The following is a 56748-nucleotide window of genomic DNA, read 5'->3' on the forward strand; positions in this document are numbered from 1 at the left end:
TCGACGCTTTCACACCCGAGGAATGCGCCAACTATCTCAAAAATTCAGGCTATCGAACTTAATGCCATCACGCTTTAATGCCAGGAAGAGTGTGCTCTCGGTTGCGAGCCGCCGCGAGATGACGCGGCATCACTGGCGTATCCCGCAAAGTTTCGAAGGCTATTACGGCCTCGGCGTCAACGCCGGCAAGACCGACGGCTGGGACTGGTTCGGCCATGGCGGCGGCTTCCAAGGCTACATCTCGCGGACCTGCTCCATCCCGGGATGCGAACTCGCGATCAGCATCCTCAGCAATTCCATCGACGGCGCCGCGCCGTTCTGGATGGACGGCGCGCTACAAATCCTGCGCGTCTTCAAGACCCGCGGCGCCCCCGACCGGCGCGTGCGCGACTGGACCGGCCGCTGGTGGACGATCTGGGGCGCGACTGATCTGGTGCCCATCGGCAATCGCGTGCTGGTCGCCAATCCGCAGTTCAACAATCCGTTCATGGATGCCGCCGAGATCGAGGTCACCGGCCGCAACACCGGCAAGCTCGCCTGGGCCGCCGGCTACTCAAGCCATGGCGAACCGGTACGCCGCGTCCGCGACAGGCGCGGCAAGATCAGCGACATCTGGATCGCCGGCGCCAATATCAAGCCTGCGAGCGTCGTCGCACGCGAGATCGCGCGCCGGTATCCGCCACGCAAGCGGCGGCCTACTCCCGGATGAGAGCCTCCACCTCGCTCCGCAGCGCTTGGCGCGAGCCATCGCGCGAATAGAACATGTGGCCGCCGGGATAGACGACGAACTTTATCCGCCGTGTTGCAAACGCAGGCAACTGGTCGAGCACCCGCTTCGTTCCGAAATAGGGCGTGGCGAGGTCGAACAGGCCGTGCGTGACGAGCACGTTCAGCTTCGCGTCGGTGGCGAGGATCTGGCGCAGCTCGGACACTGACTGCGGCGGGTTGATGCCGCGGCCGAAATCCCAGTGGCCTTCGACGGCGCCGTTCAGGACCTCGTAGGAGCCATCGGGCCGCCAGTTGAGCTTGCGCGTCAGCACGTCGACCGCAGCGCTCGTCAGAGGCGCCTGAAGCGCATCGCCGGAGGGGTCGCCGAACCGGGAATTGCCCGAATCCGGATAGGGATCGAAGCCGCGCACGGAGGCGTCGTAGCGTCCCGTCACCTTGCCGTTCTTGCGGTCGAACTCGCGGCGGAATTCGCCGACGTCGAAACGGCCGGCGAGCCGTCGGCTCACGGTCTGATCGATGCCGGTGAGTTCGGCGACCTTGTCGGCGAGCCGGTTGGTGGCCTCCTTGTCCGCCTCGCCCTTGACGAGATCGGCTAAGAACTCGCCGCGCGCGTAAGCCTCGACGTCGGCGAGATCGGCGCGCTTGACGGGTCCTTTCGCCTCGCGCGCCACCGCGACATAGCTCGGCAGCGTCGCGACATATTGCAGGAGGCTCGTGCCGGTGAACTCACGGAAGTCCAAAAGCGGCGACACCAGGATCAGCCCCCTGACGCCGACGCCATGCTGGAGCTGCAACTGGCGCACGACCTTCGGGCCGCGAATGCCGCCATAACTTTCGCCCGCGACGTATTTCGGCGAGGTCAGCCGATCGTGTTTTTCGAGCCAGCGGCGGATCACGAGCGCGATCGCATTGACGTCTCCGTCGACGGAGTAAAACGACTTGCGCGCATCCTCGCCGCTCGCGACGAAGCGGCTATAGCCGGTGCTGACGGGATCGATGAAGACGAGATCGGTGAAGTCGAGCCAGGTCTCCGCATTCGGCTTCACCTCGGGCGAGGCCGACGGCGAGAGGGCTTCGCCATCGAGCGGCAGCCGCCACGGCCCGGCAGCGCCGAACTGGAGCCATGCCGAGGACGCGCCGGGGCCGCCGTTGAACAGGAACGTCACCGGGCGCGTCGCGCGGTCGGCGCCGTCGAGCTCGTAGGACGTATAGGCGATGTCGGCCAGCGGCTCTCCCTTGCCGTCGAACACGCGGATCGAGCCGGCGGTCGCGGCGAAGTGGAGGGCGCGGCCGGGCAGATCGAGCGTCTGTTTCGTGGTCGAATCCGGCGGCAGACGATGCGGCTCGGCGGCCGACGGCGAAGCCTGCGTCGCGCCTTGCGCGCCACCGCCGCGCCCGCCCTTCTGTCCGGCTGGTGCCGTCGTCTCCGCACGCGGCTGCGGCGGATCATCCGCGCGCGCAAATCCCGCGAGCGCGAGAGTCGACACTGCCACCACCAGGGTCGCGCGGCGGAGCACCGGCATATTCATGACCATGATCGTTCTCCCTGCCGGCTGTGAGAGCCGGCGAGCCCGAAAAGCTAGCGCGGAAATGCGACGGTTTGGGGAATCATTGGCCAGGTGCCCCCAACGAGGACGATCGGCCTCAAAACGCCCGGTTTGGTCCGAGATTCGGCAGCTGACCGTTCGCCTTGAGGGGCGCTGGTCCTCGACAATGGAGGCCGAGGTCGTATAGACGAGCCCGGCGGAACTTTCTCTAGCCAACGGCCCTGCGCGGAAGCCATGACCAAACCAGCGCGATACGACCGGATCGCCTTCGTCGCCAGCCCGAGCAGCGAGGCGCAGGCCGCCTTCGGCCAGCTCACGCAGGACTATGGCAATTGCGACCCGAACGACGCCGACGTCGTGGTCGCGCTCGGCGGCGACGGGCTGATGCTCCAGACGTTGCACCAGAACATGCGCTCGGGAAAGCCGATCTACGGCATGCACCGCGGCACGGTCGGCTTCCTGATGAACGAATATTCGACGCACGATCTGCGCGCGCGGCTCGAGGCCGCCCATGAATCCGAGATCAATCCGCTGCTGATGCGCGCAACTGACATCAACGACCGCGTTCACCTGCACCACGCGATCAACGAGGTCTACCTGTTCCGGCAGACCTACCAGGCCGCGCGGCTCCGCATTCTGATCGACGAGCGCGAGCGCATGCCCGAGCTGATCGCCGACGGCATCATTGTCGCGACGCCGGCAGGCTCGACTGCCTACAATCTGTCGGCGCAGGGCCCGATCCTGCCGATCAACGCGGCGCTGTTGGCACTGACGCCGATCAGCGCCTTCCGGCCGCGGCGCTGGCGCGGCGCCCTGCTGCCCAACACCGCCTATGTCGTGATCGAGGTGCTGGAGGACGACAAGCGCCCTGTCGCGGCGGTCGCCGACCATGAGGAAGTACGCAGAGTCCGGCGCGTCGAGGTCTTGTCCGACAAGAGCATCTCGATGCGGATGCTGTTCGACCCCGGCCACAGCCTGGAAGAGCGCATCCTGCGCGAGCAATTCGGCTATTGAGCGCCCTGCCAGGCCGCGGATCGCAACCTTTCGTTAACTCCCGGCGCGATATGGTTAACGAAGGTTGACCGCTCTGGCCCAGGCGTCATGTTCCGCATCGATTTCAACAAGCTGCGCTTCCTCGTCTGCGACGACAATCCGCACATGCGCCGCATTCTGCGGACGCTGCTGCACTCCTTCGGCGCGCGCGAAGTCTACGAGGCCGAGGACGGCGCCACTGCGCTGGAAATGTACAGCCATTACGTTCCCGATATCGTCATCACCGACTGGGCGATGCCGATCTTCGACGGGCTCGAGCTCGCGCAGATGATCCGGCAGCCGGAATCCAAGGGCAATCCTTACGCGCCGATCATCATGCTGACGGGCCATTCCGAGAAGCGCCGCGTCACCATCGCGCGCGATGCCGGCGTCACCGAATTCCTGGCCAAGCCGATCTCGGCCAAGGGCCTCTATCAGCGCATCCTCAACGTGGTCGCCAGTCCCCGGCCCTTCATCAAGACCAAGACCTATTTCGGTCCGGACCGGCGCCGCAACACCAACTCCGCCTATATGGGACCCGAACGCCGCGTCGGCGAAAAGCACGAGGTGATGCAACAACCCTCGCTGCTCGACAAGGCGCGGTCCTCCATCTAGCGCAACGTCTCCAGCGAGGCAGATATCATGGCCAAGAACGGCGCAAGAGACATCGAGATCGCGGCCTTCGCCACGCACCAGGTCATCACGCAGCCCAATCCGCTGCGCAAGGTTCTGCGCCGTGTCGAAGCCAAGGACATCGACGATCCGATCGGCCGCGCCGAGCAGGCGCTCGCGGGCCTCTCCGGCGAGTTCAAGGAGTGGATGGTCACGGAGGTCAACCGGCTGTCCGCCGCCTACATCGCCATCCGCAATGACGGCTTCACCAAGGAGCGGCGCGACGAGCTGTTCCGCGCCGCGCACGACATCAAGGGCGATGCTGCGACATTCGGCTATCCGGCGGCGGCGGGAATCGCGGAAAGCCTGTGCCGCGTGATCGAACACGCGCCCGATCTCGGCAAGGTGCCCGGCGAGCTGTTCACGCACCACATCAACGCCATCCTCGCCATCGTGCACGAAAACACCAAGCTCGACAGCATCAGCGTCTCCGCCGAGCTCAGCCGCCGCCTGCGCAAGGTGGCCGACGATTACCTTGCCCAGGTCAACCGCGACCGCCCCGAGCATCTCGAGGCCATCCTGGCGCCGAACATCGTGCCGGCGGAGTGAGTTTCGCCGCTCGCGAGGTGTTGTAGGGTGGGCAAAGCGAAGCGTGCCCACCGATCAACATGACTTGTGCGGAGAGATGGTGGGCACGGCGCTACGCGCCTTTGCCCACCCTACAGACCTTCGTTACGCCGCGATCAGATCGTCATAAACCGGATCGATCGCCTCCTCCGCGACAAGCTCGTCGCAGAACAGCCTTGCCTCTTCACGAGCCGACTCGGTGACGAAGCGACGGAGCAGCACCATCAGCGGCTCGGCGGCGCGGCGATCGGTCTCGCAATGGGTCAGCACGCGCTCGACCATGCGCCGGCGCAGCCGCGCCGCGCCGTCGTCACTGTCGACAAAACCCTGCTCGTGGCAGGCATCGAGAGCGACCTGGAATGCCGCGAAGGTCGCCTCCGGCAGGCCGGCGCGGCGGAGCAGCGCGTGCAAGCTGTTGCCGCCACGATCGTGCAGCAGCGCGGAGACCCGCGCCAGCGGCAAATCGGCAAGCTCTGCGAGCGCCGCGTCGAACAGATCGAGGTTGCCCGACAGCAGCGCGCGCAGAATGAGACCCGCGGTGAGCTGGCCGGTGATGCGCAGGTGCCGCACCAGACCCTGCATGTCGTCGCCGCGCGAGCGCGCCGCGATGTTCATGGTGGAGCGGTCACGTGCCTCGCTCGCGATGCGCTCGGCACGGTCGGCGCTCAGCCAGTTCCGCGCCACGACGAATTGCGCCAGCGTCTCGGAGAGTTTTGCCACCAGCGCAGCGCGCGTTGCGGCCGGCAGATCCTCCAGCACCAGCATCGCCTCGCGGATCGCGGCGAGATGGCCGTGACGCTCGACAATACGGTCCCAGGAGAACGGCGCGAGCTCGGCATGGGGATTTTCGATCAGCTCCAGCGCTGCCGCCGCGCAGCCGACTTCGGCGATAGCAGCGCAGACCGATACCGGCAGTGCGATGCGGCGCGCGACCGCGCACTGCACCTCGTCATCGCCGGTTGCGACGATGTCGACCAGATCGGCATCGATCAGGAGCGGGGAATGTTCGAGCACGGGCAACGCGACGGTCGGCTGGTCCGCCGACAGCGCCCGCACGATCGACGCCGGCGCGTCGGTGCTGCGCGCAAACGCCTCGGCCATCGCCTGCCGCACCAGCGGCGAGGGATCGTCAAGCAGCATCAGCAGCGCGCCCTCGGCAGCGATGCGGTCGTCATGGGAAAGATCCGAGATCAGCCAGGCCCGGGCCAACGCCCGTGTGGCCTCGGCCCGCTCGCCGGCGGGCGCCGTCCTGATCCAATTGATAAACTGCCGAACGATCATGCTGCTTCCGGCTTACACAACAAACGAAAACGGTGACGGCTCGTCACCTGCAACACAAAATAAACCACGACGCTTAACAAAGCGTTCACCATAACTGGCTGGTTTTTAATGGAGCAAAAGCGCTTGGGCAGCTGCGTCAGCTGCTGAACGTGCCGCTGCGATCGCTGAAGAGATCGAGCGGCTGCGGCGGCCGCACATCCGGCGTCGATGATGCAACCGACGTAAGCGAGGCGTTGTTGCCCCACAATTTCTGCACCGTGATCGAGACCGGCTGCGTGGCATCGCCGGGCTGATAGATCGAACGGAAGGCCGGCGTGGTCGGCCCGCTGTCTGCAACCGTCGTCGGCGACGTTGCGCTCACCGGCGTCACGCCACGCGCATCCGGAAAAGTCTGTAGATAGGCCGCATTGTCGGTCACCGGCACAGCGGGCTGCACGCCGTTGGCGCTCGCAACCTGCGTGGTCGACGGCGAGCCGCCATACATCGCCATCGCGCTGCGCGTCGTCTTCGAGCTTGCCGCACTGGCGTAACGCGCATCGAGCACCGAATAGACCTCGGAAACACTGCGGGCGCGGCCGTCCCTGGCGTAGAAGATCGAGCGATTGGCCGATGCCGCGTTGGGAAACAATCGCGCGCCGACCGCTTGCGGATTGTCCTCGGCATTGGCGATCAGTTTCGCGGCGCCGCCAACACCCATGAAATGGGCCATGTAGAGTTCGCTGTCGCTCGGCCTGCGGCCGAGCAGCCCGCTGAGCTTGAAACTGTTCGACTGCGTCAGCGCCGCCGCCATGCTGGATGCGGCTTCCGGATCGTCGCGCAGCTTCATGATCGACCGTTTCATGAAAGGGTCGTCAACGGTGTAACTGCCGGAGGAGGTCTTGGTGATCGCGTCGGCATAGTTGCCGTAGCCGAGCTGGGTACCCGCTTCCTTCACGGTGCCGAGCCAGGTCTGGTCGATGAACTGGTAGAGCCCGTGCGCGGACGACGTCGTGGCGCCGGCCGTCGGATCGAAGTCGGATTCCATCTTGGCGGTAGTCAGCATGTACTGGAAGCTGACGCCGGTCCGGTTCGAGACCTGCTTGATCGCGCCGGCAACGCGTGCCCGCGACGGATCGAGAACCGCCGTCTGAGAGGCACTGGAATTGTCGACCGACATGATGGAGTGCCCGCCCCGCGCGGCGTTGAGAGACGCCGGCAATTCGGCGCCCTATCGTCTCACCGTGGGACAGGTATGGTTAATGCGGGGTTAAATTTGGGCCTCACTGTCATTCCGGGCGCGCGCAGCGCGGTGCGCGCCGGAATGACGGACGACTACTTCTTATAGACGTCGCTGGGATCGAACAGCCGCTCCGCATCGACGAAAACGAGCTTCGCACCGTCGTCCCCTGCTTCCACCTTGCGATAGAAGCAGGACCGCCGCCCGGTGTGACAGGCCGCGCCGATCTGCTCGACGCGCAGCCAGACCGCGTCCTGGTCGCAATCGGTGCGGATCTCGACCACGCGCTGGGTCTGACCTGAGGTCTCACCTTTTCGCCACAAGGCATTGCGCGAGCGGCTGAAGTACCAGGCCTCGCCGGTCGCGATCGTCTTGCGTAGCGCCTCGTCGTTCATGTGGGCGACCATCAGCAGGTCACCGCTGGCGACGTCCGTCACGACCACCGTCACGAGGCCGACTGCGTCGAAACGGGGCTGGAAGGACAGCCCTTCCTCGATCTCATGGGAGTGGGTGGACACGACAAACCTCGCCGGTTCTTCGCGAGGTCAGCGCTGCAAGCCTCGCACCAGGGACAGGAAACGGGCCTGCTCCGCCGGATTGTCGCGGAACATACCGGTGAAACGGCTGGTGAAGGTGGAGGCGCCATGCTTGGCGACGCCGCGCACCGACATGCAGGTATGCTCGGCCTCGATCAGCACGGCAACGCCGCGCGGCTTCAGGATCTCGTCGATGGCCGCGGCGATCTGCGCCGTCAGGTGCTCCTGGGTCTGGAGCCGGCGGGCGAAGATGTCGGTCAGACGCGCAAGCTTGGACAGGCCGACGACGCGCTCCACCGGAGTGTAGGCGATATGCGCCTTGCCGTAGAACGGCATCATGTGGTGCTCGCACTGCGAGGTGAACTCGATGTCGCGCACCAGGACGAAGTCGTCATAGCCGGCGGTCTCGCCGAAGGTGCGGTCGAGCACTTCGGCCGGGCACTGGTGATAGCCCTGATAGAGCTCGTCGAAGGCCTCGACCACGCGGCGCGGCGTGTCGAGCAGGCCCTCGCGCTGGGTGTTCTCGCCGATATAGGCAAGCAGCGTCTTCACCGCAGCTTCCGCCTCGGCACGCGCCGGGCGCGGCTGGTCGGCACGGACGGCCGCAGCGAGGAATTCGGCAGGGTCAAGCTCTGCCGGGCGGGCCTCGGGCTGCCGGTCGGAAGGCTTGTTCGGGCGGATGGATTTGATCGTAGCGTCCATGTCTACTCCGTTCGACGGCCTTGCGGCCGGAGTGTCACCGGCAGACGGGGCGGCAAGCCGCCGGGCGCCTGAAGAGAACAGTTTTGACGAAAAAGGCCCTTGGGTCATCACGCTGGCGGCGCAGATCTGGCTCGCCACTGCCGCACCGCTGGACTGTTTTTCCGCCAGTTCCCGCCCTATATAAGTCCGTGGACGGCGCCCGCCAAGGCCGATCCGGTGAGGAAGTGCTGGACCCCATCACATGCTGAACGACATCTACAACAAGCGGATCATCGAGTTGGCCGGGAATATTCCGCGCCTCGGGCGGTTATCGGACCCCGATGCCACCGCCACCGCCCACTCTAAATTGTGCGGCTCGACGGTGAAGGTCGATCTCAAGATGAGCGGCGACACCGTCACCGACTTCGCCCACGACGTGAAGGCCTGCGCGCTGGGCCAGGCCTCTTCATCCATCATGGCCAGTCAAATCGTCGGGTCGACTGCCAGCGAACTCCGTGAGTTACGCGAAACCGTTCGCAGGATGCTCAAGGAGAATGGCGTGCCTCCTCAAGGCAAATGGGAAGAGATCAAATTCCTCGAGCCGGTCCGCGACTACAAGGCGCGCCACGCCTCGACTCTCCTCACCTTCGATGCCGTGGTCGATGCCATCGGCCAGATCGAGGCCAAGGCGAGGCAGCCGGCCGCCGCGCAGGGCTGAGTCTTTCCCAACGAGAATCAGGGTTCGCGCTGACGCGCGCCCCCGATCGGCCATCAAGGAATTTCGGTTATTTCTGCGAACCCGCGCTCGGCGCTGTACCGGTCGGTACCATCGCCTCCGCCGTCTTGGTCGACTTGGCAGGCTGCGGTTGTTCCGTTTCCGCCCCGAACTTTGCCTGCGTCTTCGGCGCAAGTTCAGCCATTGCGGGCGCCGCGACGTCGACATGCGGCAGCACGTCGGCCACGAGATCGGTCGTCACGAGATTGGTGAGCTTCAGCTCTGCAGCGTCGAGCTCGTGCAGATCTTCCCATGGCGGCACGCTGAGTGCGAGCGACAGCAGATCACCGGTGCCGCCCATTTCGAATGTGTATTTGGCAAGCCGGCCGATGTCGCGTTCCACGATCATCAAGTCCTGTGCACTGTAGCTCGCCGCCTTGGCGTCGTCAGCGCGGTCGCCCATCCAGATCTGGTGGACCCGCACATGGGCGGCTTCCGGCACATAGCGCTTCTTGCCGGCGAGCAGCAGGAATACACACATGGATTCGCAATAGGCTTCGGGAGCGACCGCCGGACGAGCCGACTGCCCGCCGCGGCCCTGGAGGCTGATGCCGACCGTGGTCAGGAGGCCGAGATTGCGGAAGCGCCGGCCGAGCGTGATCGCATCGTTGACGGAACCGCCGCTGGAGTCGAGCACCACGGTGGCGCCGCCGAGCTGGCGATTGCGGGAAAACTCTTCGAAATCCTTGGGCGTATCAGCGGTGATGATACCGACTGCGCTGACCCAGCCGCGGCAGTTCGGCTCGCAGGCAACCCAATTGAACTTCATCGGCAGCTTGCGCTCTTCGAGGGTGCCGCCGGCGCGGGCGGACGATCCGATCGTCGCGACGGCTCCAGCCAACACGACCCCACAAGCGGCGGTTCCCACGAGCAACCAGCCACGAAGATTGAGCGACTTCAGAAGTTTCAAACTGGTCCCTTCCCCAAGCCCCAAAGGCCTCCAACAATCCCCGGTAGCGCCCTCTGAGTCGATCATACAGGAGTATGTTTCTACACATGGACGTCACAAAAATGGTATCCGGGGGAATACAGATCGTCCACAGGTACTTGCTGCACTGCTCCCAAAAAGCACGCAAAATATGGCGTATAAACAACAGCTTACAGTTCCCTGCATCGGAACTAGGCAAACCTTGCCAACAATCGCAGCAAGGCGCCCATGAAGCATTCAACCTGCGCGCACTGTTCCAAACCCGTGGAAGGCGCGATCCGGCTCCCGCGGAGATTCGGCCGCGCGCTGATCTGGCTCTACCGGCACACGCTGTCGCCGCTGGTCGGCTACAACTGCCGTCACCTGCCGACCTGCTCTGTCTATGGCGATGAGGCGATCGAGCGGTTCGGGCTGTGGGCCGGTGGCTGGATGACGCTGGCGCGCCTGCTCCGCTGCAACCCGTTCGGCACGTCCGGCATCGACAACGTGCCGCTCACCGCACCGCAAGGTGCGCGGTGGTATCTGCCCTGGCGTTATGCTCGCTGGCGTGGCGTGAATGCCTAAGCATGCTGCGGTGATTGGCGCATCGCTGCCTTGTACGGAACCGGAACTTTCCCCTCGCGTTGTTTTGTTGTTGCTCCCACGGGAGGAAACAATAATGCGCTGGAAAATCAGCCCTCATCTTCACTTCAGGCCTGATCCGACAAGTCCTGGCCCCAGCTTGCACCACGATCCCAGAACGATTGATCTGTTCGCGATCGTCGCTTTGCTGGCGCTGGTCCTCGGCTTCGGGTGGTATCTGGGGACGAGCCTCGCGACGCCGCCGAGCACGACGGCGTTCGTCGTGCCGAGCCAGAGCGTGCACTGGTAAGTCAGGCGTTACAGGTCGAGCACCAGCCGGCCGCCGTCAGATCCGGCGACGCAAACCATGAGATAGCGTTCGCGCTCATACGGCGACAGGATTCGGTCGCGGTGCACCGGCTTGCCCTCGAGCCACCCTACCTTGCAGGCGCCGCAGATGCCGCCGCAGCATGATGTCGCTATCTCGATGCCCTTTTCCTGCAATGCGGCCAGCATCGTCTGCCCGGCGCGAACCTGGATTTCGGTCCCGGTGCGCGCCAGCGACAGCGTGAAAGGCTTCGCGTCGGGATCGATGATCGGTTGCGGCGCGACGAAGCGTTCGACGTGAACGTTTGCCGCGGGCCACGCCGCGGTCACGCGCTCGAAATCGTTGGTCATGCTTTCCGGGCCGCAGCAGGCGACCATCGTCTGTGCTCCGGCCTCGCCAACCAATGACGCCAGATCCGGCCGTCCGCTGCGAGCCGTGCGATGCACCACCACGCGGCCCGCTTCGATCAGCGGCGTCAGATGCACGGCAAGCGGCACCTCATCGCGCACGATCAGATGCAGCACAAAGCTGGCATCGCCTCGCCGCACGAGGTGTCGCGCCATCGACAAGAATGGCGTCACGCCGATGCCACCCGCCACAAACACATGGCGCGCGATGTCTGCGCCCCGATCGAGCCCGCCTCGCGGCAGTGAGACGCCGATGACGTCGCCAATGCGGATCTCATCGTGCAGGGCGCGCGAGCCGCCCCGCCCGGCCGCCTCGCGCTTCACCGCGATGACGTAGCGCGCGTTGTCGGCGGGCTCGTTGCACAGCGAATAGGTACGGATCAGCCCGTTCGGCAGATGCAGATCGATATGCGCGCCAGGCTTGAACGGCGGCAGCTCCCAACGGTCGGGGTCGACGAGCGTAAAGAGCTTGATCCCTGCGCCAGCCTCCTCGATGCCGGTGACGACCGTCTCGACCGTCGTGATCGGGCGCGCCTTCATGCCGCGTTCCGTACGGTGTCGCCGACCTTCACGACGCCGCCTTGCAGGATCTTGCAGTTGAGGCCCGAGCGATTGATCAGGGGATCGAAGATCGCCTTGCCGGTGATCTCTTCAATATGCCGGCACGGCACCGACAGCCGCGTCGCCTCCAGCAAGGTCTCGCCCAGCCAGAAGCGGCGGCCGACCAGATGGTTCAGCGGGACGCCTTCGACGGTCACGTTGCGCCGATGTTCTTCCGGGCCGAGCTCGATGCCGGCGTCACGCTTGAGCGCGACCAGCGTCTCGAGCTCGAACAGGGTGACCTGGCGGCCTTCTTCGGGTTTGTGCGAGTAAAAGCCCTCTTCGTTGCCGATCATGTAGCGATCGCCCTGGATTCCCCGGCCAGCGACCAGCGTGATCGAGTCCGATGAACGCATCGGCAGGAACGCGCGCGGGGTCAAGTGAAGGAAGCGCACCACGCCGGTCCAGCCGAGCTGTGCTGCGCCCTGCGCCGAGCCGGCGCTGATGGTATCGAGCATGACAATTCCCTTGAGAAGTCAGGGCGCGCCGCCGCAGCGGCGCACTGTGAAATCAGGTCAGTTCCTTGTTTGCCGTCTCCGGCGCGAATGTGGTCGCGGTCGCGGTGACGGCGGCACAGCCGATCAGCAGCAGCGAGACCGGCCAGGTGGCACCGCCGCTCCACGCCATCAGAGACGCCGCGACCAGCGGCGTCAACCCGCCGCTGATGGCCGCACCGACCTGAAAGCCGAGCGAGGCGCCGCTGTAGCGCAGCCGCGCGGAGAACAGCTCGGAGTACCAGGGCGCGCCGATGCCGAACATCACCATCTGGCCGAAGGTGATCGCAACCACGATGGTGCAGATGACGATGGTGGGATCGCGGGTGTCGAGCAGCCAGAACAGCGGGAAGGCAAACAGCGCCGAGAACAGGCAGCTTGCATAGAACATCGTCTTGCGACCGAGGATATCGGACAACCAGCCGAACAAGGGAATGGCGAGCAATGCCACCAGCGAGGCCGCAAACGCGCCGTTCAGCACCACCGTGCGCGACAGGCCGAGATTGGCCGTGGCGTAGGACATCACGAACACGCCGCCGATGCTGGCATAGGCGATCTCGGAAATCTTCAGCCCGACGGCGGTAAAGAAGGGCCTGCGATGATGCTTGAAGATTTCCACCAGCGGCATCTTGGCGACGTCCTTTTTGGCCTGGACCTGACGGAAGGCCGCGGTTTCCTCCATGTTGAGACGGATGTAGAGGCCGACGCCGACCAGCAGGATCGAGAGCAGGAAGGGAATGCGCCAGCCGTAAGTCATGAAGTCGCTTTCGGGCAGGCTCGCCACCAGTGCGAACATTCCGATCGCGGCGAGATTGCCGATGGGATTGCCGACCTGCACCATGCTGCCGAGCAGGCCGCGGCGATGCGTCGGGCAGTTCTCGACCACCATCAGCACGGCGCCGCCCCATTCGCCGCCAAGGCCGATGCCCTGGAGGAAGCGCAGGCCGATCAGCAGCAACGGCGCGGCGATGCCGATCTGCTGGTAGGTCGGAAGCAGGCCGATCAGGAAGGTGCCGATGCCCATCACCATGATCGTGATCGCAAGCATCGCCTTGCGGCCGACCCTGTCGCCGTAATGACCGAAGATCGCAGCGCCCAGCGGCCGCGCCAGGAAGCCGACGGCGTAGGTGCCGAAAGCAGCGATGGTGGCGAGCGTGGGGTTGCCGGCGGCGAAGAAGACCTTGTTGAAGACCAGCGCGGTCGCCGTGCCGTAGATGAGGAAGTCGTACCATTCGACCGCGGTGCCGATCACGCTCGACCACACGATCCGTCGCAAGCGCGCCGCCTCGTCCGGCGCTACGTTCAGGGTTACGTCGTCTGCTACGGTCATCGATCGCTCCAAAAGGTACCGGCGCCTGGGGAAAAGCAGTTGGTTGTGTCCGTGGAGCCCATCGGCAGCAGGGACAGCAAAATCGATCATGTTTACTGCAGGAAATCAACGCCGCGGAACGCGGCAAATGCCGACGATCGCGGCACGCCGTGCTATTTGCACTGTTTTTCGGCTTTTTTTGGCAATATGCCAGCGCGTTTGCTCATAATATCCGCGGCCCTGCTCGAAATTTCCGCGCATAAGTTTTCCCTAGGAATACATGCGTGCGCTCGCGGCACGGGCGGCGCACGCCGCTCGGGCTGGCGGTTCGGCGGCATCTGTTGCAAAAGAGGCCAGCAGTTCGGGAGATTCATGCGTGCTTGACGTCAGCAAAGCGACACCGGTCGGGGCCAATATCCGCCAGGCGCGGATTGCCAAGGGCCTGACGCTGGACCAGCTTGCGCGGCAGAGCGACCTCACCCGCGGCTACATCTCGCTGGTCGAGCGCAATCTGAAGATCCCCTCGCTCGCCGCGCTGCTGCGGATGGCCGCCGCGCTCGAGGTCAACGTCGCGAACTTCTTCGACCCGAACGCCGAGCCCGCACCGCGCTACACGCTGTTCCGCCGCGAAGGCGGCAACGTCCCGTTGTTCCAGGACAGGTTTGGCGTGGTGCCGCTGGCAACCGGCCGCACCCGCAAGATGATGGAGCCGTTCCTTCTCAGCCCGCCGCACAAGGCGGCGACGCGCGCCTCGCATGCGGGCGAGGAGCTGCTGTTCGTCGTCAACGGCAAGATCGCCATCAAGCTCGACGGCGAAGAGCTGACGCTCGGCAAGGGCGACTGCCTGTATTTCTCGGGCGAAACCCCGCACGAGGTCAGGAGCCTCGGCCGGCAGAAGGCCGAAGTTCTGGTCGTCGTGGCCCAGAGCTCTTGATGCCGGGCCTCGGCAACTAGGCTAGCGGAACCAGTAGAAGCGTCCCGGCGGCGGCGGGATCGGCTCGGGCGGACGCGGCCGCTTCGGACGCGCCGGCTTGGGCGGCGGGTCAGCGGATGAGGTTGCCTCCGCGGCCGGCGCGGTCTCGGTTCCCGGCACCCTCACCGACAGCAGCAAGTTCGACTCGTTCATGCGCCAGCGATAGCCGACGCCGAAATCGATCGGCTGGGCGCGCGTGAACAGTTCGGCATAGCGCTCCTGGTAGCGGCCGGGGAATTCGCTGATCGGTCCGAGATAACGGCCGAACGGGAAGAACCGCCATTGCCGCGCGCTGTAGTTCGCTAGTGGAATGCCGGAATCGTCCTGGATGATGGTCGCGCTGTTGGCGAGCAGCCAATCGCGGGCGACGGTGAAGTTGCCGGAGTGCAACAGATAGGACGCGCTCTTGATCAGGCTGTTGCCCGGACCGAGCGTCTCGCAGAACTTCAGGAAGCCGGCTGCGCGTGCACCGGAATTGGAAAGGTCGGTCGAGAAATAATACAGCGTGCGCGCTTCCCCGTCGGGGCCGGCGAAGGTGATGCGGACGCCGCGCGTGGCGTTGGGTCCCGGATTGTCGTTGCCGACGTGCATCCCGCCCTTGTCGTCGAGCGCAATCATCTCGACATTGCGGATGGACTTGCCGGAGCGGACGAGGAAGACATAGAGAATCGGCAAGGTGCCGTTGACCTGGTTGGCGTGCAGGTCGACCTTCATCTGCTTGGTGATGAAGAAGGAGAAGCTCAGGATCGAGCCGAGCGAGCGCTCGACGTTGTAGAGCGCGGCGCCGACCGAACCGCGCGGCAGCCGCGTCAGGTCGGGCACGGCGCCGACCGGCTCCAGCGCACCGAGCACGTAGGTGCTGGCCTTGGAATAGAAAGCGTTGGCGTAGAGGAAGTCCGGGCCGCTGAACAGGTAGAACATGGTGGGCCTGGGCGCGGCCAGATTGACGTCGGCCCATTGACGGATCTTCGAGATCTGTCGCTGCTCGAGCTGGGCGAAGGCGCCGTCAAAGAATTTTGCGTGGCGCTGCCAGCCGGGATCCTTCGTCAGCGGCATCAGGGGCGAGTCCGCCGATGGCTGCATGCCCGCGAGGAAGCGCGCGGTGTCGTCGAAGGTGACGTCGGCCGCACGCGCGGACGAGACGGCGCCAGCCAGCAGGGCAAGAGCGACGGCCGCAATTCTCATGGGTCGGAACATGTCTATTCGCGATTGTGTAACGTGCCAGCGGCGACCGGCCGCCTGCGGAAAACAGCATAAATCAACAGGCCCGAGAGCATGACGAGCATCCCCGACAGCGACTGAACCGGCCGCTCGGTCAAAAGGTAGTACATCATGAAGGCGGTCACGAGCAGGAAAAGGAGCGGTGTGAAAGGGTATCCCCAGGCCCGATAGGGCCTGGGCAGATCGGGATCGGTGATGCGCAGCTTGATGACGCCGGCGACCGTGAAGAACGAGCAGAACAGCAGCGCGAACTGGATGAAATCGAGCACCGCCTCGAAGCTGCGCGTGAACAGCAAGAGATTGGCGACCGCGAGCTGAAACAGGATGGCATAGGCCGGCGCGCCGCTCACCGACCGCTTCGAGAACACCCGCAGGGCCGGAATGTCCTCGCCCATCGTCATCATCACGCGGGGGCCGATCCACATCATCGCACTGATCGAGGAGATCAGGCCGAAGCAGATCATCGCGCCGACGATCCGGCCGCCGAGACCGCCGAAGATGGCGCTGCCGGCAACGCTGGCAACGTCGAGCTGACCGGCGAGCGCGCCGACCGGCGTCGAATAGAGAAACACCGCATTCAGCCCAACGTAGAGGACGAGCACGATCAACGTGCCCGCGAGCAGCGCACGCGGCAGGTCGCGCTGCGGCATGTTCATCTCGCCGATGATGTAGGTGGCGGCGTTCCACCCCGAGAACGAATACATCACGAAGACGAGTCCGATCGCGAAGGGCGCGCTGACGATATGAGCGAGATCGCCCGGCTGCGGCGTGAAGGCGATCGGCTGCGGCACGCCGATGACGAAGCCCGCAACCAGGAAGGCGATGATCAGCACGACCTTCAGGATGGTCGAGATCAGCTGGAAGGTCGAGGAATGCCTGACACCAGTCAACTGCACGAGCGAGACCAGCCACACCACGCCGATGGCGAGCGGGATCGACGGCAGATCGGGCACGACCGATTTGGCGTACTCGCCGAACGCCATCGCGGCGAGCGCGACGGGCGCCGCAAAGCCCACCGTCGCCGAGACCCAGCCGGCGAGAAAGCCGAAGGCAGGATGATAGGCGCGACTGAGGAAATTGTATTCGCCGCTCGAGCGCGGAAACATCGCCCCGAGCTCGCTGTAGGCGAACACTCCGCACAGCGCGACGATGCCGCCGACGGTCCACAGCAACAGGATCGAGAAGCCCGACGGGATGTCCTTGACCTGAAAGCCGAGGCTGGTGAAGACGCCGACCCCGATCATGTCGGCCACGACGATGGCGGCAGCGACCAGGGCGGAGACCCCCGCCCCGCTCCCGGTTAGCCAGCCAGTCCAGGGCGCGGTACCCGCATCTGATGCCATCATCGGGGTCCTCAACCTCAGGAGTCACGCCTCGCGGGAGCATCGGGCAGTTTGGTCCAGTCAATTCAAGCAGGGTTAACAAGGGTTAAATGAGGCGGGAGAAATAGGTAATTTGACACCTGTTATGCATGCTCATGGGCAATAGACTTGAACAAGCACCGGAAAATCCCGTTTCCCTCACCCACAATCAGGACACGATTGCGTGGTCCCTTTGAGCGTTCCGGATGTGGGAAGTTTCTCCGGACGCTTAACGTCGCCTAAACGCCGGTCGGCTCAATTGTCTTAAAGATTGCCGATGGGTCGTGACTTGGGGTCATGGGTGGATGGTCGGGGCCGTTCCAGAACTGAGAGCTGACACGCGTGCCGACCGGACGCCGTCTGGTGCGCGCGGTCGTGCGCTCCGGATCGGCCTGATCTCAGCCGTGGTGCCGCTGTCGCTGGCGCTGGTTCAATGCGGCAAGGCGCCCAACCCGGCGGCGCTCGCGGCGAACTCGCAGGCTAACGTCCAGGTAGTCGCCAAAACCAATCCGCAAGCCGCCAATCAGCAGGTCGCAAGCGGCGACACGTTCGAGGATCGCTTCCCTGCCCCGCAATTCAAGGAGCGCTTCCCCTCGACGGGCGAGAGTCTTCTGCAGCGGCAGATGTCGGACTTCTCGCCCAAGCGCGCCGTGCAGCAGCAGGGCGAGCAGGCGCCCTACAAGGTCGCCTCGCTTGCGCCGCAAGTGCCCTACCAGCGTCCGCCGCGCGAAGACCTGACGACGCTCGTCGGCATGAAGTCGTCGGCCTTCCCCTATTTCGGCAACAACCCCGCCTCGGACGCGCCGTTCCTCAACATCTCCAAGGGCGATCGCCGCGGTCATCGCAGCTATTCCGGTCGCGTCTACTGGCAGGACGAGACCTACAGCGACAGCCGCGTGCTGATGCACGTGCCCGAACATTTCGACGTGCGCAAGCCGGGCGTGATCGTGGTGTTCTTCCATGGCAATGGCGCAACACTCGAGCGCGACGTGCGCGACCGGCAGCTGGTGCCGCAGCAGATCACCGAGTCCGGCGCCAACGCCGTGCTGCTCGCCCCGCAGATGGCGGTCGACGCCGCCGATTCCAGCGCCGGCAAGTTCTGGCAGGCCGGCGGCTTCAAGCGTTTCATGGAGGAATCGGCCAACCACCTCGCCCGCGTCACCGGCGATCCCAACAGCGCCCGCGCCTTCGCCAACATGCCGATCGTCATCGTCGGCTATAGCGGCGGCTTCCTGCCGACGGCCTGGAGCCTCGAGGTCGGCGGCATCAGCGACCGCGTCCGCGGCGTCGTGCTGCTCGACGCCGTCTATGGCGAGATGGACAAGTTCGCTTCCTGGATCGAGAGCCACCGCTCCGGCTTCTTCGTCAGCTCCTACACTCGCTACACCGCGCGGCGCGACCGTGAGTTGATGAGCATGCTCAGGCAGAAGGGCATCAGCGTCTCCGAGGACATGGATGGACCCTTGCGCCCCGGCAGCGTGGTGTTCGTCGAAACCGGCGACGGCATCACCCATCGAGACTACGTGAACCGCGCGTGGACGCAGTATCCGCTCAAGGACGTGCTGGTGAAGATGTCGGCGACGCCGGCGCTGGCGCTGACGCGCGTGGCCGCCACAACGCCATCCGCATCGAGTCGCTGATTGGACGCAGTCGTGACGCGCGGAGCGTCCGGTCGTGTCGCTCAGGTTTTCGGCAGCTTCGGAATGCTCTCGGCGAAACCATTGAAGCAGGCCAGCCGCTCGTCCTCCTCCTTGAAGAAACGGCAATCGGCATAGCCCTTGGCCTTTGCCGGCTTCGGTTTCGGCGCCGGCGGGACTATGGCGTCGTAGCAGTTGAGGCGGTCCTTGGTGCCGTCATCGAGCTCGAGGCAGGACTGGAGCCGCGCCGCGATCGACTGCGGCTTGCCCTTCGGCCCCGGCGCCGCGGTGGCGGCCGCAGCCTTGGTGCCGTCCTTGGTCCCCTTGGGCTTGACCTGCACCAGCGGCTTGTCCCCCACCATTGGCGGCTTGTCGGCTTGCGCAAACGCGGAGGCTGAATAGAGCACCGCGGCAACTGCCAGAATCATCCTCATTTCAGTCAACTCTCTTTGGTCCCCATGCCTCGCCTTCTAGCCCTCCAGCGCGCCGTTTGCCAAGCGCCTTGCGCACAGGAAAAGACGCCAGCTTCAGACCGAGGCAACAGCCGGCCGGGGCCGGGTCAGGATCACCAGAAGCAGCGCCAGCACGACGAATCCGACCGCGACGAAGCCGAGCGGATGCAGCAGCTCGCGAGCGAACAGCAGCCCGCCGATGGCGGAGCCGACAGCCTGGCCGATATAGAGGACGGAGGTGTTGAGTGCGACGGTCGCCGATGCAAGCGGCGGCGCGGCCGCGACCAGCCGCACCTGCTGCATCGAATTGGTCGAGGCAAAGCCGAGGCCCCAGATCGCGACCGCGCCCGCCATCAACACCAGGCTCCCGGCACCGAGCGCCCAGCCCGTGATGCCCGCAAGCAGCAGGCAGGTGAACAGCAGCGAGGTTCGGTAGGGTCCCCAGGTGTCGACGATCCGGGTCGCGATGACGACCCCGAGGAAGCCACAGACACCGTAGGTGCCGAACACCATGCCGATCGCATCCGGGCTTGCATCGGTCAGCTTCTTGAGCAGCGGGCCCATGAAGGTAAACACCACGAACTGCCCCGACATCTGCAACATCGTGATCGCAAGCAGCAGCAGGATGGTCCTGCTGCGACCGACCGCGCTCCAGGTCTTCAGGTCGACGGACGTGCCCTTCAGGCCCGCCGGCAAGCGCAGCAGCAGCAACAGGAAGCTGATACAGCCGAGTACGCCGATTTCGCCGTAGGCCGCGCGCCAGCCGTAGCGGCTGGCGATGAAGGTGATCAGCGGCAGGCCGACGGCGGCAGCCAGCGACCAGCCGAGAAAGATGTAGGCGATCGTGCTGCCGCGCCGCTCCACCGGCACGATCAGCGCCGCAGTGCCGGCAGCCTGCGGCGTGTAGAGCGCGCCGACCGCGAGCATCACGAGGCGAATGACGAGCAGGCTCGTGTAGTCGGGCGCGAAGGCCGAAGCGAGATTGCCGAGCGCGAGCACCGCAAGCGTCGTGGCGAGCAGCGTCCGCCGGTCGATGCGGCTGGTCAGCCAGGCCGTCAGCGGCGAGCCGATGCACAGCGTGATCGCGCCGAAGGTGATCAGGAGTCCTGCCGCATGAATGCTGACGTCCAGCCCTGTCGACAATTCGGGCAGCATGCCCGCCGGCGCCAGTACCGAGCAGCCGGTGACGAGGTTGCCGAGCATCAGGGCGGTTGGCGCGAAACGGCCGGTGGCGGATGGATTTTCCATGCAATTGCATCTAGAGCAGACGCGCGGCCGGTTAAAGGGCGCGGCTCGAAATAGTTGAAGCGCCGCCCCGGCTTTTGCGCGCCACTTTCTTGGAAATGCCGGATTGCGCAGGCCGAATCGCCTGATATATCGCTCGTTCCCGCTTACCTGCGCTCGTTCGCAGGAGTGAGCCTCAGGAGAAAAGCAATGACCGAACAGCCCAAATCCGAATCCGGCTTCCAATACAGCCTCAGCAATTTGAAGCCCGTGAACCCCTCCGCCAAGGTCACCCTCACCTTCCCCAACGGCGCCCGGCGCGAATACGACAAGAACATCACCGGCCTCGATATCGCCAAGGGCATCTCGCCCTCGCTGGCCAAGCGCACGGTCGCCATGGCGCTCGATGGCGTGGTCGCCGACCTCGACGATCCCATCGAAGCCGATGCCAGGATCGAGCTGATCAACCGCGACGACCCGCGCGCGCTCGAGTTGATCCGCCACGACTGCGCCCACGTGCTCGCCGAAGCCGTGCAGACGCTGTGGCCGGGCACGCAGGTCACCATCGGCCCCGTGATCGAGAACGGCTTCTACTACGACTTCTTCCGCAATGAGCCGTTCACCCCGGAAGACTTTGCCGCGATCGAGAAGAAGATGCGCGAGATCATCGCGCGCGACAAACCCTTCACTAAGGAAGTCTGGGACCGCGAAAAGACCAAGCAAGTGTTCCGCGACAAGGGCGAGGCCTTCAAGGTCGAGCTGGTCGACGCCATTCCCGGCGACGAGCCGATCAAGATCTACTACCAGGGCGACTGGTTCGACCTCTGCCGCGGCCCGCACATGACCTCGACCGGCAAAGTCGGCAATGCCTTCAAGCTGATGAAGGTGGCCGGCGCCTATTGGCGCGGCGACAGCAACAACCCGATGCTGACCCGCATCTACGGTACCGCCTTTGCCAAGCAGGAGGACCTCGACGCCTACCTCAAGCAGATCGAGGAAGCCGAAAAGCGCGACCATCGCAAGCTCGGCCGCGAGCTCGACCTTTTCCACTTCCAGGAGGAAGGCCCTGGCGTGGTGTTCTGGCACGCCAAGGGCTGGACCATCTTCCAGCAGCTGATCGCCTATATGCGCCGCCGCCTGGCCGGCGACTATAGCGAGGTCAACGCGCCGCAGATCCTCGACAAGTCCCTGTGGGAGACCTCCGGCCATTGGGGCTGGTACCGCGAGAACATGTTCGCGGCGCAGTCGGCCGGCGACGAGGCCGAGGACAAGCGCTGGTTTGCGCTCAAGCCGATGAACTGCCCCGGCCACGTGCAGATCTTCAAGCACGGCCTGAAGAGCTACCGCGACCTGCCGCTGCGTCTCGCCGAGTTCGGCGTGGTGCATCGCTACGAGCCGTCCGGCGCCATGCACGGCCTGATGCGCGTGCGTGGCTTCACCCAGGACGACGCGCACGTCTTCTGCATGGAGGACCAACTTGCCGACGAGTGCCTGAAGATCAACGACCTGATCCTGTCGACCTACGCGGACTTCGGCTTCACCGGCGATCTCACCGTCAAGCTCTCGACCCGGCCGGAGAAGCGCGTCGGCACCGATGCGATGTGGGATCACGCCGAGCGCGTGATGGCGACCGTGCTGAGCCAGATCCAGGCGCAGAACAACCACATCAAGACCGAGATCAATCCGGGCGAAGGCGCCTTCTACGGACCGAAGTTCGAATACGTGCTGCGCGACGCCATCGGCCGCGACTGGCAATGCGGCACCACACAGGTCGACTTCAACCTGCCGGAGCGGTTCGGCGCGTTCTACATCGACCATGACAGCGGCAAGAAGGCGCCGGTGATGGTGCACCGCGCGATCTGCGGCTCGATGGAGCGCTTCATCGGCATCCTGATCGAGCACTATGCCGGCAACTTCCCGCTCTGGCTCTCGCCGGTGCAGGTGGTGGTCACCACCATCACCTCGGAAGCGGACGAGTACGCCAAGCAGGTGCTGGAGCAGGTCCGGCGCGCGGGGCTTCGGGCCGAGATCGATCTTCGCAACGAGAAGATCAACTACAAGGTCCGTGAGCACTCACTGGCAAAAATCCCGGCGCTGCTGGTGTGCGGCAAGAAGGAAGCCGAAACGCAGTCGGTCTCGGTGCGCCGGCTCGGCAGCGACGGCCAGAAGGTGATGACGACGGCGGAGGCGCTCGCCGCCCTGGTCGACGAAGCGACCCCGCCGGATGTGCGGCGGGCTCGCGGCGCGGCCTGATCCTTGAAATCGATCTAAACCCGCTTTCGATTGTGGGCGTGCATGCCTATCTCGGCAGGGCACGCCCGACGACCAGCCGAAGAGGATATCGCAGTGCCCGACGCCATCGAACTCCTGAAGACCCGCCGCTCGGTCAAGCCGCGCGAGATGACGGGCCCCGGCCCCTCCCCGGCCGAGCTCGAGACCATTCTCACCATCGGCGCGCGCGTGCCCGACCACGGCAAGCTCGCGCCCTGGCGCTTCATCATTTTCGAGGGGGATGCGCGGCAGCGTGCCGGCGAGGTGATCGCCAAGGTGTTTGCCCGCAAGAATCCCGGCGCGCCCGCGGCGGACGTCGAGATCGAGCGAAAGCGTCTCACGGATGCGCCGCTGGTGATCGGCATCGTCAGCTTCACCAAGCCGCATCCGAAGGTACCGGCCTTCGAGCAGGAATTGTCGGCGGGCGCCAGCGTCATGAACGTCGTCACGGCCGCGACCGCGCTCGGTTACGGCGCCTGCTGGCTGACGGGCTGGTTCTCGTTCGATCGCGGCGTGCTGGAGGGTCTCGGGCTGAAGCCGGACGAGAAGCTTGCCGGCTTCGTCCATATCGGCACGCCCACCAGACCGAGCGAGGACCGTCCGCGACCGGTCCTTTCTGAAATCGTGACACGATTTTAATCGAAGGCTTGTTGACGCCCCCGACGTCTTGCGGCTTTGTTCCCCGCCAGGGAGGAAGCCCGGATGAAACGCCGCGAATTTCTGGTCGGGGCCGCGTTGCTGGCCGGCACGATGGCGCGCAGCCGCGCGGCCGATATTCCTGCTCCGTCGCCCGACGGGCTCGACCGCATCACGGCGTATTTTGATAACGAAGTGGGAAGCGGCCGGCTGCCGGGCGCGGTGATCCTGGTCCAGCAGCACGGCAGGCCGGTCTATCTCAAGACCTTCGGCGTGCGCGACACCAGCACGGGCCTCGCCATGACGCCCGATACCATCTTCGCGATCCACTCCATGACCAAGCCGATCACGTGTCTTGGCGCGATGATGCTGATCGACGAGGGCAAGCTTGCGCTCGCGGATCCGGTGTCGAAATACATCCCCCTCTTTGCCGATACCAAGGTGGGCCTCGAGGTCACCAATCCCGACGGCACGCTGAAGGTCGATCTCGTAGCCCCGGTCCGTCCGGTCAACATCGAGGATCTGCTGCGGCACACCTCGGGCATCAGCTACGACTATATCGGCGGCAAATGGGTCGAGCAGGCCTACAAGGCCGCCAACATCTTCGAGGGTCAATTCAACAACAGGGAGTTCGCCGAGCGCATCGCGAAATTGCCGCTGGCGCGGCAGCCGGGAACGCTGTGGCGCTACGGCCATTCCACCGACGTGCTCGGCAGCGTCATCGAGATCATCTCGGGACAGACGCTGTACGCATTCCTCAAGCAGCGCATCTTCGATCCACTCGGCATGAGCAACACGAAGTTCGCGCTGGCAACGGAGGACGAGCTTGCGCGGATGGCGCGGCCGCTGCCGAACGATTTCATCCTGCTCGCAGGCGAGCGCGACCGCCTCGACCATCCCGAATGGCAGTCCGGCGGCGGCGGCCTGCTCTCGACCATCACCGACTATCAGCGCTTCTCGCAGATGCTGCTCAACGGCGGCGAGTTCGAGGGCAAGCGTTACCTCAGCCCGGCGGCGTTCAAGGCGATGACGACCGATCACATCGGCCCTGGCTCCGGCGTCGGACGCGACTATTTCTATTTTCCGGGCGACGGTTTTGGCTATGGCTACGGCCTTGCGGTGCGTACCGATCCCGGCAACGCCAAGCCGCCGCCGCCGGGCTCGCTCGGCGAGTTGAAATGGGACAGTGGCAGCGGCACCTATTTCGGCGTCGATCCCAAGCTCGACATGGTCTACCTGATGATGCAGCAGACCCAGAACGAGCGCAGCCGCATCACGCCCGCGTTCAAAGCACTGGTCTACGACTGCTACCCCGAGGGGCTACGCCGCCCGTGACGCGCGCTGGCCGAAATCGGCGAGTAGTTTTGCGATCTCGGCGGCCGGCCGCGCCGCACTGAACAGAAAGCCCTGCACCTCGTTGCAGCCTTCGGCGCGCAGCCAGTCGAGCTGATCCTCGGTCTCGACGCCTTCCGCGGTCGTGGTGATGTTGAGACTGCGGCCGAGGCCGGAGATCGCACGCACGATCGCAACGCAATCCGGCCGCTGCGCCAGGTCCTTGACGAAGGAGCGGTCGATCTTGATCTTGTCGAAGGGGAAGCTGCGGAGATAGCTGAGGCTGGAATAGCCGGTGCCGAAATCATCCATGGAGATGCCGACGCCGAGCTCGCGGAGCTGATGCAGGATGGCGAGATTGGCATCGGTTTCGGCGAGGAAGATCGATTCGGTGATCTCGAGCTCGAGCCGTTTCGGCGACAGGCCGGACTGCGCCAGCGCCGAGATCACGACCTGAACCAGATTGCGGCTGCGGAATTGCGCCGGCGACAGATTGACCGCGACCTTGACGTCGGAAGGCCATCTCATCGCTTCGGCGCAGGCCTCGCGCAGCACCCACTCGCCGAGCTGGGTGATCAGGCCGATGTCTTCGGCGACCGGAATGAATTCCGCGGGCGAGATCATGCCCTTGTCGGGATGACGCCAGCGCAGCAGCGACTCGAAGCCGGAGATGCGATCGGACGCGATCGAGATCAACGGCTGGTAGTGCAGCTCGAACTCGCCGTTGGCGAAGGCGCGGCGCAGATCGAGCTCCATGCCGCGGCGCCTCTGCGCCTGGAGATCCATCTCGCGCTCGAAGAAATGATGCATGCCGCCGCCATCGGACTTCGCCCGGTACAGCGCCATGTCGGCATTGCGCATCAGCTCTTCCGGCGTCACGCCGTCGCCCGGTGACAGCGCGATGCCGATGCTGGCCCCGATCACCATCTCCTGGCCGTCGAGTTCATAGGGCGCCTTCAGCATGTCGATCAGCAAGCTCGCGCAGGCGCTGGCCTCGTTCGGCGAGGCGTCGGCGGCGAGGATCACCGCGAACTCGTCCCCGCCAAGCCGGGCCGCGAGATTGGCGCCGCGCACCGCGGTGGTCAGGCGTTCGGCGACTTGCTTCAACAGGCGATCGCCGGCCGGATGCCCGAAGGAATCGTTGATGTTCTTGAACAGGTCGAGGTCGATATAGAGCACGCCGACCCGTTTTCCCGCGGCCTGGTCGAGCGCCTGCTTCAGGCGCTGCTGGAAATATTCGCGGTTCGGCAGGTCGGTGAGCCCGTCATGGTGCGCCATGTGGGCGATCCGCGCCTCGGCCTTGCGCCGCTCGGTGATGTCGACCACCGCGACCAGATAGCCGTCGCGATCATCAAAGGCGACGCGACGGCCGAAAGTGAGCACCTCGATCTCGCTGCCGTCGGCACGCAAATGCCGCCAGTTGCGCGAGGAGTGATAGGTGTCACCGATCCGTTCGAGCGCCTCGGCGTGGCTGTCCCACTCGTCCTCGGGCCAGATCTCGTGCAGCTTCATGCGCAGGAAGGTGCCGCGGCCGTAGCCGTAATGTTGGACAGCAGCGTCGTTGACGCTGAGAAACTCCTTGGTCTGCGCGTCGAACACCCACATCGGCATCGGGTTGTTGTCGAACAGCAGGCGGAACGAGGCGTCGCGCCGCTTCAGTGCGGTGACGTCGGAGATCGTCAGCGAGACCACGTCGGCGAAGGCGGTGGCGCTGAGCCGGAGGTGACGTCCATCGTTCTCGATCTCGATCTGCTCGCCGCGCCCGCCCGAGACGGCCCTGAGCAGGAACTTCATGATATCGGGCGACGCGAGCAAATTGTCCCCCTCGCCGATCCGACGCCATAACAGCTCCGCGCCCGCCGCCTTCAGCAGCAGCTCCGCGCTCTTGTTGTGGTGAACCACCTGAAGATCGAACGGCTTGCCTTCGGCATCGCGCAACGCCGCCAGCGAGACCACGGCGTCATCGGTCGATGAGAAAATCGCGTCGAGCAGATTGTACTGCGCGCCGCGCTCGTTGACATAGGCGCCGACCAGCGTGGCGCCCCAGCGCGAGGAGGTCGGCAATGCCAGCAGATCGTAGGTCCTGACCATGCCGTCGCGCACGCAATGCGCACTGGCCTGGTGCGGCCGTCCGCTCTTCAGCGCGTTCGCGACCGCTTCCGACAGCGCCGTGGCGCAATCGGGCGACAGCTCCGCGACCGGAATGTCCCAGCGCTCCTCGCCGAGCCATTTCTGCACGTAGCGTCCGCTGCGCGACAATTCGAGCCTGCCGTCGTTCTTCAGCAGCGCGATGTGGTCGGCGAGCCGTCCGAGGCTGCCGAGCATCACGTCCTCATAGCGCGGCAGCCGGTCGCCCGGCTTCAACGCGGCACGCCATTTGCGACGAAGCACCGGGATGTCGTCGAACATTTCGGCGGCCGGTTTCCCCGGCATCTTCTTCGCGGCACTCATGGCAGTCCCCAACGCACTTTCCCCGCGCATCCAATGCAGATGCGCTTAATGCCGTGTAAAAAGGACGCAAGCGCGGGTTCCATTCGGCGATTATGACAGTTTTAAGTCGGGTGTTGGTTAGTGGGTGTTAGAGACTATGACAGTTGAGCGAATGCGCCGAGCGCATCAGCGCACGAGCTCGCAGTTTGGGCGCTCAACTGCATCAACGCCGTCATTGCGAGCGCAGCGAAGCAATCCAGAGTCTCTCCGCGGCGACAATGTCCATTCCGTCATCCTGAGGTGCGAGACTTGCGATGCGATCGCATCGCAAGTCGAGCCTCGAAGGATGAACGGCCCAGATGCAGCCGGGCCATCGCCCTTCGAGGCTCGCCGAAGAGGCGAGCACCTCCAGCGACAACCGCTTCGCGGTTGCGCGGGGGTGACGGTGATGGGCAAGCGCTCGCCCCATGATCACTGTCAGACACACCTTCGCAACCTCGCGGCTCATTCGCCCCAGCTTTGCTTGGTTGCTCACCCTCCGATGAAAGAGGGCGCAGGGAAGACCGGGTGCCGGCTGGCACCCGCGGTCCACTGTGCGACGTTGCAGTCAAAAAATTTGCACAGCGGCATACAGGTGAAGCCATAACAACCGGCCTTCCCTGCGCAGTGGTTTTACGGCTTATGTCGTGATCTCCCCGGGGAGCGATGCACTATTGCCCCCGTCGCCTTGCAGATAACTGATGCGCCCGCCCAGTTGGGCAGTACACATCACCACAAGACTTGACGCACAGACCCCGGGCGTCAGGACCACACGATTTTGCCGTACGCAAGCCACACCGGTCGTGTGCGCGACCTCCTCGCTCACGGTTGCCCGCCCTGCGAAACCCTTCGCGCCGATGTAACTGGCGTCCACCGCCGTCCGGCCCGCGTTCGTGACGATCGCGATACGCCCCTCTTCCTTGGGCCGGGTTGCGCGCAATATCCGCCTATTCCGAATTTCTGTAAAGGCGAATATTTTTGGCGCCACGGATTGACCGAGAATTTGGGTGTTTTGCCCGACGGGCAACGCAAGCTCTTGTAGCCGAATGGAGCGCAGCGCAATCCGGCCACGGGCTCAACGGCGGTCGCGACGCGCCGCTAGTCCTCGCTGGAGGCCGCGGAACGGTTGCGCAAGTGAGCCTGCGACAACAGGAAGAACAATGCGCGCTCGCCCTGATACTTGGCGGACGGCCGCGTGCGCTCGAAGCCATCGGCAAATACCTTGCCGGACTGGTCGCACACCTGCCACCGCCAACCAAACCGCTTACGCCTGGTGAGGATCACTTCGAACATGCCGACGGGCTGGGTCCCTGCTCCTGCCGGTCTCGCAAGCGCGCGCCTGCTCCTGGCCTCCCCGTTTAGGGGATGTCCGACATATAACCCAGCAGGACGGAAAGAGAATAAAATTGATTATCGGAAACGCGTATCATGCACCGGTCTTGTTGCACCAGCTATGGCGAGTCGCGACGCTTCCGGAATAAGTCCATGCTGCCGGTGTTTCTCGACGCCTTCAATGCTGCCTGGTCGCGCTTACAGGAGTATTCAAGTCAAAACACAAAACGAGATGCCCGGTAAGCGAACGCTCACCGGGCATTCATTTGCGTGCGCTGGATGAGAAGCGCGGTACGATGTTGCGGAAGTCGCTCGCATCGGACGTCGTGCTCTCTGTGATGGCGCCGGTAAGAAAGCCCTGGCCGAGCGGGCCGAACGGAGCGAAGCCGCGACGCAAAATCACCGCGCGACGACTTCGACTTCGCCGTCGACGCCGTTCACGACGTTGAAGCCGCGCTCGTAGACCTTGCCCTCGTTCTTGGCGATAGCGCGGTATTCGCCTTCGGAGAGCACGACGCGCGGGAAGGCGCCGATCGATTCCTTGATAACGTCGCCGCCCGGGGTCAGCACCGACCAGGCGGTGTTGGCGAGCGCCTCGCCGCCCCTGTCGCTGACGAGCTTGAGCGTGATCACGGCGGCGCGGTGGGTGATGGTGACGTCGGTGAGCTTGCCGGCCTGGACGCGGATGTCCGAGCGCACCAGCGAATTGGCGTCGCCATAGTTGGAGATGATGTAGTAGGTCCCCTCGGGTATCAGCACGACGTCGCCGGCGGCGACGTTCGGCACCAGCGAGGCGCGCTCGCCGGACTCGAACTGGCTGCCCTTGTAGATCGCGAACGAGATCTGGTTCTGCGGAATGCGACTGGTGCCGACGCGGCCCTCAATGCGCAGGCCCCCCGCAGGCAGCACAAAGGATTCGCGGTCGGTCTCGGCCTTCAGGCTGACGGTACGCACCGCGCTGACAAGGCCAAAGGCAACGTGCACGACGTAATTGCCCGGCGGCAGCACGATGTTGGGCGTGGCGTTGCGGTCCTCCCGGATCAGCTTGAAGGTGCCGTTCTCGTCGGGACGGTCGGCGAACACCCGCCAGACCAGGCCGCTGGTGATCGCGGGAGAATCCTTGCCGTATTTCGCGGTCAGCGACAGCACCCCCTGGCCGGGCACGGCCGCGTTGAGCGGCGGGGCCGCCGGCACGGTCGAGACCGCGGGGGGCGGCATGCTGGGAGTACTCGGCTGGAGCAGGGTCGGCGGCAGGCTCGGAGGGCCAGCGGCTTGGCCGGAGGGCGCCAGTTGAATGGCGTTACCGGGATCGGGCACCGATGCCGGGGGCACCGGCGGCGGGCGGTCGGAGAAAAGCTGCGCCTGCGCAGCATTTTGGCCGAAAGCACACAGACAAGCAGCAAGAATCAGCGCCGGCAGCAGCCTGCCGCTGCGCCGCCATCCGACGATGCCGTCACCCCCGCGTGTCATGCCACCTGCTTTTCACCGAAAACGCGGCAAATTCAAGCCTCTGATACCCGGGGAAATGCGGCCCGAACGTTCTTTGGAACCCGGTTGACGCCTGCGTGATTAGACGAGAGGCAACCGGCTCTCGCCACACTCCTGCCCCCAGCTTCCAGAACGGTATGAACCATGCTTGGCTCGTTCTGGCGGAGCGGAAGTACGGTGCCTCCTCTGGTGTGAGGGCTGGCCCGGGTAGGAGAGATTCGGTGCTGGATATCTTGAAGGGTCGGGGCACGAACGGCTCCAATGGTGAGAAAGTTGGGCTGGGCAGCATCCGCCGGCCGGTCATCGGCCTTGCGCTCGGCGGTGGCGCCGCCCGCGGCTTCGCCCATATCGGCATCATCAGGACCCTGCTCGCCAACGGAATCGTGCCAGACGTCGTGGTCGGCACCTCGATCGGCGCGGTGGTCGGCGGCCTCTATGCCGCCGGCCGGCTCGATACGCTGGAAGAATGGGGCCGCAGCCTGCAAGGCATGCGCAACATCCTCGGCTATCTCGACATCCGCCTCAACGGCTCGGGCCTGATCGGCGGCGAAAAGCTGGCGACCCGGCTGGAGGAAGCCTGTGGCCAGACCCCGATCGAGGACCTGCCGATCAAGTTCGCCGCCGTCGCGACCGAGGTTCGCACCGGGCACGAGATCTGGCTGACGCGCGGCCGCGCGGTCGACGCGATGCGCGCCTCCTACGCCCTGCCCGGCATCTTCTCTCCGGTCCTGATCGGCGACCGCTGGCTGGTCGACGGCGCATTGGTGAACCCGGTGCCAGTCTCGGCCGCCCGCGCGCTCGGCGCCGAAATCGTCATCGCCGCAAATCTGTCCAGCGACATCTTCACCTATTCGACGACGGTCTATTCGCACGGCGCGATGCCTGAACCGGTGATCCCTGTGACCGAAGAGACGACGTCAAAGCGGCGCTTCCCGAGATTCTTCTCGCCCGAGAAGACGGTCAAGCGCGAGTTCTTCGGCGGCGGCAGCGCCCGACCCGGCCTCTCTTCAGTGATGGTCGACGCCTTCAACATCATGCAGGACCGCATCACCCGCGCCCGCCTCGCCGGCGATCCGCCGGATCTGCTGATCACGCCGCGGATCGGCCAGTTCGGCTGGTTCGACTTCCACCGCTCCGAGGAACTCATCGCCTTGGGCACCCGCGCCGCCGAGCGTGCACTGGACTCCATCCAGGAGGCAATCCATACGCTGGCACCGCCGCCCGAGGGCACCGCGCCCAAAGCCGATCAGCAGGGCTGATCAGGCAGTCTTGATGTAGTCGCGCAGGGCTTCCTGCTCGGACTCGTATTCCTGCACCCGACGCTTGACGATGTCGCCGATCGAGATCAGGCCGACCACCTTGCCGCCATCGACAACGGGCAGATGGCGGAACTTGCCGGTGGTCATCATCTCCATGAGTTCGGCGACCGTGTCGGTTTCCTTGCAGGTGACGACCTTGCGGGTCATGACCTGAGACACCGGCTCCTCGAGCGCGGCGGCGCCGCGCTCGCCGATCACGCGCACGATGTCGCGCTCGGACAGGATGCCTTCCAGCCGGCTCTGGTCCATCACCAGCACCGCGCCGATCTTCTTCTCACCGAGCAGTTTGATCGCGGCGGCCAGCTTCGCGTCCGGCTCGACGCTCATGATCTGGTGGCCCTTGGTATTGAGAATGGAACGTACCGTCATTGTCGCCTCCCTGAATCCGAGCCGTCCACCTTTGGCGGTCCGGACTTGTTCGCGAGTCTTCAACTAACAGTTTCAGCGCCGGTTTCACGCTCGTGCGCTTTGCGAAGCATCGCCGCTAGCAGCTTGTCGCTTCGGAACATTCTTCTCGGGAATGATGGATGAATTCGGGCCGCGCCGCAAGCGCCGCTTCAAATACGGTCCGAAACGTCCTGTGATGACGCATCCGCAGCATCGTTTCGCACGCGCGGCACGGGATCGAACAGCGCGAACAGCAAAAGGCCGGCAAAGAAGCCGCCGATATGCGCCTGCCAGGCGACGCTCGTGGTCTCGGAATCCACCCCGATCGCGCCGACGCCGAAGATGATATTGACGCCGAACCAGACCGCGAGAAAGCCGACCACCCGTCCGTCGCGCAGCGCGCGCGACAGCGGCAGCGCCGGAACTCTTGCGGCGGTATCGGCGTCCGACCGGCTGAACGACAGGAAGCTGCCGCGAACGAAGGCAAAGCGGATCGCCGCCGCCATCGCGCCCGACACCGAGGCCGAGGCGCCGATCATCGGCGCCACCGCGTGCTCATGAGTGACGAGATGGGCGAGCGCGCCGGCCGCCGCCGTCACCGCGAGAAACAGGAAGAACCTGACGGCGCCGAAGCGCCGCGCCAGCGCGCTGCCGAACGGCAGCAGCCACAGCACGTTGAAGCCGAGATGGGTCAGATTGGCGTGCAGCAGCGAATAGGTGACGAAAGTCCAGACCTTGGCGCCGCCGCCGCCCGGGATCTCTAAATTCAGCAGCGAGGAATCGTAGCGCTTCGGGATGAAGCCGAAGACGTCGATGGTCCAGTTCTCGAGCTCCGGCGGCAGCAGCATCCGCAGATGGATCACCGCCAGCAGGACGATATAGGCGGTCAGCGCCAACGGCAGCGTCAGGATCGGCTCGCGCGGAGCCTCCTCAACGGCGGCGGCCGGCAGCTCCAGCCGAGGATTCTGCGGCGAAGAATCGTGCGGCGGAGAATTTTGCGGGGAATCCAAGGCAGCTTCGCTTTCAGCGCGATCGGAGCGGTAGGTTTGGAGATAGTCGCCTTTGCCGGTCTTGCGCAAGTGCACAAACGGAAAAGGCAGGGCCCTGGGAAAGCCCTGCCTGTCCGTGTCGGCCTTCCGGTACCACAAGGAATAAGGTGTATCCCCACCCCTCCCCGGCCCGTGGCCAAACTGTTTGACGCCCGTGTACAGGCCCCGCCGAGAACCTGGAGAAGCGGCGAGGCTTGCGACCGCGATCACCATAGCAGCGGGGCGGCGAACCGAAAGCGCATAGTTAATTTAACGTTAACGACGCAAAGGCAGCGCCAAGGGGGGCGAAAACACCCCCGCGGCATGGACGCTGCAAATCCCCTCCTGCACAACAACGAAAGGGATCGCGGGTGCACTGAAGCGGGACAGGTTTGTCCCGCAAGGTTGCTCCCCGGGGCGAGCGTTCAGTCATGAAACATCCGTCGAGCCGCGCGTTCTTCGCGTATTGGGACAACAAGCGCGGCAGTGCGCGGGCCCCTGACCGGGCCGATATCGATCCGGCTGCCGTGCGCGGGCTGCTCGGCGACATTTTTGTGCTGTCCTGCGAGCCGAGCCTCGGCTTCCCGTTCCGCGTCGCCGGCACGCGTGTCTGCGCGCTTGCAGGGACCGACCTCAAGGATGCGAGCTTTGCCGCGCTGTTCGACGAGGCCAGCCGCGGCGAGATCGAGGAGATCACGACCATCGTTGCCGACGAGACGCTCGGCGCCATCGCCGGCGTCACCGCCATGCGCGAGGACGGCAGCAAGGCGCATCTCGAGCTGCTGCTGCTGCCCTTCAACGCCCGCCCGCACACGCCGGTCAGCGTCACCGGCGTGCTCGCGCCGTTCGACGACGAGTGCGGCGCGCTATCAGCCTTCACCCTCACCTCCTGGCGCTATCTGCATCAGCCGGAGAAACTGCTGCCGCGCGCGATCCGCAAATTGCAGATCGCACGCGGGCTGATGGTGTATGAGGGGCTGCGGTAGAGCAACCCTCGTGCCGTTCGCCCTGGGTGTGCAAACGGGTCCCTCCGCCTGCTAAATAAACGGCAGTCAGATGCGGGCCGGCGCAGGCATGCGATCGATCATTGGAACCTTACCTGCTGCGGTGCGTTCGCCTTTCTACCGGACAGCTGTTTGCACGGCAACGCGGCTCGGCTGGAGACAATGCGTTTGCTAGCCTGGCCTCCGTCGAGGGACGATTCCCGTGATGGAGCACGCGCCTCGAGTTGGTAATCGTCTGTTAGCTGCGTTACCACCGGCCGACTTCGCTTTGCTTGCGCCGCATTTGCGGAAAGTACCTATCCAGCGCGACGCAGTGCTCGTTCACTCGGGCGATCGGATCGAACACCTTTACTTCCCGTGCAGCGGCGCAGTCGCCCTCATCATGGAGTTGCCGAACGGACAGACCGCCGCAACCGCCGTGATCGGCAACGACGGGGCCGTCGGCCTTATGACGGCGTTTGGCCCGGGACGGTCACCCATGACCGCGGTTGTCCGCGTGGCCGGGACCGCACTGCAGATCTCGCCCGCACGATTTCACGCGGCGCTCGAACGCAATCCCGCCATAGCAAAAGCCGTTCAGCTTCTCTCCAGAGCGCTGATGACGCAATTCCAGCATGTCGCGGCCTGCAACGCGCTGCACTCCGTCGAAGCGCGTCTGGCCCGCTGGCTGCTTCACATTCACGATCGGACGGAAGATGGTGATATCCTGCCCTTGACGCAAGAAACGCTGTCGGAATTGCTCGGCGTCCGGCGCACCACGGTTACTCACGCCGTGAGCGCACTGCGAACATCAAGGGCCATAAAATCCAGTCGGCGCGGCCAACTCGAGATCGACAGGCGGCGGCTCGAGATCGTCGCATGCGAGTGCTACAAGGTGATGAGCCGCAGGATCGATCGGATCGTTTTGCAGGATGCGCCAAGGCTCCTTCACGTTGCGCCGGCGCCGAACGGCTGGCCGCGACCGGACTTCCGGTACACCAAGGCCGGCTCATAGACCCAGGCCTCTCGGGCGAACCACTCGTGCGTCGCTGCGCACATCCGGCAATAGGTGCGCGAGAAGAACACCGCACTGCACCGAAACCTTTCGCCGTCCATCTCGATGCCGGTCGGAATTGCGCTACCCGTTTCCGGGCATTTGATCATCACCATACCCATCCTGACTTCCTCCAGCTTGGCATCACCTCAACAGTGAGGGACCGGCCACCACCGGCCGGACGGCGTATCTTCTTGCGGAGACGCTCGTCCAGCCGATCCACGCGGCCAGAAGCCTCGATTCAAGCAGCCTTGTGCAGAACCCGGCTGAAGCTCTTCTTGATTGGCTCGGCCGTCTCGGTCGCGACCTCCTGAGCCAGGTGCCAAAGCTCCCGGTTCTGGGCGGAAGCCGCTTCGAAGGTCTTCCGGCTGTGGGTACTGGAGAGGTTCACGAGATCGGCGAACGACCTCGCATCCGCAAGCTGGCCGAAGAACTGCAGCGCCGAGCTCGTATTAGCATTGGATATTTCGATGACCTTGGTGCCGTAATCGGCAGCACGCCTGGCGTTGGCCGACCAGGCGTCGAAGAGACCCGCGGTGACCGCCTCCGAAGCCTCCTTCATCTGCTCGAAATTTGCCTTGGCTCGCGTGACTGCTGGCTCGGCGAAACCGCCGAAGATCGCGCGGATGTCGAAAAACGGCATGTCGACTTTGGGCTTTTCACTTCCGCTGGCAACTCCGTTCTGCGGAGCGGCATTCGTTTCGGCGTTCACATTGGCATCACTCACGGGCATTCATCCTTTCAAGCGAAACTAGATGATGGATTGAAGACTCCCCGACGTGTCTCGATGCGTGCTGCACCGGGACACCAGTGCTCCTACTCTCACAATGGTGGGATGCTGCTGCGGATATGCAGCTCTCGCCCCCTGCCGAAGCCAACTATGCCGGACGAAAGTCGAAGCTTCGGTTCGCTTTCAGACTCTCGAATTCAATTAGTTCGATTGATGCGACGCAGCGGCGCAGGCAGCATTCCGCGTCTTTGAAGTTGCCGCCATTGGATGCGCCAACTTAAGGTCGACGAGCGATTCAGTAATGCGGATCGAGGTAGCGAACCTACCGTCCCGCCATCAGGCGCTTGATGCCGGCTGCAGGGCCGGACATCGCTTTCAGCAGCGATGACCGGCCGCTCATCAATGCATCACGGCATCGCCAGATGCCAGGCGCCGTTCAGAAAACCGTCGCCGGTGACGTCACCGGGCTTCTGGTCCTTCGCGAAAGTGTAGAGCGGCTTGCCCTTGTAAGCCCACTGCTTGGAGCCGTCGTCGCGGGTGATGACGGTGTAGCCGTCGCCAGCGGCATCGCTGCCCTCGGCCTTCAGCACCGGCCAGTTCGTCGCACACGGGCCGTTGCAGGCCGACTTGCCGTCCGAATCCTTGTCGAAGGTGTAGAGCGTCATGCCCTTGGTGTCGGTGAGGACGGTGCCCTTGTCGGTCTTGCCGGTCTTGGTCGGCGGCGCGGCGAAGGCGGCGGGGACAATCGCGAGCGACATTGCGAGCGTGAGCGCGAGGCGGATCGAGGACGTCATGGTATCTCCTGTCGTGTAATTGGCTTGCACGAGGTAGGACGCCGCGCCAGGCGTGGTATTCCCGAGACGGCAACAAGGATATTTTTCGCCGCGCGCATCAATGCGGCGGAATAAATGAGATGTGAGACGGATCAACATGAGCAAACCGCATTGGCGGCCCGCCCGCACCTCCGACCTCCCCGCGATCGTCGCGATCGCGGAGCGGATCCATCCTGATCTTCCTGAGCGCCCCGACGCGCTCGCGGAGAAGATGCGGCTCTGTCCCGATGGCTGCCGCGTGCTCATCGCGGATGATGCGATACCGGCTACGGGCTCGCGCATCCGTGGAAGCAGCATCGGATTCCACCGCTGGACGACTTTCTGCAGAAACTGCCCGAGGATGCGGATTGCCTTTACGTGCACGATGTCGCCGTGCTGCCAGAGTTCCGCGGCGGCGTCGCGCGCGACTATGTTGCCAACATCGAGAAGCTGGCGCGCGCATCACACGTCGCGACGCTCGCACTGGTCTCGGTCTACGCCACGCAGCCGCTGTGGGAGGCCCTCGGCTTTCGGCCCGTCACGGCGGATGCGGAATTGCGCGCGAAGCTCGCATCCTATGGCGGAGCTGCGACCTACATGCTGCGTGACCTCGCTGCGACGTAACGTCCCTGCCCGGCCGGCGCGGCTCACGGGGGCGTGATGCCGGCTGCTCGAACCGGCTTCGACCGGGCCCCGTCGAAGGTGTGTGCGGGCCGTTCCGGTCTCGCCGAACCGAGACTGGAGAATTTCCATGAAACCCACATTGTCGAAACTTGCCTTGATTGCAGTCGTTGCAACGGCCGCATTCAGCGCGACCAGTGCCAACGCGGCGCAGCTCCGGACCTATGGCTGCGATGCCGCTTTCTTCGAGGGCTGCGGCATCCTGATCGAGACGCCGACGCCGGGCGGCCGGGGCCGCGTCAGCCTCACTCACGACACCTCGCCCACCTACATGAAGCAGACCGATCCGCGCTACAATTCGGCGCTGCGTGACGCCGGCGGTGGCGGCGGCGGAGGTGGTGGCGGCGGCGGCGGTGGCCGCTGAGCTCATCCGACTTTTCAGATGATGCCGCCGGTGCAATCCGGCGGCATCATTGCCGTCTGCGCCGTCAGGCGCGGTTCAACCCCGATGCTTTTTCTTCGCCTTCTTTTTTCCGGGTGCACCCGTCGCTGGCCACGGCGTGATCGAAGGCTCGGCGTGGCCCGGCTTGTTCTTGTGCTTCTTTTTCTTTCCGAACGCCGGTGCTTCGCTGAATTTCGGCGCGCGCTCACCGTGGGATTTGCCGTGCGGCTTGAATCCACCTGCATCGCTTGGGCGATCGTCGCGACGTTCACGATGATCGGTATCGCCGCTCCCTCGCCGCGGCGCGTGTGACCGCTCTTCCGAAGGCGCCTGCCGCTGCGGCGCATCCGCCATGGGCTCGAGGCGGATATTGTCTTCCTTGTCCGGACGCTTGATCTTGGCAGCGAAGGAGTCCGCGACCCGCTCGGAAATCTCGAACTCGGTCGTCGTGTCCATGATCTTGATGGCGCCGATGTCGCCCTTGTCGATGCCACCGCGGCGGCAAATCATCGGCAACAACCAGCGCGCTTCCGCATTCTTTTTCCGTCCGATGTTGGCCCGGAACCAGACGCTGCCATCGGCCATGCCATGTTTCGAGGACGATTTTCCCGATTTGGGTCGAGGCCTTCCGGCGCGATCATCGCCGCGGGAATTGCGGGCATCGTCGCGCGGCGTCCGATCGTCGCGCGGCGTGCGAACATTGTCGCGACCGCGATCGTCGCGCGGCCGGCTGGTTCGCTCGCCGGGATCGATGATGTCCTCGGGCGACGGCAGCCGCGCGCGATAAAGCCGCGCAAGCGCGGCGGCGATATCCTCGGCCGGCCGCTCGGCCAGCAATGCCTGCGCCAGCACCAGATCGTCGGCGGTCGTCTCCTCGGTGAACAGCACGTCCTTCATGCGCTCATGATCGAGCTTGCGGATTTCCTCTGCCTGCGGTGCAATCCCCCAGACCGCGTCGATGCCCGAGAGATTCAGCAGCAGCTCGGCGCGCCGCCGTCGCGCCGGCACCACCAGCAGCACGCTCGTCCCCTTGCGGCCCGCGCGCCCCGTACGGCCCGAGCGATGCTGCATGACTTCGGCGTCGTTGGGCAGATCGGCATGGATGACGAGGTCGAGGCTCGGCAGGTCGATGCCGCGGGCGGCGACGTCGGTCGCGACGCAGACGCGGGCGCGTCCGTCCCGCAATGACTGCAGCGCCATGGTCCGCTCGTTCTGCGTCAATTCGCCTGAGAGAGCGACGACGGAGAAGCCGCGTTCCAGCAGCGCCGCCTGCAAATGCCTGACGTTGTCGCGCGTGCTGCAAAACACCAGCGCGCTCGGCGCCTCGTAGAAGCGCAGCACGTTGACGACCGCGTGTTCGACGTCACCCGGAGAGACCCGGATGGCGCGGTATTCAATGTCGGCGTGACCGCCTTCGTCGCCGGCGACCTCGATCCGGAATGCCTGCTGCTGATATTGCTTGGCCAGTGCCACGATGCCGCGCGGAAACGTCGCCGAGAACAGCAAAGTGCGGCGGGTCTCCGGCGTGGTCTTGAGGATGAATTCCATGTCCTCGCGAAAGCCGAGATTGAGCATCTCGTCGGCCTCGTCGAGGACGACCACCTTCAATTCCGAGATGTCGAGACGGCCCCGGCGCAAATGATCGCACAACCGGCCGGGCGTGCCGACGACGATGTGAGCGCCGGCCGCAAGCTCGCGCTGCTCGCGCCGCGGATCCATGCCGCCGACGCAGGAGACGACACGCCCAGCCGCGTGCTGATAAATCCATGCCAGCTCGCGCTGAACCTGCAAGGCGAGTTCACGGGTCGGCGCCACGATCAGGGCGAGCGGCGCACCGGCCTGCCCGAATCGCTCGGCGTCGCCGAGCAGATCCTTGGCCATGGCGAGGCCATAAGCGAGGGTCTTGCCGGAACCGGTCTGGGCCGAAACCAGGAGGTCGCGGTCGGCGGCTTCGTCCGCAAGCACGGCGAGCTGAACGGGGGTCGGACGATCGTAGTTGCGCTCGGCCAAAGCTCGGGCGAGCGGCGGACTCATAGTCGGGAAAGACACGGGATAAAACCTTGGTTGGTCCAGGCGCGGAACGTCGAGCCGCGCGACCTGAAGCTGCGTAGGCGGCAAATGGTCCGGCCGCACGCGTGGTGATTTGATTTGGACGCTCTTTACGCCAAGCGCGGGCAAATCACCATGCCTATGACGCATGGCTTTGGCGACATCGACAATAAGCTTACCGGCCTCCTGACCTACTACATCCAGCGTTTTCGGGCCGATTTGCTGCATATAGCGAGATGCTGCGCCAAAGCGGTCGATTTTCGCGGCCACCGGCAGCTTCGAGCGCAGCTCTCAAATCTCCGCGTAGACCTCCAATAGATTGCCGTCGGGATCACGGAAGAACAGCGTCCGATGCCCGAAGGCCTGATCCGTCGGCGGCGACAGCAGCGCCACACCATGTCGCACCAGCTCGTCGGCGCATGCATCGACCTCGGCTGCGGACACCTTGAAGGCGAGTTGCAGCGAGGCGCTGCCGGCCGGGACCGGCGCATCGGCCGCCGTCCGGCTCGGCTTCGCCAACGCCAGCGTGTTGCTGCCCAAGCCGTACTCGATCCAGTTCGGCGACAGTTCGCGCAGCAGGGATAAGGCGAGCACGTCTTCGTAGAAGCGGCGCATCGCGGCCATATCGCGCACGAAGATGACGGTGTAGTCGATCGCGCGGATGGCGTGGAAGGGGGAGGGTCGGTTTGGGTGGGATGTCTGCTCGTCCATCGTCGTGTCCTTTATTCCAACCGCCCGCACGTAGCCCGATAAAGCGTAGCGGAATACGGGGAGCCAAGGACGAGAATCGGGATTGCACCACCCCGCATCCGGGCTAGGTCCTCACTCCACCAGTTCCGGCCACGGCACGATGGTCGACTTCACTGTCTTCATCGCCATCGCGTCCCTCACCGCCTGCGCGACGCCTTCTTCCGTGAAGGGATAGATCGTCTGCATCTTCAGCCACGGATATTTGTCACGGGTGCGGTGGAGCATGTCGACGCCGAGCGGAAGATCGTTTGCAGTGAAGCCCCAGGATCCCAGCACATTGAGGTCCTTGGTGCAGATGCGGTGCCAGGAGGTCTCGATCGAGCCGGCGTCGGTGAACTGCCCCATCTCGACATAGGTGCCGCCGTCGCGCAGCATCTCGATGCCTTCGGGGCCGGCGGTGGGGTGGCCCGAGCAGTCCATCACCAGATCCGCGCCGAAGCCGCCGACGATGTCGCGCACCGCCTTGATGCGCGCCTCGGGCGATTTGATCTCCTCGATGTTGACCGTCGCCTCCGCGCCGAACTCGCGGGCGAGCTTGAGCCGCGGTTCTTCCGGCGCGCCGACGCAGATCACGCGCCCCGCCCCCATCTCCTGCGCGGCCGCGACCGCGAGAATGCCGATCGGACCCGAGCCCTGGATCACCACCGTATCGCCCCAGGAAAAACCGCCGGCGCGGCTGGCGCGGTTGAAGGCGCGGATGCAGGACGTCAGCGGCTCCGACAGCGCGCCGAGGCGCAGCGACATGTCGTCGGGCAGCTTGTAGATCTTGGTGCCCGGCAGCATCTCGAGATCGACATAGACATATTCGGCCCAGCCGCCCCACATGTGCGGCGCCTTGTCGAAGCCGAGATAGCGGCCGTAATAGACCGGCGTCAGGCACTTGTTGGCTACTTGCGGGTAGTGGATGCAGTAATAGCAACGGCCGCAGGGCATCAGCGGCGGGATCATCACCTTTGAGCCGACCGTCAGCGGCTTGCTCATGAAATCCTCGGCGAACTCGTCACCGCATTCGACGATGATTCCGCCGAGCTCGTGGCCGAGCGTGAACGGCCAGGGCAGCGGCTTCGGCCAATGACCTTTCAGGATGTGCAAATCGGTGCCGCAGACACCGCAGGCGCCGACCTTGATCAGCGCGGCCTTGCGGCCGATCTTCGGCCACGGCACGGTGCGGATGACGGGCTCTGAGCCCGGTCCTGCGTGGGTGCAGACGCGGATGGATTCCATCGCTGTTTCCTCGGTGCCCGCCTGTTATGATTGATTGGTGCGGGCTTGGACGAAGCGTATGTGAGATGTGCGGTCGTGCCAAGCGGACAGTCTCGTAGCCCGCATGGAGCGAGCAGAATGCGGGATAGCGGTCCCAGATTGCGCTGCGCTCCATCCGGGCTACAAGGACATAAAGGACCTCGCCGATGCTGCGTGACCATCAGCCGGTGGATGCGAAAGCGATCGTGCGCGTCGCTCTGGCGGCTTCGCGCAATTCGAGCAGGACTAGGCGCCGGATATCTTGGGCGTGCCGTACGCGGTTTATGTCAAGACGCTGGCGCAGGAGCGCAGACGCACACCTGCCGCATGCTTCCCGTCACCAGCGGACTGCGATCGAAATCACCGAAGCGCTCGATGAGGCGCAGGCCGCCTGAGGCCACGAGCAACGGCATCTCCTGCGGGAAGATGCTGCGCATTTGCAAACGGACTTTCCAGAAGTCCTTCGCTGCTTCGCTCGACCAATACCAATTCGCATGCCTGATTTGCGTGAGCGGCTCGTAGCTCGCGGTTTCCTCGACGGTAATTGGCCCAAGCGCATCGTCGACCACCGTGCCAATCAGTTCGCGCCTGTCTGGATCGGAATTGAGCATGGCGATATTCGGCAGGAACGCGTCAAATGCCAGCCTGCCCTTCTGCGACAGGTGCCTGCCGACCGACCCGAAGAAGCCTCGGAAGTCGTCGAGACTGTGCAGGTGCAGAATCGAATTCATGGCGACGATGATGGTATCGAAAGTGCGTCCTTTGAAATCGAAGTCCCGCATGTCCAATTGGACCAGATCGAGCTCGATCGCCTGCGCTCTGGCATGGCTCCGCGCGCGCTCCAGCATCTCCGGCGACAAGTCACCCCCAACGACCTGAAATCCCGCCTGTGCCAGCGGAATGGTCAGCCGACCGCTGCCGCACGCAAGATCGAGAACGCGACCGCCCCGCTCGCGCGCCGTCTCTATGTAGAAGCGTTCGAGGACCGGATCTCGCGGCGCCATCAAGTCGTACAGGTCCGGGCGATCGTAGAGACTGTTCTTTTCCATTCCGCGATTGTAGGGGATGACCTGTCGAAAAAACAGACCGACCACCGCGTCGGAGGGGGCTTCGCAATGGACATGGTCGCGCTCGGCATCTTCCTGACCGCGGCCGTGGGGTTGCTGGGATCGCCAGGTCCCGCGATCGCGGCCCTCATCGCGATCGGCCGCGCCCGCGGCTTCGTTGGCGGGCTGCCGTACTTCTTCGGACTTCAGCTGGGTCTGGCAATCGCCGCCGGCCTGACGGCCACGGGACTGTTTTCGCTGCTGGCGGCATTCCCGTCCGCGCTACGCGTGATGACGATCGCCGCCACGGTTTACCTCGTCTATCTCGCCTACAAGATCGCATCGTCTCCCGTCGGAGATTCGGCCAAGGCAAGCAGCGCAGCGCATGCCTCGCCTGCGGCGGGATTTCTCCTGGGCATGACCAATCCGAAGGCCTATCTGGCCTTCGCGTCCCTGCTGGCGTCATACACCTTGATCAAGGATAGCGCGCAGCACGACGCTGCCGCCAAATGGGTCCTGCTGGTCGCGGTGATGATCGCAGTGGACATCGTCTGGCTCTATGTCGGGGTCTTTCTGCGAGGACTGGTCCTGTCGCCGAAGGGCGAGCGCGTGCTCAACATCACGCTCGGGTCGATGGTGCTGATCGCAGCCGGACTGGCATTCGTCTAGGAGCCGCATGCGCTGCTTCGCAGCCCGCATGGAGCACAGCGAATGCGGGACCGGCGTTCCCGGATTGCGCTGCGCTCCATCCGGGCTACGGAGCCAACACACCCAAGTGTCTTGAGCGCTCACCGGCGAACGTGTAGGCACGGCGCGAGAGTCCCACCCAGGTGATCACTTGAACCCCCTGCCCCAAAATCCCGTCGCCGCGTCCGGCTCGTTCGCGGCGATGAAGTCGGTGCCCTATCGCTTGCAGTTCATCGCCTACGTGCTGGCGATGATGGCCGACAATATCGAGCATGTGATCAGCTATTGGGTGGTGTTCCAGAAATTCCATTCGCCGGCGCTGGCGGGCTTTGCGGTGCTGTCGCACTGGCTGCCGTTCCTGTTGTTCTCGGTCGCGGTCGGCGGGCTCGCGGACCGCATCGATCCGCGCCGCATCATTCAGTGCGGCATGCTGCTGTTCATCGTGGCCTCGGCGGGATGGGGCTTCTTTTTCATCACCGATACGATCCAGATGTGGCACGCGATGCTGTTGCTGGTGATCCACGGCTGCGCCGGCGTGCTGTGGCAGACGCCGAACCAGCTGCTGCTCTACGACCTCGTCGGCCCCGCCGATCTTCCAAGCGCGGTGCGGCTGAACGCGATGGCGCGCTATCTAGGCATTCTGGTCGGGCCTGCGGTCGGCGGAATCATCATGCTGACGCTCGGCACCTCGCATGGCATCATCTTCAACACGCTGTTCTATCTGCCGATGCTGCTTTGGCTGTTCTGGGCGCCGGCGCGTGACAAGAGCGTGGCGGTGCGGCGCTTTGCCGTGCGCGGCCTTGCCGACATCAAGCTGACCATCCGCGCCATCGGTACCCAGCCGGTGCTGACCGCGATGACGTGGCTCGCGGGCCTCACCTCCTTCATGATCGGCAATGCCTACCACGCCCAGATGCCGGGCTTTGCCGGCGATCTCGGTCATGGCGATCCCGGCGTCTCCTACAGCGTGCTGCTCGCGGCTGATGCCGGCGGCGCGCTGCTCGCCGGCATCGCGCTGGAATCCTGGGGACGCCTGAAGGGCACGCCGCGCACCGCGATCACGCTGGCGATGCTGTGGAGCGTGGCGTTGCTCGGCTTTGCCGTGGTGCGGATCTATCCGGTCGCGATCGTGCTGCTGTTCTTTGCCGGCTTCTTCGAGCTGTCGTTCAACACCATGGCGCAGGCGCTGGTGCAGCTGAACGCACCGCACGATATCCGCGGCCGCGTCGTCGGCCTCTACAATATGGCCGGGCTCGGCATGCGGGCGTTCAGCGGCATCACCGTCGGACTGGTCGGCGCGGCGATCGGCATTCACTGGTCGCTCGGGCTCTCGGCCGCAGTGCTGCTGGCGCTGCTGTATCTGCTCTGCCGGCGCGCGATGAGGACGGCAGCCGGTTGACTCCGGCCCCTCCTCACCGCACCCTCGACACAGGGCTTGGGGAGATCGGGCGTTGCGCAATCGCTGGGGCATTCTTGCGATCCTGTTCATCGTACGCCTTACCATCGCGTTCCAGTTCCAGAGCGTGGCTGCGGTCGCGCCGCTGCTGCAACAGACCTTTGGCGTCGGGCTCGCCGATATCGGCATCCTGATCGGTCTTTATTTCACGCCCGGCGTTGTGCTGGCGCTGCCAGGCGGCGCGATCGGCCGTGCCCTCGGCGACAAACCGACGACGATCGCGGCGCTGCTGCTGATGACCGCCGGCAGCCTCGTCATGGCCACCACCGATAGCTGGGGCTGGCAGATGGCGGGCCGGCTCACCTCCGGCGCCGGCGGCGTGCTGCTGACGGTGCAGCTCACCAAGATGGGCACCGACTGGTTCGCCGGAAAAGAGATCGCCACCGCCATGGCGATCTTCGTCAACTCCTGGCCGGCCGGCGTTGCGATCTCGCTGCTGGTGCTGCCGGCGATCGGCACGGCCTATGGTGCCGGCGCCGTGTTCCTGGCGGCCGGCGCGCTGACCGCAATCGGCATCGGATTGATCCTGTTCTATCAGCCGCCACCGGGCGCGACGACAAGCGCGACCGGTTCGGCCCGTCTCGATCCTCTCGCCCTGCTGGCGGTGATCGTCGCGGGCCTGATCTGGGGCCTCTATAATGTCGGCTTTGCCATGATCTTCTCGTTCGGCCCTTCCCTGCTCGCCGAACGCGGCTGGAGCATTGCAGCGGCGGGATCGGCGATCAGCGTCGTGATGTGGCTGTCGGTGATCTCGGTGCCGGCGGGCGGCTATCTGGCCGATCGCTTCAAGCAGCCCTTTATATTGGCGATCGCGGCCAGCATCGCGGTGGCCGGACTGCTGGCCTGGCTGACCCGATCCGATGCCGTGGTCACCATCCTCGTCCTGATCGGCCTGGTCGGCGGCCATCCGGCCGGGCCGATCATGAGCCTCGCCGCCCGCGTGCTCGTGCCGGAGACAAGGGCGATCGGGATGGGCGTGTTCTACACCCTGTTCTATGCCGCCATGATGCTGGGGCCGGCGGTGGCCGGCCGGCTCGCCAAATCGGCCGGGACCGCGGCGGTCGCGCTCGACCTCGGTGCGCTGACGGTGCTCGCCTGCCCGCCGCTGATGTGGCTTTTCGAGCGCATTGTGTCTGTCCGTAACCAGCGCGCGAAATCATAACGCGGCATTAACCCTGTGCACCTTAGGGTCGTCCCGGACTCCGCCAGGCGGGGGGTCGGGTTGTGAAAATGGCGTTGGCGAACAAAAAATTTCTTCCGGCCGCCGAGGAACGTCGGCGTTTCCAGCGGGTGAAGGTTCACCTGCTCGGCCGCTACATGCTGCCGGACCGCCGCGAATTCCCCTGCCAGGTGATCAATATGTCGCCGGGGGGCCTGGCGCTTCTGGCGCCCGGCATCGGCAATGTCGGCGACCGCGTGGTGGCCTATCTCGACCATATCGGCCGCGTCGAGGGCAAGATCACCCGCATCATCGACAACGGCTTCGCCATGACGGTCGGTGCGACGCCGCGCAAGCGCGACAAGCTCGCCGCCCAGCTCACCTGGCTCGCCAACCGCGACATCCTCAACCTGCCGGAAGACCGCCGCCACGACCGCATCGTGCCGCGCAACCCGATCGCGGTGCTGACACTCGAGGACGGCACCAAGATGACCTGCCGCATCATCGACCTGTCGCTGTCGGGCGCCGCCATCGCGGCGGAGAACCGTCCGCCGCTGAAATCGATGGTTCTGCTCGGCCGGGTCCAGGGCCGCGTGGTCCGAAACCTCGAAGACGGCTTCGCCCTCGAGTTCGTCCACGCGCAGCCGATTGAGACTCTCGAAGAGAGCGTTACCGCGCGGTAAAGCGCGACGGCGCCGAATCCAATGAATTTCCTGCCCCAAAGGCGGCCTCCGCGATGCGGACGCCGCCTTTTTTCGTATCCGCGACCGCCTCGCGCGAGTTAACGCACCGCCCTTTATGCGCGCAAACGGCGGTTCCGCCAGCCTTTCCGCGTTAACCGCTAAAATTCGAATCAATTGCAGTATTCTCAAATTTTAGTCGAATTCGATTCAAGTATAGATCGAATTCGCGGCGCCTTTTACTTGTATTCGTCTCGACTTGACTTGACTGACTTAGCGGCAACTCAAAAGCTCCCTGCGCAATGTGGTCCCAACAAGAAACGGGGGCCGCAATGTTGGACTTCAGGGGACAGGGGAAGAGACTGGCGCTGGCCGCCATGTTCTTCGGGATCAGCGCGGCAGCGCAGGCCGGCGAAGGCCGTCTGCTCTACGCGAGCCTCGGCGACACCACGCGTGCGCCGATCGGCTGGGTCGAATTCTGTGCGGACCATGCCGCGCAGTGCCAGGGCGCACCGACGCAGCCGCGCGACATCGTGATGTCGCAGCCTGCATGGCGCGACCTCGTCAAGGTCAATCGCTGGGTCAACGAGACCGTCAAGCCTTTGACCGACCAGGAGCACTGGGGCGTGATCGAGAAGTGGTCGCTGCCGACCGACGGCTACGGCGATTGTGAAGACTACGTGTTGCTGAAGCGCAAGATGCTGATCGATGCCGGCTGGCCGCGCGAGGCCCTGCTCATCACCGTGGTGCGTGACAAGAAGGGTGAAGGACACGCGGTACTGACGGTGAAGACCGACAAGGGCGAGTTCGTTCTCGACAATCAGAACGAGAACGTCGTCGCCTGGACGGAGACCGGCTACCGCTTCGTCAAGCGCCAGTCGCAGAGCGATCCCAACGTCTGGGTCTCGCTCGGCGATACCAAGCCGGCGGTCTCGACCGCCAGCGCACGAGATCAGTAGTTCGAAGCAAAGAGATACGCGACCCGGTCACATCCCCACCCCTCCCCGTCCCAGACCGGTTCGCGCGCGGCCAGCCATCCCCCAATGGCTGGCCGCAACTTTTTGGGGGGCACAGGCCGTCAATCCTGCTGCGCCTGCCGCGACCAGGGTACGCGCGCGGCGGTGAAACCGCGCCAGGTTTTCTGCAAGGAAGGCTGGACGCCGACCGATGCGCGCGCCTGCCAGCCGGCGATGGCCGCAGCCGCGATCGCGCTGTCGGGCGCCTCGGCGCCGAGCCCGTCGAGCAGCGGCGCCGTAACCGCCATGTCGTTGAAGGCGCCAAGCTCCTCCTGCAAGCCGGCGAGCCGGCGCGAGAATTTTCTGGCGGACTTGCGATCCGCGAACAGCGGTAGCAGGAACTCGCCGAGATAGCGCAGCCGCTTGGTCGCGAGCCGCACCCGGTGCAACTCTTCCACGGACAGCGACTTGAAGCGGCGGCCGCGCTTGAGCACCTTGGCATGTTGCTCCGACAGGGTGCGCTGGGCGAAGTTCACGGCGGGTTCAATGAGCCGGCCGAGATCTTCGGCGGCGATGTGGTTGCGCCAGCCCCGCGTCTCGATCCAGCCGCCAAGGTTGATCAGGAACACGGCGCAGCGGCGATCGGCGAGCGCATGATGCGCCTTGCGATAGGCGTCCGACCGGCACTCGGCCGCAACCCGGCCCAGCGCATCGAAGCCGGCGATCGAAGGGCAGGCCCTTGCGATCGTCGGCAAGGTCTCGAGCTGGAACACATCCCAATCGCGCGCAGCGGACAGGTCCTGCGCCAGCCATTTTGCTTCCAGGCGCAGCGCGTCGAGATTATCGAGCGCGCCAACCGATCGCATCAGGTCGAGCGCCGATCGCAGCCGGCGCAGCGCAACGCGAAGCTGATGCACGCCTTCCGGATTGCGCCCGTCCTCGGCGGCCGGCAGCGACTGCAGCAGATGGAGGAAGCAAGAGCGCAGGATCGTGGCAAAGGCCTCGTCGAGCGTGACCGACGGATCGAGGCGAAGTTTGCGCGGGCGTCGGGCCGAGGGCGGCCGGCCGGCTGCGAGGTCAAAGCCGCGCGCCGACTTGGTGCGGATCGACGGCTTCACCGCCCCGTGCTCCGCAAGGCGCAACGCGAGGTCGTAAATCGTGCTGGCGCTGCCGCTCTTGAGCTCCAGCTCGATCTCGCTTACCGGCAGCGATCGGTCACCGGCCGTCAGTTCGCCCTGGTCGAAGGCGATCTCGACGGTGCCGGAAGGGAGATCGATCATGCGCGCGCGGCGATGGATGTCGGCGGTAAAGACGGCTTCGAGCGGCTGCGTTTCGAGCTGGCTGCGAAGCTTCTCGGGAATGAACGGCATCGCCAGAGCAAGATCGGGCGCAAGCGAGGTGACGTTCGCCTCCCACTCGCCGCGGCGCAGCGGATCGTCCGCGGCGTCCGTCTTCACGGTCTGCACGAAGCGCGCGCCGTTCTGGCGCACGCGCAGGCTCAGGCCATTGCGCCGAAGCATGCGCTCCGGCGTGTCGTAGTAGACCGACTTGAGATGCTTGCGCGTGCCCTTGTTGCGCGCATTGGCCGCGATGACCGGCGCGGCGTTGAAATGCGCCATGCGATCGGCATCGACGAGCAGCTTGAATTCGATCTCGCCCGCGGGACGCGTGGCGAGGCTTGGCAGAGACGGCTCCAGCGTAGAAGTCGCGCTTTGCGACGCCTCCTGATCAACCACAGCGTCCGCGATCAGCGTCGATCCCGCACCAGGCTCACCGGATTCGCCTTGCCTGAGGAAGCCGGCGGCGTGTTGCGTTCGCTTGCTGTCCTTCGGGACCGGAGTTCCGCCCCGCGCGCTCGGAGTCTTGTGGGAAGGCGGTGCGTCTGACTTCAACATTTGCGGTGACATGACAGTTAAATGACAAGGGACACCATATAGCCGGAGCGGTCCGCGATGAACAGTAACGTTGGGCCAAAGCGAGCAATCGTCCACACGACGCGCCGAAGGCACAATCCGGCATGCACATCCGAATTAAATTGCTACCCGACGCCGCAAGTGGTCGAATTCACTGCGAATCTCGTCGCCGACCGACGAGATGAAGGCGTCAGCGAGCTTGACCATGCTAGCCGAAAAATTCTTCCTGGTTCTGGAAACCCTGAGAAGCCGTGCGTCCAACGACAGGCCCGAAATTGTGACAAGCCCTGCGAGGCATGTTGCAATCTCTCAAATCGCGGCAAGCTTGCGGCGCCGAAAGCCTGTTGCGGACGATTGGAAATAGAGGCGGTCCAATTCCAGACATGCGGCACGAGAGCACCGCTGTTGACTGATCCGGCGGTTGCATCGTTGGGAAGCGGCACAGAAAATCACAAGGAGCTGCCATGCCGTCGTTCCGCCCCGTCACCGCGCTGTCCAGGGGCCTCGAGGTTTTACGGGCGATCAATCAGGAGCGGCAGTCGACCGTCGGCTCTCTGCACAAGGCGACGGGCCTCAACAAGGCAACGATCGTTCGCATGCTCGAGACGCTGGAGCACGAAGGCTATGTGATGCGCCGTGCCGAGCCGGCCAGCTACGCGCCAACAGGACGGACGCTGCTGCTCAGTGCCGGCTATGACGAGCCCACCTGGATCGGCGGCATCGCCGAACCCATTCTCAACAAGTTCCGCAAGCAGATCCACTGGCCGTCAGACATCGCCGTGCTCGATCAGGAATCCATGGTCATCGCCCACACGACGCGCGTGGACGGATCGCTGCTTTTCAGCCGGCCGCCCGGCTTTCGCTTTCCCGTTCTGGGCACCTCCATGGGACGCGCCTATCTCGCCTTCTGCGAGCCTGCCGAGCAGGAGCGCATCGCCGCCCGCCTTGCCCTCAGTCCCGAGCCCTGGAACGATCTGGCGCGCAATCCCGGCAGGCTCGCCAAGGTGCTGCGCACGATCCGCGACGCCGGCTTCGCGGTCATGGACGAGACCTACAGCCGCCGCGTCTTCGGCGGCGCAGTGTGGGCGATTGGCGTACCCATCGTTTTGCGAAATCGGCTGTTCGGCAGCATGAACGTGATGATGCTTCGCGAAGCGGTCGGCCTGGAGGACGGCGTACGCCGCTTCGTACCTCCGATGAAGAAGGTCGCTTCGGCGCTTGCCGAGGCGCTCGGCGCCAAGCTTGCTGCGGCGGGCGCTCCTTCTGCTGACCGGACGTGATCATTTCACACAGTGAAACGATATTTTGATTTCTTGACCCTCCACCTTGCCCATGTGACACCTCGTTGCGGTGGCTGCCGGCTGCCCAACTAGACAGGGAAAAGGGAGGCCGAAGTGCGGACATCCGCGAGAATTCTGGCTGCCGCGATTGCATGCCTGACGCTGGCCGCAGCTGGGTCGGCTTGGGCCCAAGCCTGGCCCACCCGGGCAATCAGGATCGTCGTCTCCACGCCGCCGGGCGGCATCACCGATGCCTTCGCCCGGGCCTACGGCGATTACATCTCGCAGAAGCTCGGCCAGCCGGTCGTCGTCGAGAACAAGACCGGGGCCAGCGGCGCGCTGGCGGCGCAATTGGTGAAGGATTCCCCGGCGGACGGCTACACGCTGATGTACACCATCTCGTCCACCCTGCTCGGTAACAGGCTGCTGCTGAAATCGCTGGCCTATGATCCGGACAAGGATTTCACGATCGTCGCGATGACGCCTTCGGGACATCTGCCGTTGGTGGTCCATTCCGCCACCAATGCAAAGACGCTGGAAGAATTCGTCGCCTATGCGGGTAGCAACAAGGTCACGGCCGGCTCATACGGCATCGGCTCGTTCGCGCACATTGCGATCGCCGAGCTCAACCGGCAATTCGGTCTCGACATTTCCATCGTGCATTACCGCGGCGAAGCGCCGATGTGGCAGGATTTTGCCGCCGGGGTGATCCAGGCGGCTGTCGGCAGCTATCAGGCCGCGCTTCCGGTGCTCGATACCGGCGTCGGCCGCCCGATTGCCGTGCCGACACCGGTGCGCATGAAGAAGCTGCCCGAGACCAAGACGTTTGTCGAGCAAGGGGTCACGGGCAAAGTCTTCCAGCTCACCAGCTTCACGGCGCTGGTGGCGCCCGCTGCGACACCGGCGGACCGGATCGAAACGCTCGCCAAGCTGATGGTCGAAGGCGGCAAGACGGAGCGCGTGCAGAAGCTGCTCGAAGCCTTCGGTGTCGACCAGCCGGCAATGGATCGCGCATCCTCGGTTGCGCTCTACGAAAAGGAAGGGCCGGTCTGGCTCGAGTCGATCAAGACTCTCGGATTGGAGCCGCAATAGTTCCGGGGCCGCGTCGCGCGCGCGTCACTCTGCGGCTTCAAGATCGGCCGGCTTTTCGGCGCCGCCGAGTGGTGACACCGCAGGCCCATTCAGTGCGGTGCCATCAGGAGCGAACTGCGAGCCGTGACACGGGCAATCCCAGCATTGCTCCAGCGAATTCCAGTGCACAACGCAACCGAGATGGGTGCAACTTGCCGAATGCAGATGCAGATTTCCGCCCCGGTCGCGGCAAGCGGCGATCTTTTTCAGGCCGCTGCGGACAAGGCGCCCTTCCCCGGGCCGCAGCCCCTCGACGCTCGCAATCTCGCTTGCTGTCAGATATTCGGCAAGATTCTTCAGCGGAGTGATGTTCTCGCTGATGAACTCGCCGATGTTCTTCTGAATCTTCCGCGATGGGGCGTAGACGTCCTCCCAAGCGCTCGCGCCCGTCGTGATCAGATCCGTAAGCAACATGCCGGCCACAAGCCCATTGGTGATGCCCTGCCCGGAATCACCGCTGACGACGAAGAGATGCTCCTCGCCGGGGCTGCGGCCAATGAAGCCGACAAAATCGATTGGCTCCAGCACCTGACCTGACCATCGATGAGTGACCTCGCGCAGGTCCGGCAAGCGATCGCGCGCCCAGCGTTCGAGCGCGGCAAGGCGCTGCGCGCCGTCGTCCGCCTCGCCTGACTTATGATCTTCTCCGCCGATGATCACGAGATCCTCGCCGGCAGAGAACGGCTGCAGCCGGACATAGTGATAGGGATCGAGTGTGTCCCAATAGAGCGCGTCCTCCAGCGCGCCGACCGGGAGCTTGGCGGCGAGCGCGTAGGTGCGGTAAGGCGCCTGTTTGGTATGGATCGCCAACCGCACGTTGACAGGCGAGTTCGTCGCGACCACCACGTCTGCCGCCCGGACCTCGTGGCCCGAGGTGGTCGTCACGACCATGTCGCCATGCTGCTGGCGGATGCTTTCGACACAGGTGTCGGCGTAGAGCCGTGCTCCCTGGCCTTGAAGCGCGCCGGCGAGACCCGCGAGATATTTGGTCGGGTGCAGGCGCGCCTGGCGCGCAAAGCGCAACGAACGCACCAGACCTTCGGCATGGAACGGGGTCGGCTCGACGCACTCTTCGACGGGAATCCCAAGCTTGCGGCAGCAATTCAATTCCTCGTCGAGCACGGATGCGGGCGTCTCCGACGCAAGTACCCAGTAACCGTCGACTCGCCGAAAATTGCAATCGATGCGCTCGGCGCGCTGAATGGCCTCGGCGCGATCAATCGCGGCTGCAACGCTCTGATAGTAGTGAGTCGCACAATCAGAACCGCGCACCCTGACCAGTTCGTCGTAGCCGTCGTCGAGCGCCGTCGCCAGATGCGCGGTGGTGCGCGCCGTCATCCCGCTGCCAATGCGGCCGCGGTCCAGCACCACGACCGAACGTCCACGACTGGCGAGCTCATAGGCGACCGACAGCCCGGCAATACCGGAACCGATGACCGCGACGTCCGTGGCCACCGTGCTCGATAGCGACGGAGCATCGGCGACCAAAACATCCATCCAGGGCGATCGGGTGTGCTCGTCTCGTACGTTCATGACATTGTTCCTCGAGAGAACAAACGATGCGGCAGGATGCGGGGTTCCTATTCGCCCCGCCGGTTGAGAAGGTGTCATCAAAGGCCGAGCGGCTTTAGGAACCTTCATCGTGCTCGCGCTTGAACGGATATGAAAACCCCATCGCCCGGGATGCGCAGGGCACTGCGCCAGGCTCAGCTGTACGGCCACCTGTTGGTCCGAATGACAGGCTGTATTACCCTGGGGGCAATCACCCGATCTGCTCCGTGCAAGTCGCGCGGGAGATGGTCAGGTCCGGATGGCTGAGATCGCGAGGCAGCGAATACGAGATTACACCTGACGGACAGTTCGCTGCCGAATCCGAACTGGGCCCTTGACGCAGGTCTCAGCTCCGTCGCGGAGTTTTTTTGACGGCTCGCGAGCCGCGCGTGTCAAGCGCCCAGGACGTCCGCTAGCCGCAGTTCGTCGGCGGCGGGATCTTTCAGGAACAGCTCGGCCTCGATTTCCGTGAGATGCGACAGCATCTGCGCACGCGCAGCCTCTCTGTCGCGCTTGCGGATCGCGGCGACGATGCCGGCATGATGGTCGGTGCCGCAGGCCGGCGTGTCGTGGCGGCGGTAGAGCAGGATAATGAGCGAGGAACGCGCGATCAGTTCCTTGAGGAAGCCAAGATAGATGCTGTGGCCGCTCATCTCGGCGACGAGCTTGTGAAATTCGCCGGAGAGCCGGACTGAAGCGCGCGCATCGCCGCGCAATTCCGCCTCGCGTTCCTCGGCGAGATGCTGGCCGAGACGGCCGAGCCAGGCCGGCGACACTGCGTCGATCGCGCGATCGACTATGGTGGGCTCGATCAGGCGGCGCGCCTCGAACACTTCGCGCGCATCGGCGGGCGTCGGCCGCGCGACGAAAGCGCCGCGGTTCTTCTCGATGTTGACGATGCCTTCATGCGCAAGCTGCTGGAGCGCGGTGCGGACCAGCGTGCGGCTCGCGCCGTAGATCTCGCCGATCTCGTCCTCGCCGAGCTTCGTGCCCGGTAGCAGGCGATGCTCGAGGATCGCCGCGGTCACGCCTTCCCGGATACGGCTGACGCGATCGCTCGCATCTGGCGCATCGGATTTCGGGCGAGTCTTGGCAGCCATGGGTGTGAGGGCTCGATCGGCGAATATGGCCTCGAATCCTAATCGACGAGCTGTATCCAATCACAGGCGAAAGATTATACAATCTGCGCCTGTTTTGTGTGCACGCAACTGCGAAAGCGGCGAGCCGCCCCGACGCACGGGATTCGATCTAACAATCTGACTCCGCTGCACTGTTTCGGAATTTGACTGACCGCGGGCGATTGGCACGGACCTTGCGGAGAGAGGCGGAGCATCGCCCTCGCCTCGGACACGCCATGGCCACTCCCGCCGCTCTCGAACTGGTCGCCGTCACCAAACGCTACGACACGACGCTGGCGGTCGACACCGTCAATCTGAAAATCCCGGCCGGCACCTATTGCTGCCTGCTCGGCCCCTCCGGGTGCGGCAAGACCTCGACCCTGCGCATGATCGCGGGCCACGAGGCGGTCAGCGAGGGCGACATCATCCTCGGCGCGCAGAACGTCACCGATCTCGAGCCCGCCAAGCGCGGCACGGCGATGATGTTCCAGTCCTATGCGCTGTTTCCGCACCTGACCGTGCTCGACAACGTGGCGTTTGCCCTGAAAATGCGCGGCGTCGATCGCACGACGCGGCACAAGCGCGCTGGCGAATTGCTCGAGCTGGTGGCGATGATCCCCTATGCGGCGCGGCTGCCGGCGCAACTTTCCGGCGGCCAGCAGCAGCGCGTCGCGCTCGCCCGCGCGCTGATCACAGAGCCGCAGATCCTGCTGCTCGACGAGCCGCTGTCCGCGCTCGATCCGTTCCTGCGGGTGAGGATGCGCGGCGAGTTGAAGCGCCTTCAGCGCGAGCTCGGCATCAGCTTCATCCAGGTCACCCACGGCCAGGAGGAGGCGATGGCGCTTGCCGACCACATCGTGGTGATGAACCACGGCCGGATCGAGCAACAGGGCACGGCCCGCGACATCTTCCACCATCCCCGCACCGAATTCGTGGCGCGCTTCATCGGCGGCCACAACGTGCTCAGCGACGCAGGCAAACTCATCGCCGTGCGCGCCGATCAGCTCGGCATCTCGCCGTTCACTGACGGCGCGATCGGCGCGCCGGCGCTGCTGACCCAGACTGAGTATCAGGGCTCCTATATCGCCGTCTCGCTCACGCTCGACGACGGCACCGCCCTGTTCTCCCACCTCCCCGAGGCCGCCTTCGACGTCCACCCGTTCCGTCCGGGTGACCGCGTGCTGGCCGTTTGGGATCCCGCCAAGGCGCAGCGCCTGCAATAGCGCCGATCGATCAGTGGAATGCGCAACAGAGGAGTGACTGATATGACCGAGACCACCAGGACGAAGGGCGTCAGCCGCCGCACGCTGCTCAAGGGCACCGCAGGCATCGCCGGCCTTGCCGCCGGCTCCGGCGCCATCACCGGCTTCCCCTATGTGAAGTCGGCCGAGACGAAGGTGCTGCGCTATCTCGGCACCGCCGTGAACGAAGGTGACGACATCTCCAAGCAGTGCCTGAAGGATACCGGCATCAAGATCGAATACATCACCGCGACCACCGACGACGTCACCAAGCGCGTGATGACGCAGCCGAACTCCTTCGACGTGCTGGATACCGAATATTTCTCGCTGAAGAAGCTGGTGCCGTCCGGCAACATCCTCGCCCTCGACGCCAGGAAGATCAAGGAATTCGGCAACATCACGCCGGTCTTCACCAAGGGTGAGACGCCCGGCGGCAAGAAGATCGGCAACCAGGGCACCGCGCCCTGGAAGGTGCTCTATCTCGAAGGCAAGGACTCCAAGAAATTCGCGACGTCGGCGACCGAGTTCGTCACGCTGATCCCGACCGTCTACAACGCCGACACGCTCGGCATTCGCCCGGACATCATCAAGCGCCCGATCAGCTCGTGGTCCGAGCTGCTCAATCCTGAATTCAAGGGCAAGGCCTCGATCCTCAACATCCCCTCGATCGGCATCATGGATGCCGCGATGGTCGTGGAAGCCACCGGCAAGTACAAATATGCCGACAAGGGCAACATGACCAAGGAAGAGATCGATCTCACCATGAAGGTGATGATCGAGGCCAAGAAGGCCGGTCAGTTCCGCGCCTTCTGGAAGGATTTTAACGAGAGCGTGAACCTGATGGCATCAGGTGAAACTGTCATTCAGTCGATGTGGTCGCCGGCGGTGACCAAGGTGCGCTCGATGGGGATTCCCTGCACCTTCCAGCCGCTCAAGGAAGGCTATCGCTCCTGGGCCTCGGGATTCTGCGTGTCCAAGGGCGTCTCGGGTGCAAAGCTCGAATGGGCCTATGAGTTCGTGAACTGGTTCCTGTCCGGCTATGCCGGCGCCTATC

The 56748-nt window shown here is 64.6% G+C and carries 51 protein-coding genes and 3 pseudogenes (1 of these 54 only partly in view); 26 read left to right on the forward strand and 28 right to left on the reverse strand.

Annotated features, from left to right (window positions below; translation table 11 throughout):
• Positions 1-76 precede the first annotated feature (76 nt).
• Positions 77-709 (forward strand): annotated as a pseudogene (locus QSV46_RS32565) (serine hydrolase); the annotation flags it as partial.
• Here QSV46_RS32565 and QSV46_RS32570 read toward each other — a convergent pair.
• Positions 696-2264, reverse strand: a complete 1569-nt coding sequence (locus QSV46_RS32570; protein WP_314961114.1) for a S10 family serine carboxypeptidase-like protein — start codon at positions 2262-2264, stop codon at positions 696-698. The pseudogene QSV46_RS32565 and the gene QSV46_RS32570 sit on opposite strands and share 14 nt — an antisense overlap.
• A gap of 246 nt (positions 2265-2510) precedes the next feature.
• Between QSV46_RS32570 and QSV46_RS32575 the strand changes: the two genes are divergently transcribed.
• The 3 genes from QSV46_RS32575 (at position 2511) to QSV46_RS32585 (ending at position 4529) form a co-directional block, all read left to right on the forward strand.
• Positions 2511-3290, forward strand: a complete 780-nt coding sequence (locus QSV46_RS32575; RefSeq protein WP_314961115.1) for an NAD kinase — start codon at positions 2511-2513, stop codon at positions 3288-3290.
• A gap of 87 nt (positions 3291-3377) precedes the next feature.
• On the forward strand, positions 3378-3923 hold the full coding sequence (locus QSV46_RS32580; RefSeq protein ID WP_314961116.1) for a response regulator: 546 nt from the start codon (positions 3378-3380) through the stop codon (positions 3921-3923).
• Positions 3924-3950: 27 nt separating this feature from the next.
• Positions 3951-4529, forward strand: coding sequence for an Hpt domain-containing protein (locus tag QSV46_RS32585; RefSeq protein WP_314961117.1), 579 nt, complete (start codon positions 3951-3953; stop codon positions 4527-4529).
• Between the two features lie 123 nt (positions 4530-4652).
• Here the strand turns inward: QSV46_RS32585 and QSV46_RS32590 are convergent, their stop codons facing one another.
• The 4 genes from QSV46_RS32590 to folE form a co-directional block, all read right to left on the reverse strand.
• Positions 4653-5828, reverse strand: a complete 1176-nt coding sequence (locus tag QSV46_RS32590) for a DUF2336 domain-containing protein (protein WP_314961118.1) — start codon at positions 5826-5828, stop codon at positions 4653-4655.
• Between the two features lie 136 nt (positions 5829-5964).
• The gene (locus tag QSV46_RS32595) at positions 5965-6984 is read right to left on the reverse strand and encodes a lytic transglycosylase domain-containing protein (protein WP_409997239.1); all 1020 of its coding nucleotides are present in this window, start codon (positions 6982-6984) and stop codon (positions 5965-5967) included.
• Positions 6985-7139: 155 nt separating this feature from the next.
• Entirely contained in the window at positions 7140-7562 is a 423-nt protein-coding gene (gene hisI, locus QSV46_RS32600) for a phosphoribosyl-AMP cyclohydrolase (protein WP_314961122.1), read from the reverse strand.
• Between the two features lie 27 nt (positions 7563-7589).
• Positions 7590-8282 (reverse strand): GTP cyclohydrolase I FolE, encoded by a 693-nt coding sequence (folE, locus tag QSV46_RS32605; RefSeq protein ID WP_314961124.1) that lies wholly within the window; start codon positions 8280-8282, stop codon positions 7590-7592.
• A 241-nt stretch (positions 8283-8523) separates the two neighbouring features.
• Between folE and QSV46_RS32610 the strand changes: the two genes are divergently transcribed.
• Positions 8524-8979, forward strand: coding sequence for an iron-sulfur cluster assembly scaffold protein (locus tag QSV46_RS32610; RefSeq protein WP_314961126.1), 456 nt, complete (start codon positions 8524-8526; stop codon positions 8977-8979).
• 67 nt (positions 8980-9046) lie between these two features.
• Here QSV46_RS32610 and QSV46_RS32615 read toward each other — a convergent pair whose 3' ends face one another.
• Positions 9047-9946 carry a hypothetical protein gene (locus QSV46_RS32615; RefSeq protein ID WP_314961128.1) on the reverse strand — a complete coding sequence of 300 codons (900 nt, stop codon included), beginning with the start codon at positions 9944-9946 and terminating at the stop codon, positions 9047-9049.
• 246 nt (positions 9947-10192) lie between these two features.
• Here QSV46_RS32615 and yidD point away from each other — a divergent pair, with 246 nt between their 5' ends.
• Both yidD and QSV46_RS32625 read left to right on the forward strand, forming a co-directional pair.
• The gene (gene yidD / locus QSV46_RS32620; protein WP_314961130.1) at positions 10193-10528 is read left to right on the forward strand and encodes a membrane protein insertion efficiency factor YidD; all 336 of its coding nucleotides are present in this window, start codon (positions 10193-10195) and stop codon (positions 10526-10528) included.
• A 94-nt stretch (positions 10529-10622) separates the two neighbouring features.
• The gene (locus QSV46_RS32625; RefSeq protein WP_314961131.1) at positions 10623-10835 is read left to right on the forward strand and encodes a hypothetical protein; all 213 of its coding nucleotides are present in this window, start codon (positions 10623-10625) and stop codon (positions 10833-10835) included.
• A gap of 8 nt (positions 10836-10843) precedes the next feature.
• Here QSV46_RS32625 and QSV46_RS32630 read toward each other — a convergent pair whose 3' ends face one another.
• Genes QSV46_RS32630 through QSV46_RS32640 form a run of 3 tightly spaced genes read right to left on the reverse strand, consistent with a single transcriptional unit; the run spans position 10844 to position 13684 of the window.
• Entirely contained in the window at positions 10844-11800 is a 957-nt protein-coding gene (locus QSV46_RS32630) for a PDR/VanB family oxidoreductase (protein ID WP_314961133.1), read from the reverse strand.
• The gene (locus QSV46_RS32635; protein WP_314961136.1) at positions 11797-12318 is read right to left on the reverse strand and encodes an MOSC domain-containing protein; all 522 of its coding nucleotides are present in this window, start codon (positions 12316-12318) and stop codon (positions 11797-11799) included. The genes QSV46_RS32630 and QSV46_RS32635 overlap by 4 nt, the downstream gene beginning before the upstream one ends.
• 52 nt (positions 12319-12370) lie before the next feature.
• Entirely contained in the window at positions 12371-13684 is a 1314-nt protein-coding gene (locus QSV46_RS32640) for an MFS transporter (protein ID WP_314961138.1), read from the reverse strand.
• Between the two features lie 355 nt (positions 13685-14039).
• Here QSV46_RS32640 and QSV46_RS32645 point away from each other — a divergent pair, with 355 nt between their 5' ends.
• Complete coding sequence (locus QSV46_RS32645; protein ID WP_314961139.1) at positions 14040-14597, forward strand: XRE family transcriptional regulator; 558 nt, start codon at positions 14040-14042, stop codon at positions 14595-14597.
• A 21-nt stretch (positions 14598-14618) separates the two neighbouring features.
• Here QSV46_RS32645 and QSV46_RS32650 read toward each other — a convergent pair whose 3' ends face one another.
• Both QSV46_RS32650 and QSV46_RS32655 read right to left on the reverse strand, forming a co-directional pair.
• Entirely contained in the window at positions 14619-15833 is a 1215-nt protein-coding gene (locus tag QSV46_RS32650; protein WP_314961140.1) for a hypothetical protein, read from the reverse strand.
• A 2-nt stretch (positions 15834-15835) separates the two neighbouring features.
• Positions 15836-17203 (reverse strand): APC family permease, encoded by a 1368-nt coding sequence (locus tag QSV46_RS32655; RefSeq protein ID WP_314961142.1) that lies wholly within the window; start codon positions 17201-17203, stop codon positions 15836-15838.
• A gap of 320 nt (positions 17204-17523) precedes the next feature.
• On the opposite strand from QSV46_RS32655, the gene QSV46_RS32660 reads away from it, so the two are divergent.
• Positions 17524-18858: an alpha/beta hydrolase gene (locus tag QSV46_RS32660; protein ID WP_314961144.1), complete on the forward strand. Its 1335-nt coding sequence runs from the start codon at positions 17524-17526 to the stop codon at positions 18856-18858.
• 41 nt (positions 18859-18899) lie between these two features.
• Here QSV46_RS32660 and QSV46_RS32665 read toward each other — a convergent pair whose 3' ends face one another.
• Together QSV46_RS32665 and QSV46_RS32670 are read right to left on the reverse strand one after the other, a co-directional pair.
• Positions 18900-19289, reverse strand: a complete 390-nt coding sequence (locus QSV46_RS32665) for a hypothetical protein (RefSeq protein WP_314961145.1) — start codon at positions 19287-19289, stop codon at positions 18900-18902.
• A gap of 93 nt (positions 19290-19382) precedes the next feature.
• Complete coding sequence (locus QSV46_RS32670) at positions 19383-20555, reverse strand: MFS transporter (protein WP_314961147.1); 1173 nt, start codon at positions 20553-20555, stop codon at positions 19383-19385.
• Between the two features lie 186 nt (positions 20556-20741).
• On the opposite strand from QSV46_RS32670, the gene thrS reads away from it, so the two are divergent.
• From thrS to QSV46_RS32685, 3 genes are all read left to right on the forward strand, one after another.
• Positions 20742-22784 carry a threonine--tRNA ligase gene (gene thrS, locus QSV46_RS32675; RefSeq protein WP_314961149.1) on the forward strand — a complete coding sequence of 681 codons (2043 nt, stop codon included), beginning with the start codon at positions 20742-20744 and terminating at the stop codon, positions 22782-22784.
• A 93-nt stretch (positions 22785-22877) separates the two neighbouring features.
• The gene (locus tag QSV46_RS32680) at positions 22878-23441 is read left to right on the forward strand and encodes a nitroreductase (RefSeq protein ID WP_314961151.1); all 564 of its coding nucleotides are present in this window, start codon (positions 22878-22880) and stop codon (positions 23439-23441) included.
• 63 nt (positions 23442-23504) lie between these two features.
• Positions 23505-24773, forward strand: a complete 1269-nt coding sequence (locus tag QSV46_RS32685) for a serine hydrolase domain-containing protein (RefSeq protein WP_314961153.1) — start codon at positions 23505-23507, stop codon at positions 24771-24773.
• Here the strand turns inward: QSV46_RS32685 and QSV46_RS32690 are convergent.
• From QSV46_RS32690 to QSV46_RS32705, 4 genes and pseudogenes are all read right to left on the reverse strand, one after another.
• Positions 24759-27221 carry a putative bifunctional diguanylate cyclase/phosphodiesterase gene (locus tag QSV46_RS32690; protein WP_314961155.1) on the reverse strand — a complete coding sequence of 821 codons (2463 nt, stop codon included), beginning with the start codon at positions 27219-27221 and terminating at the stop codon, positions 24759-24761. The two genes, QSV46_RS32685 and QSV46_RS32690, sit on opposite strands and share 15 nt — an antisense overlap.
• A 1116-nt stretch (positions 27222-28337) precedes the next feature.
• A complete protein-coding gene (locus QSV46_RS32695) occupies positions 28338-28532 on the reverse strand; it encodes a hypothetical protein (RefSeq protein ID WP_172783801.1) in 195 nt (64 codons plus the stop codon).
• A gap of 304 nt (positions 28533-28836) precedes the next feature.
• A pseudogene (locus QSV46_RS32700) lies at positions 28837-28959 on the reverse strand (aldo/keto reductase); the annotation flags it as partial.
• Positions 28960-28970: 11 nt separating this feature from the next.
• On the reverse strand, positions 28971-30041 hold the full coding sequence (locus tag QSV46_RS32705) for a hypothetical protein (protein ID WP_314961158.1): 1071 nt from the start codon (positions 30039-30041) through the stop codon (positions 28971-28973).
• A 239-nt stretch (positions 30042-30280) separates the two neighbouring features.
• Here QSV46_RS32705 and QSV46_RS32710 point away from each other — a divergent pair, with 239 nt between their 5' ends.
• Positions 30281-31318 (forward strand): patatin-like phospholipase family protein, encoded by a 1038-nt coding sequence (locus QSV46_RS32710; RefSeq protein ID WP_314961159.1) that lies wholly within the window; start codon positions 30281-30283, stop codon positions 31316-31318.
• On the opposite strand, the gene QSV46_RS32715 is transcribed toward QSV46_RS32710, so the two are convergent.
• Positions 31319-31747 carry a CBS domain-containing protein gene (locus QSV46_RS32715; RefSeq protein ID WP_314961161.1) on the reverse strand — a complete coding sequence of 143 codons (429 nt, stop codon included), beginning with the start codon at positions 31745-31747 and terminating at the stop codon, positions 31319-31321.
• A gap of 188 nt (positions 31748-31935) precedes the next feature.
• Positions 31936-32775 carry a rhomboid family intramembrane serine protease gene (locus QSV46_RS32720; protein ID WP_409997240.1) on the reverse strand — a complete coding sequence of 280 codons (840 nt, stop codon included), beginning with the start codon at positions 32773-32775 and terminating at the stop codon, positions 31936-31938.
• 449 nt (positions 32776-33224) lie between these two features.
• Here QSV46_RS32720 and QSV46_RS32725 point away from each other — a divergent pair, with 449 nt between their 5' ends.
• A complete protein-coding gene (locus QSV46_RS32725) occupies positions 33225-33779 on the forward strand; it encodes a PAS domain-containing protein (protein ID WP_314961163.1) in 555 nt (184 codons plus the stop codon).
• A gap of 220 nt (positions 33780-33999) precedes the next feature.
• Positions 34000-34791, forward strand: coding sequence for a Crp/Fnr family transcriptional regulator (locus tag QSV46_RS32730; RefSeq protein WP_409997241.1), 792 nt, complete (start codon positions 34000-34002; stop codon positions 34789-34791).
• Between the two features lie 280 nt (positions 34792-35071).
• Here QSV46_RS32730 and QSV46_RS32735 read toward each other — a convergent pair whose 3' ends face one another.
• Both QSV46_RS32735 and QSV46_RS32740 read right to left on the reverse strand, forming a co-directional pair.
• Positions 35072-35563 (reverse strand): phasin, encoded by a 492-nt coding sequence (locus QSV46_RS32735; protein ID WP_314961165.1) that lies wholly within the window; start codon positions 35561-35563, stop codon positions 35072-35074.
• A gap of 404 nt (positions 35564-35967) precedes the next feature.
• Entirely contained in the window at positions 35968-36354 is a 387-nt protein-coding gene (locus QSV46_RS32740; RefSeq protein WP_314961167.1) for a hypothetical protein, read from the reverse strand.
• Positions 36355-36490: 136 nt separating this feature from the next.
• Here QSV46_RS32740 and QSV46_RS32745 point away from each other — a divergent pair.
• Both QSV46_RS32745 and QSV46_RS32750 read left to right on the forward strand, forming a co-directional pair.
• Positions 36491-36996: pseudogene (locus tag QSV46_RS32745) on the forward strand (GNAT family N-acetyltransferase).
• Positions 36997-37123: 127 nt separating this feature from the next.
• Complete coding sequence (locus tag QSV46_RS32750; RefSeq protein ID WP_314961168.1) at positions 37124-37417, forward strand: hypothetical protein; 294 nt, start codon at positions 37124-37126, stop codon at positions 37415-37417.
• A 75-nt stretch (positions 37418-37492) separates the two neighbouring features.
• Here the strand turns inward: QSV46_RS32750 and QSV46_RS32755 are convergent, their stop codons facing one another.
• The 4 genes from QSV46_RS32755 to QSV46_RS32770 form a co-directional block, all read right to left on the reverse strand.
• On the reverse strand, positions 37493-39469 hold the full coding sequence (locus QSV46_RS32755; protein WP_314961416.1) for a DEAD/DEAH box helicase: 1977 nt from the start codon (positions 39467-39469) through the stop codon (positions 37493-37495).
• Between the two features lie 306 nt (positions 39470-39775).
• The gene (locus QSV46_RS32760) at positions 39776-40195 is read right to left on the reverse strand and encodes a VOC family protein (protein ID WP_314961169.1); all 420 of its coding nucleotides are present in this window, start codon (positions 40193-40195) and stop codon (positions 39776-39778) included.
• A 111-nt stretch (positions 40196-40306) separates the two neighbouring features.
• Complete coding sequence (locus QSV46_RS32765) at positions 40307-41458, reverse strand: zinc-binding dehydrogenase (RefSeq protein WP_314961170.1); 1152 nt, start codon at positions 41456-41458, stop codon at positions 40307-40309.
• Between the two features lie 305 nt (positions 41459-41763).
• The gene (locus QSV46_RS32770; protein ID WP_314961172.1) at positions 41764-42525 is read right to left on the reverse strand and encodes a class I SAM-dependent methyltransferase; all 762 of its coding nucleotides are present in this window, start codon (positions 42523-42525) and stop codon (positions 41764-41766) included.
• A gap of 66 nt (positions 42526-42591) precedes the next feature.
• Between QSV46_RS32770 and QSV46_RS32775 the strand changes: the two genes are divergently transcribed.
• The 5 genes from QSV46_RS32775 (at position 42592) to QSV46_RS32795 (ending at position 47463) form a co-directional block, all read left to right on the forward strand.
• Entirely contained in the window at positions 42592-43191 is a 600-nt protein-coding gene (locus QSV46_RS32775; RefSeq protein ID WP_314961174.1) for a LysE family translocator, read from the forward strand.
• Positions 43192-43360: 169 nt separating this feature from the next.
• Complete coding sequence (locus QSV46_RS32780; protein ID WP_314961176.1) at positions 43361-44608, forward strand: MFS transporter; 1248 nt, start codon at positions 43361-43363, stop codon at positions 44606-44608.
• Between the two features lie 52 nt (positions 44609-44660).
• A complete protein-coding gene (locus QSV46_RS32785) occupies positions 44661-45827 on the forward strand; it encodes a CynX/NimT family MFS transporter (RefSeq protein WP_314961179.1) in 1167 nt (388 codons plus the stop codon).
• 68 nt (positions 45828-45895) lie between these two features.
• Positions 45896-46507 (forward strand): PilZ domain-containing protein, encoded by a 612-nt coding sequence (locus QSV46_RS32790; RefSeq protein WP_314961181.1) that lies wholly within the window; start codon positions 45896-45898, stop codon positions 46505-46507.
• A gap of 329 nt (positions 46508-46836) precedes the next feature.
• Positions 46837-47463 (forward strand): transglutaminase-like cysteine peptidase, encoded by a 627-nt coding sequence (locus tag QSV46_RS32795; RefSeq protein WP_314961183.1) that lies wholly within the window; start codon positions 46837-46839, stop codon positions 47461-47463.
• Positions 47464-47582: 119 nt separating this feature from the next.
• Here QSV46_RS32795 and QSV46_RS32800 read toward each other — a convergent pair whose 3' ends face one another.
• Positions 47583-49355, reverse strand: coding sequence for a CHAD domain-containing protein (locus tag QSV46_RS32800; protein ID WP_314961185.1), 1773 nt, complete (start codon positions 49353-49355; stop codon positions 47583-47585).
• 482 nt (positions 49356-49837) lie between these two features.
• Between QSV46_RS32800 and QSV46_RS32805 the strand changes: the two genes are divergently transcribed.
• Complete coding sequence (locus tag QSV46_RS32805; RefSeq protein WP_314961188.1) at positions 49838-50653, forward strand: helix-turn-helix domain-containing protein; 816 nt, start codon at positions 49838-49840, stop codon at positions 50651-50653.
• Between the two features lie 114 nt (positions 50654-50767).
• Positions 50768-51745 carry a tripartite tricarboxylate transporter substrate binding protein gene (locus tag QSV46_RS32810; RefSeq protein WP_314961190.1) on the forward strand — a complete coding sequence of 326 codons (978 nt, stop codon included), beginning with the start codon at positions 50768-50770 and terminating at the stop codon, positions 51743-51745.
• Between the two features lie 24 nt (positions 51746-51769).
• Here QSV46_RS32810 and QSV46_RS32815 read toward each other — a convergent pair whose 3' ends face one another.
• Both QSV46_RS32815 and QSV46_RS32820 read right to left on the reverse strand, forming a co-directional pair.
• Positions 51770-53317: an FAD-dependent oxidoreductase gene (locus QSV46_RS32815; RefSeq protein WP_314961192.1), complete on the reverse strand. Its 1548-nt coding sequence runs from the start codon at positions 53315-53317 to the stop codon at positions 51770-51772.
• 410 nt (positions 53318-53727) lie between these two features.
• Positions 53728-54435, reverse strand: coding sequence for a GntR family transcriptional regulator (locus QSV46_RS32820; RefSeq protein ID WP_314961194.1), 708 nt, complete (start codon positions 54433-54435; stop codon positions 53728-53730).
• A 254-nt stretch (positions 54436-54689) separates the two neighbouring features.
• On the opposite strand from QSV46_RS32820, the gene QSV46_RS32825 reads away from it, so the two are divergent.
• A complete protein-coding gene (locus QSV46_RS32825; RefSeq protein ID WP_314961195.1) occupies positions 54690-55676 on the forward strand; it encodes an ABC transporter ATP-binding protein in 987 nt (328 codons plus the stop codon).
• Between the two features lie 42 nt (positions 55677-55718).
• Positions 55719-56748 carry the 5' portion of a PotD/PotF family extracellular solute-binding protein gene (locus tag QSV46_RS32830; RefSeq protein WP_314961197.1) on the forward strand. 260 nt of this gene lie beyond the right edge of the window, so the window shows 1030 of its 1290 coding nt (coding positions 1-1030); its start codon is at positions 55719-55721; the stop codon falls past the right edge of the window.

It is taken from the genome of Bradyrhizobium cosmicum, assembly GCF_032290525.1.
In the GTDB taxonomy this organism is placed as follows: domain Bacteria; phylum Pseudomonadota; class Alphaproteobacteria; order Rhizobiales; family Xanthobacteraceae; genus Bradyrhizobium; species Bradyrhizobium cosmicum_A.

Bases quoted from the DNA above. Each gene is read 5' to 3' on its own strand.
- QSV46_RS32630 (WP_314961133.1), bottom strand. From the start codon at position 11,800: ATGAAGGCGCGCCCGATCACGACGGTCGAGACGGTCGTCACCGGCATC.
- QSV46_RS32770 (WP_314961172.1), bottom strand. From the start codon at position 42,525: ATGGAAAAGAACAGTCTCTACGATCGCCCGGACCTGTACGACTTGATG.
- QSV46_RS32725 (WP_314961163.1), top strand. From the start codon at position 33,225: ATGAAACATCCGTCGAGCCGCGCGTTCTTCGCGTATTGGGACAACAAG.
- QSV46_RS32805 (WP_314961188.1), top strand. From the start codon at position 49,838: ATGCCGTCGTTCCGCCCCGTCACCGCGCTGTCCAGGGGCCTCGAGGTT.
- QSV46_RS32705 (WP_314961158.1), bottom strand. From the start codon at position 30,041: ATGACACGCGGGGGTGACGGCATCGTCGGATGGCGGCGCAGCGGCAGG.
- QSV46_RS32715 (WP_314961161.1), bottom strand. From the start codon at position 31,747: ATGACGGTACGTTCCATTCTCAATACCAAGGGCCACCAGATCATGAGC.
- yidD (WP_314961130.1), top strand. From the start codon at position 10,193: ATGAAGCATTCAACCTGCGCGCACTGTTCCAAACCCGTGGAAGGCGCG.
- QSV46_RS32735 (WP_314961165.1), bottom strand. From the start codon at position 35,563: ATGCCCGTGAGTGATGCCAATGTGAACGCCGAAACGAATGCCGCTCCG.
- QSV46_RS32820 (WP_314961194.1), bottom strand. From the start codon at position 54,435: ATGGCTGCCAAGACTCGCCCGAAATCCGATGCGCCAGATGCGAGCGAT.
- QSV46_RS32585 (WP_314961117.1), top strand. From the start codon at position 3,951: ATGGCCAAGAACGGCGCAAGAGACATCGAGATCGCGGCCTTCGCCACG.
- QSV46_RS32570 (WP_314961114.1), bottom strand. From the start codon at position 2,264: ATGGTCATGAATATGCCGGTGCTCCGCCGCGCGACCCTGGTGGTGGCA.
- QSV46_RS32740 (WP_314961167.1), bottom strand. From the start codon at position 36,354: ATGACGTCCTCGATCCGCCTCGCGCTCACGCTCGCAATGTCGCTCGCG.
- QSV46_RS32790 (WP_314961181.1), top strand. From the start codon at position 45,896: ATGGCGTTGGCGAACAAAAAATTTCTTCCGGCCGCCGAGGAACGTCGG.
- QSV46_RS32665 (WP_314961145.1), bottom strand. From the start codon at position 19,289: ATGAGGATGATTCTGGCAGTTGCCGCGGTGCTCTATTCAGCCTCCGCG.
- QSV46_RS32775 (WP_314961174.1), top strand. From the start codon at position 42,592: ATGGACATGGTCGCGCTCGGCATCTTCCTGACCGCGGCCGTGGGGTTG.
- QSV46_RS32595 (WP_409997239.1), bottom strand. From the start codon at position 6,984: ATGTCGGTCGACAATTCCAGTGCCTCTCAGACGGCGGTTCTCGATCCG.
- QSV46_RS32765 (WP_314961170.1), bottom strand. From the start codon at position 41,458: ATGGAATCCATCCGCGTCTGCACCCACGCAGGACCGGGCTCAGAGCCC.
- QSV46_RS32660 (WP_314961144.1), top strand. From the start codon at position 17,524: ATGGTCGGGGCCGTTCCAGAACTGAGAGCTGACACGCGTGCCGACCGG.
- QSV46_RS32670 (WP_314961147.1), bottom strand. From the start codon at position 20,555: ATGGAAAATCCATCCGCCACCGGCCGTTTCGCGCCAACCGCCCTGATG.
- QSV46_RS32650 (WP_314961140.1), bottom strand. From the start codon at position 15,833: ATGTTCCGACCCATGAGAATTGCGGCCGTCGCTCTTGCCCTGCTGGCT.
- QSV46_RS32655 (WP_314961142.1), bottom strand. From the start codon at position 17,203: ATGATGGCATCAGATGCGGGTACCGCGCCCTGGACTGGCTGGCTAACC.
- QSV46_RS32815 (WP_314961192.1), bottom strand. From the start codon at position 53,317: ATGAACGTACGAGACGAGCACACCCGATCGCCCTGGATGGATGTTTTG.
- QSV46_RS32685 (WP_314961153.1), top strand. From the start codon at position 23,505: ATGAAACGCCGCGAATTTCTGGTCGGGGCCGCGTTGCTGGCCGGCACG.
- QSV46_RS32695 (WP_172783801.1), bottom strand. From the start codon at position 28,532: ATGTTCGAAGTGATCCTCACCAGGCGTAAGCGGTTTGGTTGGCGGTGG.
- QSV46_RS32575 (WP_314961115.1), top strand. From the start codon at position 2,511: ATGACCAAACCAGCGCGATACGACCGGATCGCCTTCGTCGCCAGCCCG.
- QSV46_RS32635 (WP_314961136.1), bottom strand. From the start codon at position 12,318: ATGCTCGATACCATCAGCGCCGGCTCGGCGCAGGGCGCAGCACAGCTC.
- folE (WP_314961124.1), bottom strand. From the start codon at position 8,282: ATGGACGCTACGATCAAATCCATCCGCCCGAACAAGCCTTCCGACCGG.
- QSV46_RS32760 (WP_314961169.1), bottom strand. From the start codon at position 40,195: ATGGACGAGCAGACATCCCACCCAAACCGACCCTCCCCCTTCCACGCC.
- QSV46_RS32795 (WP_314961183.1), top strand. From the start codon at position 46,837: ATGTTGGACTTCAGGGGACAGGGGAAGAGACTGGCGCTGGCCGCCATG.
- QSV46_RS32690 (WP_314961155.1), bottom strand. From the start codon at position 27,221: ATGAGTGCCGCGAAGAAGATGCCGGGGAAACCGGCCGCCGAAATGTTC.
- QSV46_RS32590 (WP_314961118.1), bottom strand. From the start codon at position 5,828: ATGATCGTTCGGCAGTTTATCAATTGGATCAGGACGGCGCCCGCCGGC.
- QSV46_RS32825 (WP_314961195.1), top strand. From the start codon at position 54,690: ATGGCCACTCCCGCCGCTCTCGAACTGGTCGCCGTCACCAAACGCTAC.
- QSV46_RS32750 (WP_314961168.1), top strand. From the start codon at position 37,124: ATGAAACCCACATTGTCGAAACTTGCCTTGATTGCAGTCGTTGCAACG.
- QSV46_RS32640 (WP_314961138.1), bottom strand. From the start codon at position 13,684: ATGACCGTAGCAGACGACGTAACCCTGAACGTAGCGCCGGACGAGGCG.
- QSV46_RS32755 (WP_314961416.1), bottom strand. From the start codon at position 39,469: ATGAGTCCGCCGCTCGCCCGAGCTTTGGCCGAGCGCAACTACGATCGT.
- QSV46_RS32625 (WP_314961131.1), top strand. From the start codon at position 10,623: ATGCGCTGGAAAATCAGCCCTCATCTTCACTTCAGGCCTGATCCGACA.
- thrS (WP_314961149.1), top strand. From the start codon at position 20,742: ATGACCGAACAGCCCAAATCCGAATCCGGCTTCCAATACAGCCTCAGC.
- QSV46_RS32610 (WP_314961126.1), top strand. From the start codon at position 8,524: ATGCTGAACGACATCTACAACAAGCGGATCATCGAGTTGGCCGGGAAT.
- QSV46_RS32580 (WP_314961116.1), top strand. From the start codon at position 3,378: ATGTTCCGCATCGATTTCAACAAGCTGCGCTTCCTCGTCTGCGACGAC.
- QSV46_RS32800 (WP_314961185.1), bottom strand. From the start codon at position 49,355: ATGTTGAAGTCAGACGCACCGCCTTCCCACAAGACTCCGAGCGCGCGG.